Source organism: Bacteroidota bacterium (assembly GCA_036522515.1).
Taxonomy (GTDB): domain Bacteria; phylum Bacteroidota; class Ignavibacteria; order UBA10030; family SZUA-254; genus VBOC01.
On sequence record DATDFQ010000048.1, the window covers coordinates 1 to 44,099 of the forward strand.

The 44,099-nt window shown below is 57.4% G+C and carries 24 protein-coding genes and 2 rRNA genes; 21 read left to right on the forward strand and 5 right to left on the reverse strand.

The genetic code is table 11. The annotated features are described in order from the left end of the window. The 3 genes from VI215_08770 to VI215_08780 all read left to right on the forward strand — a co-directional run. A 23S ribosomal RNA gene (locus VI215_08770) occupies positions 1-2,549 on the forward strand; the annotation flags it as partial. Positions 2,550-2,674: 125 nt separating this feature from the next. Continuing rightward, a 5S ribosomal RNA gene (gene rrf / locus VI215_08775) occupies positions 2,675-2,791 on the forward strand. Between the two features lie 84 nt (positions 2,792-2,875). Then, the gene (locus tag VI215_08780) at positions 2,876-3,808 is read left to right on the forward strand and encodes a DNA-formamidopyrimidine glycosylase family protein (protein HEY6192400.1); all 933 of its coding nucleotides are present in this window, start codon (positions 2,876-2,878) and stop codon (positions 3,806-3,808) included. A gap of 42 nt (positions 3,809-3,850) precedes the next feature. Here the strand turns inward: VI215_08780 and VI215_08785 are convergent, their stop codons facing one another. The 3 genes from VI215_08785 to VI215_08795 form a co-directional block, all read right to left on the reverse strand. After that, a complete protein-coding gene (locus VI215_08785; GenBank protein ID HEY6192401.1) occupies positions 3,851-4,663 on the reverse strand; it encodes a hypothetical protein in 813 nt (270 codons plus the stop codon). 159 nt (positions 4,664-4,822) lie between these two features. Further along, complete coding sequence (locus tag VI215_08790; GenBank protein HEY6192402.1) at positions 4,823-7,462, reverse strand: protein kinase; 2,640 nt, start codon at positions 7,460-7,462, stop codon at positions 4,823-4,825. A 99-nt stretch (positions 7,463-7,561) separates the two neighbouring features. After that, positions 7,562-10,627, reverse strand: a complete 3,066-nt coding sequence (locus VI215_08795) for a FlgD immunoglobulin-like domain containing protein (protein ID HEY6192403.1) — start codon at positions 10,625-10,627, stop codon at positions 7,562-7,564. Between the two features lie 384 nt (positions 10,628-11,011). Between VI215_08795 and VI215_08800 the strand changes: the two genes are divergently transcribed. The 15 genes from VI215_08800 to VI215_08870 all read left to right on the forward strand — a co-directional run bounded on the left by VI215_08800 (position 11,012) and on the right by VI215_08870 (position 40,073). Further along, complete coding sequence (locus tag VI215_08800) at positions 11,012-14,278, forward strand: glycosyl hydrolase (GenBank protein ID HEY6192404.1); 3,267 nt, start codon at positions 11,012-11,014, stop codon at positions 14,276-14,278. Positions 14,279-14,284: 6 nt separating this feature from the next. Next, complete coding sequence (locus tag VI215_08805) at positions 14,285-15,070, forward strand: nitrilase-related carbon-nitrogen hydrolase (GenBank protein ID HEY6192405.1); 786 nt, start codon at positions 14,285-14,287, stop codon at positions 15,068-15,070. A 235-nt stretch (positions 15,071-15,305) separates the two neighbouring features. Next, positions 15,306-15,737 carry a hypothetical protein gene (locus VI215_08810; GenBank protein ID HEY6192406.1) on the forward strand — a complete coding sequence of 144 codons (432 nt, stop codon included), beginning with the start codon at positions 15,306-15,308 and terminating at the stop codon, positions 15,735-15,737. A 198-nt stretch (positions 15,738-15,935) separates the two neighbouring features. Further along, positions 15,936-17,048, forward strand: a complete 1,113-nt coding sequence (locus VI215_08815; GenBank protein HEY6192407.1) for a glycosyltransferase — start codon at positions 15,936-15,938, stop codon at positions 17,046-17,048. 288 nt (positions 17,049-17,336) lie between these two features. Beyond that, positions 17,337-18,623 (forward strand): GAF domain-containing SpoIIE family protein phosphatase, encoded by a 1,287-nt coding sequence (locus VI215_08820; protein ID HEY6192408.1) that lies wholly within the window; start codon positions 17,337-17,339, stop codon positions 18,621-18,623. A 64-nt stretch (positions 18,624-18,687) separates the two neighbouring features. Further along, positions 18,688-19,035 (forward strand): hypothetical protein, encoded by a 348-nt coding sequence (locus VI215_08825; protein ID HEY6192409.1) that lies wholly within the window; start codon positions 18,688-18,690, stop codon positions 19,033-19,035. Positions 19,036-19,061: 26 nt separating this feature from the next. Continuing rightward, a complete protein-coding gene (locus VI215_08830) occupies positions 19,062-19,814 on the forward strand; it encodes an antibiotic biosynthesis monooxygenase (GenBank protein HEY6192410.1) in 753 nt (250 codons plus the stop codon). Between the two features lie 8 nt (positions 19,815-19,822). Continuing rightward, positions 19,823-22,465, forward strand: coding sequence for a protein kinase (locus VI215_08835; protein ID HEY6192411.1), 2,643 nt, complete (start codon positions 19,823-19,825; stop codon positions 22,463-22,465). A gap of 132 nt (positions 22,466-22,597) precedes the next feature. After that, a complete protein-coding gene (locus VI215_08840) occupies positions 22,598-25,300 on the forward strand; it encodes a protein kinase (GenBank protein HEY6192412.1) in 2,703 nt (900 codons plus the stop codon). A 131-nt stretch (positions 25,301-25,431) separates the two neighbouring features. Beyond that, a complete protein-coding gene (locus VI215_08845; protein HEY6192413.1) occupies positions 25,432-28,128 on the forward strand; it encodes a protein kinase in 2,697 nt (898 codons plus the stop codon). A 5-nt stretch (positions 28,129-28,133) separates the two neighbouring features. Then, the gene (locus tag VI215_08850) at positions 28,134-30,815 is read left to right on the forward strand and encodes a protein kinase (GenBank protein HEY6192414.1); all 2,682 of its coding nucleotides are present in this window, start codon (positions 28,134-28,136) and stop codon (positions 30,813-30,815) included. A 113-nt stretch (positions 30,816-30,928) separates the two neighbouring features. Further along, the gene (locus VI215_08855; GenBank protein HEY6192415.1) at positions 30,929-33,286 is read left to right on the forward strand and encodes a protein kinase; all 2,358 of its coding nucleotides are present in this window, start codon (positions 30,929-30,931) and stop codon (positions 33,284-33,286) included. A gap of 428 nt (positions 33,287-33,714) precedes the next feature. Beyond that, on the forward strand, positions 33,715-36,390 hold the full coding sequence (locus tag VI215_08860; protein HEY6192416.1) for an ATP-binding protein: 2,676 nt from the start codon (positions 33,715-33,717) through the stop codon (positions 36,388-36,390). A 228-nt stretch (positions 36,391-36,618) separates the two neighbouring features. Continuing rightward, the gene (locus VI215_08865; protein HEY6192417.1) at positions 36,619-38,418 is read left to right on the forward strand and encodes a PDZ domain-containing protein; all 1,800 of its coding nucleotides are present in this window, start codon (positions 36,619-36,621) and stop codon (positions 38,416-38,418) included. A gap of 29 nt (positions 38,419-38,447) precedes the next feature. Next, complete coding sequence (locus VI215_08870) at positions 38,448-40,073, forward strand: CotH kinase family protein (GenBank protein ID HEY6192418.1); 1,626 nt, start codon at positions 38,448-38,450, stop codon at positions 40,071-40,073. An 85-nt stretch (positions 40,074-40,158) separates the two neighbouring features. Here the strand turns inward: VI215_08870 and VI215_08875 are convergent, their stop codons facing one another. Further along, a complete protein-coding gene (locus VI215_08875) occupies positions 40,159-40,518 on the reverse strand; it encodes a hypothetical protein (protein ID HEY6192419.1) in 360 nt (119 codons plus the stop codon). 200 nt (positions 40,519-40,718) lie between these two features. Beyond that, the gene (locus VI215_08880; protein HEY6192420.1) at positions 40,719-41,453 is read right to left on the reverse strand and encodes a hypothetical protein; all 735 of its coding nucleotides are present in this window, start codon (positions 41,451-41,453) and stop codon (positions 40,719-40,721) included. Positions 41,454-41,844: 391 nt separating this feature from the next. Here VI215_08880 and VI215_08885 point away from each other — a divergent pair, with 391 nt between their 5' ends. From VI215_08885 to VI215_08895, 3 genes are all read left to right on the forward strand, one after another. Beyond that, positions 41,845-42,867 carry an LLM class flavin-dependent oxidoreductase gene (locus VI215_08885; protein HEY6192421.1) on the forward strand — a complete coding sequence of 341 codons (1,023 nt, stop codon included), beginning with the start codon at positions 41,845-41,847 and terminating at the stop codon, positions 42,865-42,867. A 107-nt stretch (positions 42,868-42,974) separates the two neighbouring features. Further along, on the forward strand, positions 42,975-43,637 hold the full coding sequence (locus tag VI215_08890; GenBank protein HEY6192422.1) for a hypothetical protein: 663 nt from the start codon (positions 42,975-42,977) through the stop codon (positions 43,635-43,637). 9 nt (positions 43,638-43,646) lie between these two features. Continuing rightward, positions 43,647-43,973 carry a translation initiation factor gene (locus VI215_08895; GenBank protein ID HEY6192423.1) on the forward strand — a complete coding sequence of 109 codons (327 nt, stop codon included), beginning with the start codon at positions 43,647-43,649 and terminating at the stop codon, positions 43,971-43,973. Positions 43,974-44,099 lie beyond the last annotated feature (126 nt).

A 44,099-nucleotide genomic window follows, 5' to 3' on the forward strand; every position in this document is an offset into this window, starting at 1 on the left:
GTGAAAGTCAGACGACCTCCCGAAGGAAACCTGAGTAAGTCGAGTCACGTGAAACCTCGACTGAATCCACGGAGACCATTCCGTAAGGCTAAATACTCTCTGATGACCGATAGCAAACTCAGTAGGGCGACTGAAAGATGAGAAGAACCCCGTCGAGGGGAGGTATGTGAACCTGAAACCATGTGCTTACAAGCTGTCGGAGCGCGTATTTTGCGTGACGGCGTGCCTTTTGCATAATGATCCGGCGAGTTACCGTCTGCGGCTTGGTTAAGGCTCTTCGGGCCGAAGCCATAGGGAAACCGAGTCTGAACAGGGCGACAATTGGTCGTTGGCGGTAGACGCGAAACCACGTGATCTACCCATGAGCAGGTTGAAGCGCGGGTTATACTGCGTGGAGGACCGAACCCACTTGGGTTGAAAACCGAGGGGATGACTTGTGGGGAGGGCTGAAAGTGCAATCAAACGTGGAGATAGCTCGTTCTCTCCGAAATAGCTTTAGGGCTAGCCTTGAGCCACTACGCATCCGGGGTAGAGAGACTGAATTGGTTGGAGGACCCTCACCGGTTACTCTGCCGAACCAAACTCCGAATACGGATGCGACTATCTCAGGAGTCAGTCGGTGAGGGATAAGCTTCACCGTCGAGAGGGAAACAACCCAGACTACCTGCTAAGGTCCCGAAGTAGTACTTAGTCACTAAGGAAGTTGATTTGCTGTGACAACCAGGATGTTGGCTTAGAAGCAGCCACCATTTAAAAAGTGCGTAACAGCTTACTGGTCGAGCAGATCTGCGCCGATAATGAACGGGAGTAAGTACAGCACCGAAGCAATAGATACATGAAGCCTGCGGGCAACATGTGTGGTAGGAGAGCGCACCAGGTCAGATACAAGCCGTACCGTAAGGAGCGGTGGTGGGGCCTGGTGGTGATTATGCCGGAATGAGTAACGATAAGACAGGTGAGAATCCTGTCCGCCGAAAGCCTAAGGTTTCCTGGGGAAGGTAAATCCGCCCAGGGTTAGCCGGTGCCTTAGTCGAGGCCGAAAGGCGTAGACGATGGACAGCAGGTCAATATTCCTGCGCCACGGCAATGAACCGAAGGAGGGACGGCATCAAGAAGGTGATCAGCCGACTAGAAGTGGCTGTCGGCCAATCCGAGGTGGGGGACCGGAAAATCCGCCCCCATCAGCCAAGGGTTGGACGCGAGGGCGTTTACGATCCCGTAGTCACCAGACGGATGTCCAAGAAAATCTTCTAAGGGTTAAAGTTGTCGTGTCCGTACTAAAACTGACACAGGTAGGCGAGACGAGTAGTCTCAGGCGCTCGGGAGAACGGTGGTTAAGGAACTCTGCAAATTCACCCCGTAAGTTCGCGATAAGGGGTGCCTCGCAAGAGGCCACAGAAAATCGGCTCTAGCAACTGTTTATCAAAAACACAGGACTCTGCTAACACGCAAGTGGATGTATAGAGTCTGACGCCTGCCCGGTGCCAGTAGGTTAAGGAAGAGGGTTAGGCCGCAAGGCCGAAGCTCGCAACCGAAGCCCTGGTAAACGGCGGCCGTAACTATGACGGTCCTAAGGTAGCGAAGTTCCTTGTCGGGTAAGTTCCGACCTGCATGAATGGCGTAACGACCGGATCACTGTCTCCACGAGCGACTCGGTGAAACTGTAGTTGTTGTGAAGATGCAACATACCCGCAACTAGACGGAAAGACCCCGTGAACCTTTACTGTAGCTTAGTATTGGGCTTAGGCCCAGCATGCGTAGTGTAGCTGGGAGACTTGAAAGCGGTTGTTCCGGCAACCGTGGAGTCGTCAATGAAACACCAGCCTTGTTGTGCTTGAGTTCTAACCCCGACCCGTGAATCCGGGCGGTGGACAGTGCTAAGTGGGCAGTTTGACTGGGGCGGTCTCCTCCTAAAAAGTAACGGAGGAGTTCAAAGGTACCCTCAGCCTGGTTGGCAATCAGGCATAGAGCGCAAAGGTAGAAGGGTGCTTGACTGCGAGACCCATAAGTCGAGCAGGTGCGAAAGCAGGACTTAGTGATCCGATGGTAGAGTGTGGAATTGCCATCGCTCAAAGGATAAAAGCTACTCCGGGGATAACAGGCTGATCTCGCCCAAGAGTTCATATCGACGGCGAGGTTTGGCACCTCGATGTCGGCTCATCGCATCCTGGGGCTGGAGAAGGTCCCAAGGGTTTGGCTGTTCGCCAATTAAAGCGGTACGTGAGCTGGGTTCAGAACGTCGTGAGACAGTTCGGTCCCTATCCTATGCGGGCGCAGGACATTTGAGGGGAGTCGCTCCTAGTACGAGAGGACCAGAGTGAACGGACCGACGGTGTACCAGCTGTCACGCCAGTGGCAAACGCTGGGTAGCCACGTCCGGTTGGGATAAGCGCTGAAAGCATCTAAGTGCGAAACCCACCCCGAGATAAGATGTCCCTCAGCGCAAGCTGACTTAAGACCCCTGGGAGATTACCAGGTTGATAGGCCACAGATGTAAATGCTGTAAGGCATGAGTCGAGTGGTACTAATCGGTCGTGAGGCTTAACCATTAATTTTTATTGATTCACCGGATGTCACTCGCCTTTGAAAGGGCGAACGCATGCCGTGCAAACGGTATGTGCAGTGCATCGCTGGATCGAACATTGATTTGATTGGATTTTTTCTTCTAGGTTTTTCTGGCGACTATACCGCGGGTGAAACACCTCTTCCCATTCCGAACAGAGCAGTTAAGCCCCGCAGGGCCGATGGTACTATATGGGTGACTGTATGGGAGAGTAGGTCGTTGCCAGGAGTTTTTGATGAAAGCCCGATTCTCTTTACGAGAGCCGGGCTTTCGTCGTATATGGAACCACCGGATTAATTATATTCACACGTAATGCCTGAACTCCCGGATATCACGGTCTACATCGAAGCTCTCGAAGCCCGGATTCTCGACAAGCCCCTGGAGAAAATCCGAATCACAAGTCCATTCCTTCTCCGGAGCTTCGATCCGCCGATCTCGGAGGCAGAGGGGAAGCAGGTGACGGGCCTTCGCCGGATCGGGAAGCAGATTGTGTGGGAGCTCGAGAACGAACTCTTCCTTGTCTTCCACCTCATGATCGCCGGCCGGTTTCACTGGAAGGCCCGCGGGGCGAAGGCCGGGGGGAAAATCAACCTCGCCGCGTTCGATTTTCCAAACGGGACTCTTCTCATGACGGAGGCGAGCACCAAAAAGCGCGCCTCACTCACGCTTGTGAAAGGCAAGTCCGCACTGGCGCGGTTCGACCGCGGGGGAGTGGAGGTGCTGTCCGCTTCGGAGAGGGAATTCAGCGCCGCGCTCCGCAAAGAGAACCATACGCTTAAGCGGACGCTCACTGATCCGAGACTCTTCAGCGGAATCGGAAACGCTTACTCCGACGAGATACTCCATCGGGCACGATTATCCCCTCTTCGCTTAACCCAAAGCATGGGCGATGAGGAAATCTCCCGACTATTCAGTGCCGTGAAGGAAACGATGGAGGAATGGATCGGGAGGCTGAGGGCGGGCACGTCATTCCCGGAGAAAGTCACCGCATTTCGCCCGGAGATGGCTGTGCACGGAAAGTTCGGAAAACCCTGTCCCGTTTGCGGAACGAGCGTCCAGCGAATCGTCTACACAGAAAACGAGTGCGACTACTGCCCGAGGTGCCAGACAGGAGGAAAGTTGCTCGCGGACAGATCGCTCTCCCGTCTTCTGAAGGCCGATTGGCCGAAAACCATCGAGGAATTGGAATCGGATGTCCGGCTTAACCCGGGGAAAAGTGGGATGCCGGCCGGGCCGAACGGGTAAGCCTCATCGTTCCGGTCTCTCTTGCCGGATCCGGGCCCCGAGCTAGTTCGAAGATGTTTGCAGCGCCAGCCGGACTTTTGCCCAGAATTTGAAGGGGTCGGGCTGGCCGCTCGATCCCGATCGCTCAACCCCGCCGCCTCGTCCTCCTCTTCCTCCACGGCCTCCTCCACGGCCGCCGAAACCCCCCCCGCGTCCTTCTCCACCCTCAGACGCCTGATCCGGTGACCGTTCCTGTGCGCGGATCGATTCGATGCCGACTCCAAGAAGGGATCCGGGTTTTGTTCCGATCGTGTACGGGTGGGATCCGTTCTCAGTCAGAGGCATGCGCATTTCGTAGACGAGCAGATCGTTCATCATGCGGAGGCGCGCCTCGATTCCACCGGATTCGGCCATCGTCATGCGCCGATGCTCCCCTTCGCCGGGTCCGAATATCTCCACCTCGTTCGCGCCGGCGGGAGTATGATCGTTCTGAAGATCGGTGGACCGGTCGTTTTCGTCCCGGGTTCCTTCTTCGCGCCCCTCTTCATCCCCGCTGCGGCCCGGCGGCCGGCCGGGTCTGACCGGATAGCGCATCCCGAATTTCTTCCCGTCATTTCCTTCACGGTCGAACCAGAGGGTAAGACCCTGCCTCATCGCCTGCCTCTGAAGATCCCGATTCGCGGAAATAAGGCAGAGGTACAGATAGCGGTCGTCGTTCAGGAATCCCACCGACGTCTGTTTGTCTTCGAGAAGATAGGTGAGGGTATCCCGCCACTCCGCGTTGTTGCCGTCGACCACCACATCAAACGTTCGCCAATGGCTTGTGAACTCCGCTGATCCGCAGCCTGCGATCAGGCAGAGGCACAACAGTGTCACTTGTGCGAAGTTGGGTTGCGCTCTGGGTTCGCTTTTTATCACTGATCGTTCAGATGTTCTTCCGGGAGGTGGAATTGTTGCCTGGATTCAGTGTCCGTTGCCGGCGGATCATCATCCGTTGGACTGTGCGGTACCGGGGAAGGTTTAAACTGCTTCGGATTAATGCAGGTTTTCGATCATGACCAGTTTCGCGCTGTACCGGAAATCGATATAGACGATCTCTTTTCCGTCGTCGCTGATGCTCAGATTTGAAGCTACGCTCGCTCCGGGAAAGGTGGCGGGAATCCGCTCCTGTTTTCCGTCGGGGAGCGTCACTTTCCAGATCTCGCCGACATCCTTTATTTGGAGCATGAATGTTCCGTCAGGCCCAAGGGCAATTTGATCGGCGAAGGTAAAAAGCTTTTTGGGTTTTGATGATGCGCTCTTGAGGCCCGGAGTCGGTGTGATCCAGATTCCCTGACGGGCCTTGTGAACGTCTGCATAAAGGATGTACGTTCCCTTCAGGATGGGGATGGCAAATGTCGAATCTTCGAAAATTTGCTTCGGCGCCGATCCGTCCACAGACATCCGCATCGACCTCGAATCAGTCCCGAGCACAAATTCTCTTGCGTTCAGCCACACAAATCTACCCCCGCGGCCGACAAACCTCGGGGAGCCCAGGTTCTCCGATTCGATCAGATAGAGCCCGACAGAGTCCCTGGACGCGCTCTCCGCCCTTGACAGGAAAAGGATCCACTTTCCATCCGGAGAGAATTGGGGATTGCTGGTAACGCCCTCGCCCCGGGTTATCTCCCGCCGGTTCTCTCCCGTGCGGGACATGAGATTAACGGACCGGGTTTGCTTCAGCGGATCGGCGTCATTGATATCAAACAGTATCTGGCTCCTGTCCGGTGAAAAAGTCGCCGAACCGATTTGGCGGTCATCAAATGTCACCTGGCGCGCGTTGCTGCCGTCGATGTTCGAGGTCCAGATATGCCCGATTTGCTGCTGCTGAAGGTAGAGCAGTTTTTTTCCGTCGGTGGAAACTTTCATTCCGATATCGGGGCCGCCCCCCTTGGTCAATTGCACGGCGTTTCCGCCCGAGGCCGGAACCAGCCACAGGTTCGTATTTCCGGATTTGTTGGAGGAAAACACAATCTCATTCTGGCGCGTCCAGCACACCTCATCGATGTTCTGCTTGTCGGAAGTCAATCGCTCTTCCTTGCCGCTCGCGAGGTTGCGGGTAAACACTTCCTGGTATCCTTCCGGGTACGACCGGAGCCATGCGATCGACCCGCCGTCGGGCGACCACGAGAACGAGTACCGTCCCAGCGTGGAAACAGTATCCACAAATTCGAGTTTGTTATCGCCTCCGTCCGCCCGGACGCTCCAGATTTCCTGTTTTCCTGAAGCCGTCCCGGAGGCGCTGACGGGGATCTTCAGGTATCCGATGCGCACTCCATCGGGCCGCCAGCGGGGGGTGACTCCGCCTTCGGCCAATTTCCTGCTCACTCCCCCGAGCGACGAGACAACAAATGAGGCAAGCTTGAGGGCCTTCGAATCGACCCGATCGTACGTGATCTGACTTCCATCAGGAGAGACATCGGCCTGTTGGGTGAACAGGCTCGAATCGGTCGTAACGCGCCGGGCTTCGCCGCCTGCCGTGTTCATAAAGTATACATCCCATTTTCCGTTTGGGTCGACGGCGGGGAAGGCGGCCCAATTGCCGTCGGGCGAAAGTCCGGGATAGTTGACTTGAGTAAAGGGTATTTGCAGGACGCGCAGCGTCATATTTGGATTCACGGCCGCAGGTGGAGGCGGTTCGGCGCGTTTGAAAATGAACAGATACGCCCCGATGGCAAGGACGATCGCCGCGGCACCTAATCCCGCCCAGAGCATTTTCCGCGATGAGTCCTCCGGCCGGGTGTCGGGAGTTTCAAGGGCCGCGGCGACAGGGGCGGAGGCCGTCGATACCTGAGCAGGCCGGACCGGCATTACCCGCGATACTTTCGTCGACTCTTTCTTGAGCCGCCGCAAATCGATGACCATGTCGTGGACGGTTTGATACCGCTCCTCGGGGTCCTTTTCCAACGCCCGGTTGACGACATGGAGAAGCTCTGACGGAGCCTCGGGCAAGTAGCGCGTGAGGGGCTCGGGTTCCTCGTTCACAATGGAGTAGACCAGCGCCGCCTCGTGCTCCCCCCGGAACGGCGTCTGTCCGGTGAGCATCTCATAGAGCACAACGCCAAACGAAAAGATGTCCGATCGCGCGTCCACCGACCCGCCCGAGATCTGTTCCGGAGCCATATAGGCAAGCGTGCCGACGGTGCTCGAAGCCCGTGTGAGCTTCATCGAGCCCTTCAGTTTTGCCAACCCGAAATCCATGACCTTGATCTGGTTCTTGGAGTTGACCATCACGTTGTCCGCCTTGATGTCGCGGTGGACGATCCCCTTGCTGTGTGCTTCGGTCAGGGCTTCTCCGATCTGAATGGCGTACGAGACGGCATCTCCGACCCGTTGAATCGGAAGCTTATTCCTCATCGTCTCGCCGTCGACGAATTCCATATCGATGAATTGCTGCCCATCATGCTCCTCGATGGCGTGGATCGTGCAGATATTCGGATGGTTCAGCGTGGCGGCTGCCTGCGCCTCCTGCTGAAAGCGCGCTCGCAGGTCTTCGGTGGAAGTCAGATGCTGGGGAAGGAACTTGAGGGCGACAATCCGCTTCAGCTTGAGATCCTCGGCCTTATAGACGACGCCCATGCCGCCTTCACCGAGCTTCTCGAGGATCTTATAATGAGAGATAGTCTGTCCGATCATACCCTTGCTGGTTCCTGAATCAGTATGACACTCTTCTGACTATCGGTGAACGAAGGCGATTGGTCAGTGTGAATGAAGGTAGGAAGAATATGGGGAGAATTACCGGATCAGCACCATTTTTCGCACCTCGACAAAATCCTTGCGGGGCCCCGAAGTGCCTCTCGCCTCAAGCCGGTAAAAATAGACGCCGCTTGGAATATCGGCGCCGGCATTGTTGCGCGAGTCCCAGCGGACGCTCTTGTACCCGGCGGGTTGAGTCTCACTCACGAGCGTGCGGATTTCCTGTCCGAGGAGGTCATAAACCCTGACGACCACCCCCGCATCCACCGGGAGAGTGTACTTGATCTCGGTGGAGGGATTGAAAGGATTCGGAAAATTCTGCGCGAGAGAAAATTCCTTCGGTATGTTCGCACCCTGCTCCGGCGATGGGGGCGGGGCTTCGTTCGTCGGCACGATCCGGATTCGCGCGCTCCGGGGAGATGCGGCCGAGGAGGCAAGGTAGAGCATGCCCGGCGCGCTGGTTTTCAGCCAGTACGCCTGTCCGGGCCGGATGGAGTCCGCCACAAAATAGGCGCCGCCCCCATAGCCGAAGAACGGAGAGGTCGTCAATCCCGGAGGATTGCTGGTGACGGCGGATACGGCCACCGGGGTCCCGATCGAACCGACCATATTCCATCCTGCTCCGAGGGCAATTGAATCCTCCGTAAGCAGCGTGCCGGGGATGTTGGCGAGGTGCCCTGCTCCGAACTTTATCCAATAACCGCTCCCGGGTATGAGTGTGTCCTTCCGGAGGTATCCACCGGCGTAGGTGAACGCGCGGGAAGTTGCCGAAGGAAACAAAACGTTCGCCCTGCCGTCGGAGACATTCATCGGGAGGGAAATCATGTTCCATGAGCTCGAGAGCGTATATTGGAACGTGCCCGGAGGCGCAACGGTCAGAGAGTCTTTCCAGTACTGGAGGAGCGTATGTAAGGCTTCCGGCTCGTTCTGAGGAATGATTTGTTTTGGGACCGCGGCTTCGCCGTTTGATCCATGGCAAGACGCGCATGTCCGGATCTCGCCGGGCTGGAAGGTGACCCAGAAGCGTTCGCGCACAACGCTCACCGCATTGGAGTCCACGAGTTGCCAGGCGAGCGCCCGGTGCGCGGGCACGAGTGCCGCCAACGATCCGTCGGAGCCGATCTGAACGCTTCCGGGAGGCCCGGTGGGATTCGGCGGATTATGAACCGATGTATCGTTCAACGGCGTCGCCAGGACGCGCCGCCCCGGTCTGGGGATGGTGTCCCCGTTGACGAGCCCGTATCCCCTCCGGTAATCCGCTTCCATGATCTGGAGATGAGAAACATCGTACACCTTGCCGGTGGGATTGGGCGACTGCGTCGGGGAATTGTGCACCTTCAGGAAGAAGGGCTGCTGATGGTCGTCGGTATTCCGGTTGGTGATATTCCTGCTGACGAGGATCGCAAGGTTGTGCTGGATCAAATAGCTCTTGAGCACTTCGGGGTCGACGCCTTCTTCCGACATCACCTGAAGCTCGGGAGGAGCGATCGCCGAAAACCTTGTCGTCGGCTTCGTCCTGGACGTGACCTCGACCGGGTCCAGTTCCCACAGATTTCCCGAGAAGGAGACAAGTCCGCTGTCGCTCCAATAGCTCACCGACTTGGAGATCCCGGGCGTGACGGGAAGGTTTGCCATCAGGATGCTTCCGGTGCGAACCTGCATCGTCTTGATGCGGAATGCATAGCGCGAAACCGGATTCGAATAGGTGCCCAGGTTCTTGTCCGCATGATTTTCGGTCGTATGGACCGAGAGGAGGGTTCCGTCGGAGAGCGGAAGCGGGTTGCGATAATGCCCGGTGTAGGTTGCGTTCGGCGTGCCGCCCTCCGGCAGGTAGAACGCGGTGGAACGGTCCGTGATAAACGTAACATACATATCCTGCGCGTCCAAACTTGGCGCCCCGGCGAGCGTAATAATCTGCCCCGAGCCGTGCTGGCCGTTCTCCAGGCAGTCAATCCCGTAGTACGTGCCGGGGGAGGTCGGGTCCTCGATGAGCTGCACCATATTGTTGATGCTGTTCTGGTTTGTCCGGCTGGGACTCGGGCTGAAATTGACAAGGTTCGGGTCGTCGTTAAAGCTCTTTCCGAACGCAACGTTCAAATCGTGCCGTCCGACATGGTTCATCGTTTCGCCGCTCGTGCCGTCTTCGTAGATCTGCCACGGTATGAAATGATTGAATTCGAAACCGATGATGTTCGTTCCCATCAGAAGGTCGGTCCGCCTCGCTTGCGGTTCCGGGTAGAATTCAGTCCTGTCATTTTGCAGGACGGAGGCGCCCGCCGATTCGTCGGAAAAATTGAACGAGCCGAACCTGTTTCCGTCCATCACATCGACGTCGGCATTGCCGTCGCGCTGGAGATGGTCCCACCGGGAGAAAATCACCCTCCCGTAACTGTCGATGAACGGCCTAAAGTCGCCGGAGGGGGAATGGTCAACAAGGAAGAGGCCGCCGCTCGACGGATCCAGGTTCCATAAGCCGGTATTCGAGAGCTCGCCGCGGTACTCGTCGAACTGAGGATAGAGATACGAGGCTCCGTTCCGCGGGCGGTCCGAAGAGAAGATGATGCGGTCGTCGGTCCCGTAGATCGGATTCGTATTGTTATAGGTTGCCGGTTGGAAGGGCACTTTTGTAATCACCGGTGTCTGGAGTTCACCGAGACCGGTGACCTCGTAGATCTGCCAGTAGAAGACCGTGGGATCAGACTGCGACGTCGGAGCGCCCACAACCATGCTGAAGAGCGCTTTCGTGCCGCTCCAGTGGACGGACGGCTCGCGGACCGCGATCCCGGTCGTGTCCTGCGAGCCCGATTTTCCATATCCGGCGAGGAAGGTGAGATTCTTGAGCGTACCGTCCGGATAGAGGATACAGAGATCGCCGCCACGGCCGCATGATTTCGTGGTTGCAAGGTGATTTGCGAAGACCGTTGTGATCGTCCCAGTGTCCGAGGGGATCGGCACCTGTGTGACAAAAAGAATCGGGTTCGGAAGCACTTTCGTGGAATTTCCGGAGCTGTGTGCCAAATCGGGAACCAAAATGAAAGCGACAAGAGCCAGTGCCGTATAGATCGACGACCGTTGTTGAAACATGGTTTTCAGGTTTGTGATCAAGAAAGAACTCCCAGAAAGAAAGAACCCCCAGAAAGAAAGAACCTCCACAAAGAAGGAACCCCCTAAGATAACCCTTTTCGATCGATCTGTCAATGGTGCTAGGTCACAATTTATCCGTTCGTGCCTCCGGATACCGCCCCCCCATAAGGGTCCCCAACTTTCCTCCTGAATCCCCTAATTTTAAGGGGCTGAATCGGGCTTTTCAACCTTGCATTTGGGGTTTCTTTTCCATATCCTCTCTACGTATTCCTCGTTCCCCCGGACCATCACGCTCTGGACCATCGGTGCCCGGGATGCTTCTTTTGCTCGGCGGCTCCGGTTCCGGAAACCAGACCCTCGAACCGTCTCCGCGACTCAACTTCATCATTTCCCGAGGACTCCACCATGTTCCAAACGGCTACAGGTAATTGCTCCGCTGTCAGTTCCTGCGCGATTCCACTCTTCCGTCATGCAAGAAAACTGTACGGATTCTTCCTGTTTGCTCTGTTCGTCGGGGCGATCGTGCCGGGGCAGATGCTGCTCGCCCAGCACGCATTCAAATACGATACGACGCTCTATAATAAGATGCAGTGGCGGGAGATCGGTCCGTTTCGCGCGGGGAGGTCCATCGCCGTGGCGGGACACAAAGATCAGCCGCTTACCTATTATTTCGGGGCGACAGGCGGCGGCGTGTGGAAGAGCGAAGACGGCGGCATCACCTGGATCAATATCTCCGACGGGTTCTTCAAGGTCGGCATCGTTGGCGCGCTGGCCGTGGCCGAATCCGACCCGAACGTCATTTATGCCGGCACAGGCGAGTCGTGCATCCGCGGCAATGCGATGCCCGGAGAAGGTGTCTACAAGTCGGAGGATGCCGGGAAGACGTGGAAGTTCATGGGTCTGAAGGACGCGCAGACGATCAGCAAGATCCGTGTCCATCCGAAGGACGAAAACGTCGTATATGCCGCCGCGCTCGGCCATGTCTTCGGCCCGAACTCCGAGCGGGGAGTCTTCCGGTCGAAGGACGGCGGGAAGAACTGGCAGAAAATTTTATTCAAGAACGACAGCACCGGCGCGGTGGATCTCGCGATCGATCCGAACAATCCGAGAATTCTCTACGCCGCGATGTGGCAGGCCTACCGGAATCCCTGGAGCATGTCGAGCGGCGGACGCGGCAGCGGGCTCTGGAAATCGGCGGACGGGGGAGACACATGGACCGACCTCTCCGCCAACAAGGGAATGCCGAAGGGCCTCAAGGGAAAGATCGGCATCGCCGTATCGGCCGCAAAAGCCGACCGGATCTGGGCGAGCGTGGAAGCGGACGACGGGGGATTATTCCTCAGCGACGACGCCGGCAAAACATGGACGTCGGTCAACGACGACCGGCGCCTCCGCCAGCGCGCGTGGTATTATTCCCACATCTTCGCCGATCCAAAAAGCCCCGAAACAATCTACATCCTCAACGTTCAGTTCCATAAATCCACCGACGGCGGGAGATCGCTTTCGAACATCTCCGTCCCGCACGGCGATAACCACGACCTCTGGATCGACCCGAACGATCCGAAGCGGATGATCACCGGAGACGACGGGGGAGCCTCCGTCAGCTTCAACGGAGGCCGGACATGGACGGAAGAAGACATTCCGACGGCTCAATTCTACCATGTGACGGTCGATAACGATTTTCCGTACGGTGTCTACGGTGCCCAGCAGGATAACAGCACGATCAAGATTTCCAGCCGCACCACCGGGTTCGGCATCGGAAGGCCGGACTGGTTCAGCGTGGGGGGCGGGGAAAGCGGGTACGTCACCCCGAACCCCGACGATCCGGAGATCATCTACGCCGGAAGTTATGACGGGTATCTCTCCAAGTACACCCACAAGACCGACCAGGAGCAGGACATCTCCCCCTGGCCCGACAATCCGATGGGCGGCGGGGCGAACAGCGCGAAGTACCGCTTTCAATGGACCTATCCGATCCTCGTCTCGAAATTCGATTCCAAGGTCCTCTATGTCACCGCGAACAAGGTCTTCAAGAGCACGAACGAAGGAATGAGCTGGCAGATTATCAGCCCGGACCTTACGCGGAACGACACAGCAAAACTCGGGTCGTCGGGCGGGCCCATCACGAAAGACAACACGAGCGTCGAATACTACGGCACAATCTTCACCCTTGCCGAATCGCCCGTCAAGAGGGGCGTCCTCTGGGCGGGATCGGACGACGGAATGATTCACGTCTCCCGGGACGACGGTGCGACCTGGACGAACGCGACTCCTTCCGAGCTCCCCGCGTGGTCGATGATCAGCATCATCGACGCATCGCCCCGCGATTCCGCCACCGCCTACGTCGCGGCGAACAGGTATAAGCTCGACGATTTCCGACCTTACCTCTTCAAGACGACGAACTTCGGCCGGTCGTGGACGAAGATCGTCAAGGGCATCCCCGAAAACCAGTTTACCCACGTCGTCCGGGAAGATCCGAACCGGAGAGGGTTGCTCTATGCCGGAACGGAACGGGGAGTCTATGTCTCGTTCGACCAGGGCGACAACTGGCAGCCGCTTCAGACTAACCTTCCGGTCACGCCCGTCCATGACCTTGCGATCCAGGCGCGCGAAAAAGATCTCGTCGCTGCGACGCACGGAAGGTCGTTCTGGATCCTCGACGACCTGACGCCTCTCTACCAGATGAACGACGAAATCGCCCGGTCCGACGTGCATCTCTACCAGCCGCGTGAGACGTACCGCATGGGAGGGTTCACCTTCGACCGTCCGGGCCTCGCGATAGGGAAGAACCCGCCGAACGGGGTCGTGGTGCCCTATTACTTCAGGCACAAACCCGGCGAGAAAGACTCCATCAGACTGGAATTCCTGGACGGAAAAGGGGCGGTGATCAGATCGTTCACTCATCGCGAAGAGGGAAAGCCGGGAGGAGACTCGGAGGGCCAGGGCGGATCCGGAGCCGATGAAGGCCCGAGCATTCCCGCCGATTCGGGGATGAACCGCTTCGTATGGGATATGCGTTATCCCGACGCGGTCAAGGTTCCCGGGGGAATCCTCTGGAGCGGATCGCTTCAGGGTCCTGTCGTGGTTCCCGGGACGTACAGGGTGCGTCTCAAGAGCGGCGGCAAAAGCTGGACACAATCGTTTGAAATCAAGAAAGATCCCCGCCTCACCTCCACGGCGGAAGAATTCCAGGAACAGTTCGATTTCCTGCTGAAGATCCGCGATAAGATTTCCGAGGCGCATAACGCGGTGAATACGATCAGGGATATCCGGAAACAGACCGAGGACCTGGTAAAGAGACTGGAGAAACACGCCTCCAAGAAGCAGGTGGCGGATTCCGCAAAACACCTCAACGACCGCCTCAAGGAAGTAGAGGAGGCGCTGATACAGGTGAAGATCAAGAGCGGCCAGGACGCATTGAATTATCCGATCAAGTTGAACGACAAACTCGCCGGTCTTTCCGGCGTGGTGGGGAGCGCCGATACCAGGCCGACAAAGCAATCGTACGACGTGTACAACGATCTCTCCGCGAAGGTGGACGAGCAGCTCGCGAAATACAGGAAGGTGGTGGAGAGCGGAGTCCCCACGTTCGACAGGATTGTCAAGAACCTGGATATTCCCGTCATCATCGTGAAACCGGCAGAACCTGCGGCCGGCTCGTCACAAAAGTAGGCGCCGGTGCGCGTAGCCGTCATCCAGACGAATCCGGTGTTCGGGGAGGTCTCCGCCAACGTCGCGGGGGCCCTTGAATTGATGAAGGGCGTCAATGCCGATCTCTATGTCCTCCCCGAGCTGTTCAACACAGGATACAACTTCACCGACCGCGCGGAAGTCGATCGCCTGGGCGAGAAGGCTTCCGGGCCGAGCTTCCAGGCCATCGCCTCATTCGCCGCAAAGAACAAATGCTTCGTGGCGTACGGGTTTGCCGAGAAGGACAATCTGACCTATAATTCATCGGCCCTGGTCGGTCCGGCGGGGCTGATCGGGCTCTACCGGAAGGTTCATCTCTATTATAGAGAGACCCTCTTCTTCGCGCCCGGAGATCTGGGTTTCCCGGTGTTCGACCTGCCCTTCGGAAAGGTCGGAATGATGATCTGTTTCGACTGGATGTATCCCGAAAGCGCGAGGACGCTCGCGCTGAACGGGGCGCAGCTTGTCGTCCATCCGTCGAACCTGGTGATGCCTTATTGTCCCGATGCGATGGTGACCAGGTGTCTCGAAAACCGCATCTACGCCGCCACGGCCGACCGGGTCGGACGGGAGAACCGGGGAGGCGTGGACCTGCGCTATATCGGGATGAGCGAGATCGTTTCTCCGCGCGGAGAGATACTGGCGCGCCTGGGAGGCGATCAGGCGGGCACGGCGGTCGCGGAGATCGACCTCTCCGTAGCCGCGAACAAGAAGATTAATGAATTTAATGATCTCATCGGCGGGAGGAAGCCGGAGCAGTATAATCTCAAGTAGGTTGAGTGACCCTTTCTATCCAGTTGTCATCCTGAGCGCAGCGAAGGATCTCGGACCGATCTTGAGGCAAACAGCCAGATCCTTCGGTCGCTTCGCTTCCTCAGGATGACAGAGTGGAGAGAGCCCGGCCGCAAACCTGAAAAAACCTCCGTTTGACTTTCAGCCGTTTCTTTTGTACGATAAGCCGTCATTGCTGGACTAATTGGCTGATTTGACCACTTCCAAAGGAGGGAGTATGAACAAAAAACTTTGGGTCGGTTTCATCGCGGTGTACGTCGGGATGACTATCACGAACCTGCTCATCCACGTGGTGCTGCTTGCCCCGGTGTATCACTCGGAAGAGATGATGAAACTTATGCGACCCGAGGCGGATGCCAAGACGTGGATCTTTTTTGTCACATCCGCTATTATTTCGTTCGTCTTCACTCTCATTTTCTCGAAAGGTTACACCGGGAAAGGCATGGGCGAGGGGATCCGGTACGGGCTCTGGATGGGACTCCTCATGGCCACGCCGATGGCATACGACTCGTACGCGTCATATCCCATCCCATACTCGCTGGCCCTCCAATGGTTCCTCTATGGGATGATCCAATACGTCATACTCGGGGCCGTCGTGGCGATGGTCTACGGGAAGTCCGGCAGCGCACAAGGAGCTGCCTCGGCCTGATTGTTGGTACGAAGTTCACAGGCGTTCTCTCTGCATGCGGCGGGAGAACGCCTTTTTGTTTCACGCAGCCTAAAGGCTGCGGCTACCTCGCAATGACGACATAGGCAACGGTAGGCGCGACCTTCAGGTCGCGTACCGTTCAACGCAGCCTGAAGGCTGCGGCTACCGATCCCCGAACTGGAACCAATGCGCTCACCTTTGAGAGTACTGCTGACAAATTCGACCGACATCTACGGCGGTGGGGAGTTCTATGTCCTCGAGCTGGCGAAATCCCTCCGGGAGCGGCATCACGACGTCCTGGTGGTTTGCAAACCGGGTAATCTTCTTTCGAAAAAGTGCCGGGACGCCGGAGTTCCCGTGCACACCATCGACTTTCCCGCGCAGGGACGGCTCCTCAGTCATATCCTTAAACTCAGGGAGGTGATCCGCCGGCATCGCAGCCAGATCGTCCATACCAACAGCAATTACGACCGGACGGCGGGGGCCTTCGCCGCCCGGACGACGGGGGCGGTACACATTACGAACGTCCACAGCTTTCATTCGCTCAGGTATAACCCGACACATGCCCTGCGAAACGCGCTGGCGACCGATCATTACATCGTCGACGGAGTCTGTGTAAAAAACCTGCTCGTTCAGAAGGACGGGATTGCTCCGAACGACATTTCGGTCGTTTACCTCGGAGTCGATCCCGGGACGATGCGCCGGGATGAGGCGCTCCGCGCGGCCATCCGTAAAGAGTTTGGAATCCGGGAAACCGAAATCGTGATCGGAAACGTCGCACGTCTTGTTCCTTTCAAGGGGCACGAGTACCTCCTCCGCGCCTTCGCCGAGGTTCAGAGGGAAAATCAGGAGACGCGTCTCCTTCTTGTGGGCGACGGCGAACTGAGCGGCCGGCTGGCCGATCTTGCCGGGAACCTCGGTCTCACCGGGAGGGTCGTCTTTGCCGGTTTCCGCGACGACCTGCACGCGGTCTATTCGGCAATGGATGTGTACGCGCATTCTTCCGTCGAGGGGGGAGGCGAGACCTTTCCGTTCGCCGTGCTGCAGGCGCTTTCCCAGGAACTGCCTGTCGTTGCCACCCGCGTGGGAGATGTGGCGGAGATGGTGCGTGAAGGCGTCTCCGGATTTCTTGTCCCGGACATGGACCCCGCGCTTCTTGCTCAAAAACTCTCGCTCCTTTGCCGGGATCCCGCCCTCCGGCTCTCGATGGCCCGTCAGGGGCGGGAGCTTCTCCTCAGCCGGTTTACCACCACCTTAATGGTCGACGCCGTTGAAAATCTTTACAGTTCCATCCTGAAGGACGGGGCGTAGCGGGTTTTTGATCGAGGAGCTGTGCCATGCCGGGAAAAGACCGCAGCCTAAAGGCTGCGGCTACCAAGTCCCAGGCGCCGGTACGCCGCGACTTTTCCCTCGTTCCCATTCTCTGCGTGGGAACGAGGATATCGCGAACACGGACAGAATTGCGCCAGTATCGACCCGCGAAAGTGTTGTATTTGGCCCCCGCATTCTCTAAATTATCAGACTGATAGCTCCGCATTGTCTCGACGGGACGGACCCCGCATTTTCACCACTCGAATAGAAAGGATAGAACAGGCAAGCATGGAAGAGCTTCTGCAGCTTCGGGAAGAGAACGGGCGGCTGCGAAAGGCAGTTGACGAGCTTTCAATCCTCAATGACCTCGCGCGTGTTATCGGCTCGACGATGAGCCTGGATGAGGTGATCGAAAATGTGGTCAAGCGGTCGGTCCGGGCGGTCAAGGGAGAGCAGGGAATGATCACCCTGGTGGACGAAGTCGCGCCGATGGAGATGAAGACCCTGATCCGCGCCCTCGACTCGACCGGAGACCATAAGCAATTCCATCTCAATCAAAACGTGCTGGGATGGATGATGATCAATAAGAAGCCGCTCATCTCCAACGACATGGCGACGGATTCCCGGTTCTCGGGCATCAAGGTGGACGGGAACCTCCGTTCGCTCCTGTGCGTCCCGCTGCTCGTCAAGAACCGTCTGGTCGGGATACTTGCGGTCTTTAACAAGAAAGAAAACACGGAATTCTCCGAAGACGATAAACGCCTCCTCTCGATCCTTGCCGCGCAATCCGGGCAGATTCTGGAAAATGCGCGCCTCTACTCGGAGGAACAGAAGAAAATGGCGATGGAGAAGGAGCTCATCGCGGCGCGGGAAGTCCAGACGAATTTATTGCCGAAGCACGTTCCCCAGACTCCGAACTTTCAATTTGCCGCCCATACGATTCCGGCCCAGGAGATCGGCGGCGATTTTTATGACTTTATCAAGCTGGGCGAAAACCGGTACGAGGTGGTTGTCGCCGATGTCGCCGGGAAGGGACTCTCCGCGGCGCTTCTTGCGACGCTGGGCAAGGGAGTCCTCTACGCGCACGCGTTGCAGAACCCCTCTCCCAAGGCGCATCTCAAGCAGAGCAACATGATCCTCCGGGGAAGCATCCCGCGCAAGTCCTTCATCACGATGCTTCTCGCGGTGGTCGATTCGGATTCGAGCTCCGTGACGGTTTCGAATGCAGGCCAATGCTACCCGATCTTCTACCGGAAGAGCAATAACTCCACGGAGGTTCTCACCGTCAAGGGGATGCCGCTGAACTTCACCGACGACATTCTCTGCGAGGAATGCGTCATCAAGATGGAACCCGACGACTGCATGGTCATCTACAGCGACGGGGTGAGCGAGGCGCAGAACAGCATGCGCGAGTTTTTTGGGGACGACCGGGTCAAGGCCCTCGTCGCACAGCATGCCCAGGGACCCGCGGAGATCATGCTGCAAAAAATTGTCGACGACGTCAAGCTCTATTCCAAGGGTATTCCGCAGAGCGACGATATTACCGTGCTTGTTGTGAAAGCGACCGGATCGTGAATGCCGCCGCACGCAACCGGGACCGGCGGGATGGGGCGGATGAATCTGTGAAGGAGGGCGTGATATGACGGGGTACATACGAACGCTTTCGACGCTGGTCGACCATGCAGACCGGCTCCAGCAGGTGGAAAAGACAAGTCTCTCCGTGGGCGATTGCATGGTGATCAAGACGTGCAACTCGGTCTACTGTATGCGCGCCCTCGAGGACGGGTTCTGGTCGGCCTCCGGAGGGTGGTTCGACCGGAAGGGGGTCTCCCCCATGAAAGTTCGCATCAACGGGTGCACCTGGGGCGGGAGCGCCATCAAAATGGATATCGCGGCCGCCTGCGGTCTCTGTCTCGAATTCGGCAACAGGCTGGTGACCAGCCCGATCCGGAGGATCTTCATTTTTTCACACGGGAGCGAGAACTAAGGAACAAGGAGGGTGATGCCATGTACATGCGCCTCGTCCATATGAAAGTGAAGCCCGAACGCCTCGGCGAACACCACAAGATGTACGACGAGGAGGTGATCCCCGCGCTTCAGACCGTGCCGGGCTGCCTGTTTGCCAATCTCATCGAGAACGAGCATCACCCCGGCGAATGTATCTCGATGACGCTCTGGAGCACCAGGGACCAGGCGGACAAGTACGGGCGGAGCGATAAATTCAAGGAACTTCTGGAGAAGGCCGGGCCGTTTCTGGCCGACTCTTCCGAATGGAAGATTCACCTGTCGGAGGATCTCACCCTGCTCTACGACGAGGTGAAGGAGGAACCGGTGATCGACGCATACGAAGTGACCGCGGGGGAGAGGTCCGAGGGGGCTTCCCAAAAGCGCACCGCCGCACTGTTTGTCCGGATCGTTTCCCCCCACCTTCGCGAGGAGAAACTCGAGGAATTCAAGAACATTTATACGAACGACATTCTGCCGGTCCTCCGTCAGGTGAAGGGGTGCCGGTACGCCTACCTCACGGAAAATGCCCGGGAGAAAAACAGAATTATTTCGCTCACGATCTGGGACAGCAAGCAGGATGCGGAGGCATACGAGCAGAGCGGTCTCTTCGAAACATTGAAGGCGAAAATCGAGCACACGTTCGCCGAGGTTTACCAGTGGAAGATGCAGCTTGAAAAGGATTCCGGAGGACAGGTCGTCACCAGCGAAGAGATGACAGTGGGCGGATATCGGGTGGTCGCAGGAAAGAGCTTCTTCTGATCCTGCCGATGATCGGAAAAACAGTCTCCCACTATAGAATACTCGAAAAACTGGGCGAAGGAGGCATGGGGGTCGTCTACAAGGCCCAGGACCTCGAGCTCGACCGGATTGTGGCGCTAAAATTCCTCCCTGAACGGCTCACCTCGAACGACGCGGAGCGCGCCCGCTTCCTCCAGGAAGCGAAGGCCGCATCCGCGTTAAATCATCCCAACGTCTGCACCATCTATGGCATCGATGAATTCGAAGGCCAGAAGTTCATCGAGATGGAATATGTCGACGGGGTGACGCTCCGCAAGCGCATAGCGGAATCCCCGCTGAAAACGGCCGACGCCGTCGCCTTCGCGGTGCAGGTGGGCGATGCGCTGCATGAAGCCCACACCCAGGGGATCGTGCACCGCGACGTCAAGTGCGAGAATATCATGGTCAACTCCAAAAACCAGATCAAAGTCATGGATTTTGGGTTGGCGAAGCTGAAGGGGTCTCTCAAGCTTACCCGGACCTCCTCGACCGTCGGAACGCTCGCCTACATGGCCCCCGAGCAAATCCAGGGGGGCGAAGTCGACGCGAGGTCGGATATCTTCTCGTTCGGCATCGTTCTCTACGAGATGCTCACCGGGCACACTCCTTTCAGGGGAGAGCACGATGCCGCGATGATGTACTCGATACTGAACGAAGAACCGGCGCCGGTCGCCCGGTACCAGCCGGACGTGTCGCCGGAAATCGACCATATCATCAGGCGGGCCCTCGAAAAAAATCCGGCGGACCGTTACCAGCACGTCGACGACATGGTCAGCGAGCTCCGCCGGAGCCAGAAGCAATCGTCCCGCGTCGCCAGGCCCGAATTGTCCGGAACGGAGAATGCAGCACCCCTTTCGGGGCAGGATTCCCGCCCGAAGCGCAAGTTCTTTGTCCTCGGGATCGCCGGGGCGATTCTCTTCGCAGCTGCTGTCTTGATCGTTCTGCGGATCACTCATTCTTCGAACACCGCGCCCGGTTCGGCGCGCAAAATGCTGGTGGTCCTGCCGTTCGAAAACCTGGGCACCCCGGAGCAGGAATATTTCGCGGACGGCATCACGGAAGAGATTACGAGCAAGCTCTCCGGCCTTTCCGGACTCGGGGTCATCGCGAGGTCGAGCGCGAAGCAGTACAAGAAGACAGACAAAACCGTCAAACAGATCGGCGACGAGCTCGGCGTCTCCTATGTGCTGCAGGGAACGATCCGGTGGGAAACCTCGGGAAGTTCGAGCCGGGTGCGCGTCACTCCCCAGCTGATAAACGTTTCCGACGGAACCCAGATCTGGTCGCAGCCGAGCGAGGCGGTGCTCGCCAGCGCATTCAACCTCCAGACGGAAATCGCGGGCGAGGTCGCCAATGCACTGGACCTCACCCTCCTTCAGAACGAGAAGAATACCCTGGAAGCAAAATTGACCGAGAACTCCGAGGCGTTCGATTCCTACCTCCGCGGGAACGAGTATTTGAGCAGGGGTATCAGTCAGAGAGGGTATCAGATCGCCGAGCAGATGTTTGAAAAAGCCGTCGAGCTGGACCCGAAATTTGCCCAGGCATACGCGAAACTTGGCGCGCTGCATTCGCATATCTACTGGGAGTACTACGATCATTCGTATGAGCGGGTGCGTAAATCGAAAGAGGCTGCGGAGAAAGCGCTGCAGCTCGATCCGAACCTCCCGAACGGGCATGGAGCGATGGGGTGGTACTACTACCACTGCCTGCGGGATTACGACCGTGCCTTGAAGGAATTCAACCTCGCTCTGAACATCCAACCCGAGAATGCGGATTTGTTGTTGGGTCTTGGCTCGATCAGCCGCCGGCAGGGGAAATTCGAAGAGGCGCTTTCTTACTTTCAACACGTCGTGAGGATCGACCCCCGTTCGCCGGGGCTTACGCTCGACCTCGCCGCCACCTGCGTCCCCATGCGGCGGTACGCGGAAGCGGAAAGATATCTGGACCGGTCGATCGGTATCGCCCCCGACCTGGTGCAACCATATTCCGATAAGGCGCAGCTTTACCTGTTATGGAACGGAAGCATCCCCCGCGCGCGGGAAGCGCTCGAGAAGGGGGCAAAGCGAATGATGGGCGGAGAGGATCAGCTCTTCAGCTATACGTCGATCCTGGTCGACATCCTGGACGGGAAGTACAAGGAGGCGAGCGGGCAGATCAACTCCGCAGGGCTCAAGGTGTTCGAATACCAGTTCTGGTTCGTCCCGAAAGAGCTGCTTCTGGCGCAGGTGGCCGGGTACCTCGGAAAATCCGGTGAAGCTCGATCCCAGTATGAGAAGGCCCGGATCATGCTCGAGCGCGAAGTCCGCCAGCATCCCGAAGACGGCAGGATGCGTAGCTCGCTCGGAATCGCCTATGCAGGCCTGGGGCGCAAGGAGGAGGCAATCCGTGAAGGCCGCCGCGCCGTCGACCTTCTTCCGATTACGAAGGAGGCCATGATCGTGCCGATTCGGATGCAGGACCTTGCCCAAATCTATCTGATGGTGGGCGACAGGAAGGCGGCGCTCGACGAATTGGAGAAGCTTCTTTCCATTCCTTCGTACCTGTCCGTTCCGTATGTGCGGATTGACCCGCTCTGGAAACCCCTCGCAAAAGACCCGCGGTTTCAGAAACTGGTCGGGGAGAGCTCATGATCGGACAGACCCAATATGTCATCCTGAGCGAAGCGAAGGATCTCAATGTTTGTGGAGACCGAAATGTGAGATTCTTCGTCGCTTCGCTCCTCAGAATGACAACGAGAATCTATAACTGAAGAATCGAGTAAGATGATCGGTCAGAACATATCGCAATACAAGATCCTCGAGAAGCTGGGCGAAGGCGGGATGGGCGTTGTGTATAAGGCCGAAGACACGAAGCTCGACCGCTTTGTGGCGTTGAAATTCCTTCCGCCACACATGAACGCCTCCGAGCAGGACAAGGCCCGCTTCGTCCAGGAGGCGAAAGCCGCGGCGGCGTTAAACCATCCGAACGTCTGTTCGATCATCGACATCCAGGAGCACGACGGACAGATGTTCATCGTGATGGAATTTGTCGATGGCCATACCCTCAGGGAGAAAAAAGAGTCGATCAGCTTCAAGCAGGCGATCGACATCGGAATCCAGATCGCCGACGGCCTCGCGGCGGCGCACGAGAAGGGGATCGTCCACCGCGACATCAAGCCCGACAACATCATGATCCGCAAGGACGGGATCGCGCAGATCATGGATTTCGGGCTCGCCAAACTGAGATCGAGCGGAAGCAAGATCACCCGGTTGACGAAGCAGGGAAGTACGGTCGGAACGGCCGGCTACATGTCGCCGGAACAGGTGCAGGGACACGATACCGATCATCGCTCCGATATTTTTTCATTTGGCGTGCTCCTCTATGAGCTCTTCAGCGGCCAGCCCCCGTTCAAAGGTGTGCACGAGACGGCTCTCCTCTATGAGATCGTCAACGTCGACCCGCCGCCGATGTCGTCTGTCAGGCCGGAAATCGATCCGGCTCTCGATTCGATCGTCGGGGAATGTCTCGCGAAGGAACCCTCCGAGCGGAGCCAGTCGGTCGCCGAGGTGGCGAAGGATTTGCGCCATTACAAACGCGAATCGAGCAAGCAGCGGATGAGCCGGACTTTTCCCGCACAGTCGGCGGTTCGTCAGACGGCCGCCGCAAGTCAGAGGGATCAGGAGCCTGCGCCCGGACTTGCAGTGCCCCGGCCGCAAAGGGCAATCATACCCTGGGGAATCGCGGGGCTTCTCCTTGTGGCAACGCTGTTTCTTCTGGTCCGGCTATTCCTCGCACCGGCGGAGTCTCACCCGGTGGTCGTGGCATCCATCCTTGCGCCTGACAGCGTCTACATCCATTCGTATGGTCAGGGGGCGGGCCCGCCGCAAGTCTCTCCCGACGGGCGGCAGGTTCTTTTGCTTGGCGTGACTCCGGACGGCATTTCCCGGGTCTATATCCGCTCTTTCGCCGAGAATGTCACCAGGGGCCTCGATGGAACAGAGAACGCGCAATATCCGTTCTGGTCGCCCGACGGAAAGTCTGTGGGGTTTTTTGCCTCGGGAAAAATCAAGAAAATCGACGCGGGTGGCGGATCGCCCGTCACGGTGTGCGACGCCCTGAATCCGCGAGGTGCGACGTGGAGCTCTTCCGGAACAATCCTTTTCTCTCCGGATTACCAGACGGTGATCTTTCGCGTTTCCGAAAATGGAGGCGCGCCGGTGCCGGTCACAAAAATCGACACGGCGCGGAACGAGTCTTCTCAGCGCTGGCCGTTTGCGCTGCCGGACGGCAAACACTTCCTCTATTTCTCCCGGATCTCGTCCGGATCCGGCGAGGCGGAAGGCCATGCAGTGTATGTCGCAAGCATCGACGGGGGTGAGAACCGGATGGTTCTCCATACGACTTCGAACGCCACGTATGCGGGGGGAAACCTGCTGTACGTCCGCGGTTCGACCTTGATGGCCCAGCGGTTCGATCTCTCTTCCCTGGAACTGAAAGGAGATCCGGCGCCGGTCGCGGAGGATGTTATGTTTGATCCGGGATTCAACCTCTCGGTGTTTTCCGCCTCGGAAACCGGGATCCTGGTCTATCAACAAGGCAGGGTGCGGTCGGGAGCGAAGCTGTTACTGACCGACCGGACCGGAAAAACGCTCTCCACTCTTGGCGAAAGTATCGAGCATTTCTATGTCCGCTATTCGCCTGACGGCCAGCATATCGTGGGGAGTATTTTCGATCCGAAACTATTGCGGCTGAACTGCTGGGAATACGATCTTCGCACGGGCGGGAGAACGCGGATCACATCGGGTACCAGCGAAGGATATCCATTGTTGTCTCGCGACGGCAGTGTGCTGATCTTTAACTCCCAGCGAACCGGGAATTGGAACCTGTACCAGAAATCCATGAAGGGCCAGGGGGGCGAACTCGCCCTCCATCCCGGCCCCAGTGAGGATTACCCCGCCGATTGGTCGCCGGACGGCTCCTCAATCTTGATTTCGAGAATTGAACCCTCGAAGACCAAGTCGGATTTGTGGTTGATGCAACTGAGCGGCGCCCGCGAACAGTACCCCATTGCGAATACCGACTTCGACGAGATAGATGGGAAATTCTCCCCCGACGGAAAATGGATCGCCTACGTCTCTAATGAAAGCGGCGAGTACGAAGTCTACGTGAAACCCACAGGAAAATCCGAAACCCAAAGCTGGAAGATTTCATCGGGAGGCGGGGGGGTTCCCCGCTGGGCGGGCATCAGCAATGAGATCTGCTATGTGAACAAAGAGAACAAAATGACGCTCGCCACCCTCCGGTACAAGGACAAGACCGTCGAGGTTGTGAACACGCACCCCCTCTTTACCGCGCCCGTTTTTCTGGAGAGCTACTCGATCTCTCCGGACGGCAAAACGATGGTGATCAATCGATTTCTCGAGGCGACAAAATCCGTCCCGTTGACGATGATGCTTCATTGGGACGAGGCGTTGAAGAAGAAATGATGATCGGACTGATCGAGGATGTCATCCTGAGCGAAGCGAAGGATCTTGCTTTCAAATGGATTCGGAGATTCTTCGTCGCTTCGCTCCTCAGAATGACAGAAACGGTATATTTTTCAGGAGCGGGTGCATAGATGATCGGAACGACTCTATCGCAGTATAAGATCCTCGAGAAGCTCGGCGAAGGCGGGATGGGAGTGGTGTACAAAGCCGAAGACACCAAGCTCGACCGCTTCGTGGCGCTCAAGTTCCTTCCGCCTCACCTCAAGGCGTCGGCGCAGGATAAGGCCCGGTTCATCCAGGAGGCGAAAGCCGCTGCGGCATTGAACCATCCGAACGTCTGCTCCATCATCGACATCCAGGACCGCGAGGGGCAGATGTTCATCGTGATGGAGTTCGTCGACGGCCAGACGCTCCGGGAGAAGAAGGATTCGATCAGCTTCAAGCAGGCGATCGACATCGGAATCCAGATCGCCGACGGACTATCTGCCGCCCACGAAAAAGGCATCGTCCACCGGGACATCAAGCCCGACAACATCATGATCCGGAAAGACGGAATCGCGCAGATCATGGATTTCGGGCTCGCCAAATTGCGGGGAAATGTCTCCCGCCTGACGAAGGAGGGGAGCACCGTCGGCACGGCCGGCTATATGTCCCCCGAGCAGGTACAGGGTCAGGAAGCCGATCACCGCGCGGACATTTTTTCCCTCGGAGTCTTGCTCTACGAGCTCTTCACCGGCCAGCTTCCCTTCAAGGGGGTCCACGAGACGGCACTGATGTACGAGATCGTCAACGTGGATCCGCCGCCCATGTCGGCGGTGAAGCCGGAAATCGATCCGGCGCTCGATGCGATTGTTCTCGAGTGCCTCGACAAGGATCCCAACGAGCGGACGCAGTCGGTCAAACAGCTCTCCATCGATCTGAAGCGCTTCAAGCGGGAGTCGAGCCGCTCGAGAGTGAGCCGGATTACGTCTGCGCGTCCCGCCTACCAGCCGCCATCGGCCGGTCCTCGAGGCGCTCAGCAGACCACAGCGGAAACTCCGGCACTCCGGACGTCGGGGATGCCGGCGTTCCTTCCCTGGATTGTCTCGGCGATCCTGGCGCTCGGGTTGGGGGGCATAGCCTTCGTTCACTTCCGTGAAACACCCCCCGAAATTCCCTCCATCACATCTTCGATCCTTCCGCCGAATCGGACGGTATTCGTCAACGACAACGACGGCGGGCACGTCGCTCTCTCTCCCGACGGGACGATGCTCGCGTTCGCGGGATCGGATACATCCGGCCGGAAAACGCTCTGGCTGCGCCCTCTGAACTCAGGCTCCGCGCAACAGCTCACTGAAACCGATGGGGCAGAATACCCGTTCTGGTCGCCCGACAGCCGGTTCATTGGATTCTTTGCGGGAGGCAAACTCAAGAAGATCGCGGCTTCCGGCGGGCCGCCATTCACTCTCTGCGAAGCGCCCAACGGGCGCGGCGGCGCGTGGAATCAGGAGGGGGTCATCCTCTTTGCGCCGCGGTTCGACAACACAGGAATCTACAGAGTATCCGTCAACGGGGGAGAGGCGGCGGCGCTGACGTCGCTCGACTCCAGCCGCAACGAGACCAATCATCGCTGGCCCCTCTTCTTGCCGGACGGGAAACACTTCATCTACACGACACAGGCGAAGTCGCGTAGCTCGGAATACTCCGGGGCACTGTATGTCGCTTCGCTCGACGGATCGACGAACCGGCTCCTCGCAAAAATCTCGTCCAATATGGAATTCGACGGCAAGCGCCTTCTCTATGTCCGGCAGGGATCGCTGGTGGCACAGCCGTTCGACCTGAACAAGAATGAGTTTACAGGGGATGCAATCCCTCTGGCGGAAAAAGTCGAATATTCGATCGACAAAAGCCGCGGGCTCTTTTCGATCTCCCGGAATGGCCTGCTTGCATATCAGGCGGGGGGCGAGTACCGGCGGCTCCCCGTCTGGTATGACCGGACGGGTAAGAAACTTTCCACCGTCAGTGACCGGTCTGTATCGTACTGGGGCCGGCTCTCCCTCGATGGGAACAGAATGGCCATGGACTCCCCCGATCCCCAGGCGAAGACGAACGATATCTGGATCCTCGACCTGAACAGGGGGTTAAGTACGAGGTTCACCTTCGATCGTGCCGATGACATTCTCCCGATCTGGTCTCCCGACGGGAGCCGTATTATCTTTAGTTCGGACAGAGGGGGAAGTAACAGCCTCTACATCAAGAATTCGAGCGGGACCGAGAGCGAGCAGGAATTCCTCAAGACGGATGAAATCCTCTACCCCAGCAGCTGGAGCGGAGACGGCCGTTTCGTCCTGTACCAATCGGTCGGCTTGAAGACGAACTGGGATCTCTGGACCGTGCCGGTGGAAGGGGACCGGAAGCCGGTTGTGTTCCTGAAAACGGAGTTCAGCGAACAGAACGGACGGTTTTCTCCCGATAGCCGGTGGGTTGCATATGAATCCGACGAGTCGGGAAAGACTGAGATTTATGTGCGGCCGTTCCCTGCGGGCGGAGGGAAGTGGCAGGTATCGACAAACGGAGGGCGAGTTCCCATGTGGCGGCAGGATGGCAAGGAATTGTTTTTCTGGACAACTGACGGCGCCGTCATGAGTGCGGAGGTGAACGGCTCCGGCACGACGTTCACGGTGGGCAAAACGGATGCTCTCTTCAGCGTCCCGCCGAGTGTCGGCTTGATCACGACCGACGTCACCGCGGACGGGCAGCGTTTTCTGTCGTTTCCGGTCGTGGGCGGACAGGCCACGCCTCCGCTCACGCTCGTGACCAATTGGGAAAAGGAGCTTATTAAAAAGTGAACGAAATGATCGGTCGGACAATATCGCACTATAAGATACTCGAAAAACTCGGCGAAGGGGGGATGGGCGTGGTCTATAAGGCCGAAGACCTGAAACTCGAGCGCCCGGTCGCGCTGAAGTTTCTACCGGGCAATCTCCTTTCCTCGGCCCAGGACAAGGCGCGGTTCGTGCAGGAAGCGAAATCGGCCTCCGCCCTGAATCATCCCAATGTCGCGACTGTCTATGAGATTGATGAAGCCGACGGCCAGATGTTCATTGCGATGGAGTTCGTCGACGGGACGACACTGAGGGAGAAGATGGCGGGCATTTCGCTGAAGCAGGCGGTCGATATTGGCGTTCAGATTGCCGACGGGCTTGCGGCCGCTCATGAAAAGGGGATTGTCCACCGGGATATCAAACCTGAAAATATCATGGTCCGGAAGGACGGTCTCTGCCAGATCATGGATTTCGGCCTCGCGAAGTTGCGGGGAACCAGGAGCAAGATCAGCCGTCTCACAAAAGAGGGAAGCACGATCGGGACTGCGGGCTATATGTCGCCCGAGCAGGTGCAGGGGCAGGATGTCGATCACCGGAGCGATATTTTCTCGCTCGGCGTGGTTCTCTACGAACTTTTTACAGGCGAGCTCCCGTTCAAAGGGGTCCATGAGACCGCCCTCCTCTATGAGATTGTGAACGTGGACCCCGCTCCGATGTCGGCGGTCAAACCCGAGATCGAAGCGAGCCTTGACGGGATCGTCCTCGAGTGTCTTGCGAAGGAACCGTCGGAACGGTACCAGTCGGTCGCGGAAGTTGCGAAGGAGCTCCGCCGTTTCAAGCGGGAATCAACGAGGGCGCGTGCGACACGCACGATCGCCACCCGCCAGTTCACGCACCCGGCGGGTCAGCCCGCGGTAAACCAAGCCCCGGAGTCGAGCCCGGCAAGCCGCCCTGGGAACCGGTGGTTGTGGCCGGCAATTTCCGTCCTCCTGGCGGGAGTAGCGGTGTTCATCGCGTTGAATCCCTTGCGACATGAAGCCGTGACTGCCCGTGCGGTGATGCATCTTTCCATCCAGTTTCCTCCCGATGCGCCGCTCGTGGGGGCCAGCACCGGACTCGCACTCTCGCCGGACGGCACATTCCTTGCCTACCTTGGAGGATCGATTAGTGGAGCCCAGATTTATCTGCGCCGGATGGATCAATCGACGGTTCAGGCGATTCGCGGCACCGAAGGCGCCAATGACCCGTGTTTTTCGCCCGATGGCCAATGGATCGCATTCTCGGCCGGCGGAATAATCAAGAAGGTATCGGTGTTCGGCGGAGCTCCCGAGGAGATTTGCGCCACGCAAGGAATTCCCCGCGGCATCTGGTGGGGTGCCGATAATTCCATTCTCTTCGGGCACATCAGCCGGGGTGTGTTTCGCGTTTCCCCGAAGGGGGGAACGCCCGAACCTGTGACCGCTCTCGACTCTGCCGCGGGCGAGGTCAGTCACCGGTTTCCACAACTTCTCCCGGACGGGAAAAGCGTCCTCTTCACGATCAAGAATAATAACATCGTCACATTCGATGAAGCCGTGATCGCCGTTCAGCGGCTCGGCACCGGCGAGCGCAAGATTCTGGTTCACGGGGGAACGTTTGCGCGCTATCTTCCGAGCGGTCATCTGACATACCTTCGGGGGAGTACGCTCTTTGCGGTCCCGTTCGATCTCGACCGTCTGGAGGTGACAGGTCCTCCGCAGCCGGTCGTGGAGGGGGGCTGGCTCAACAGGGGTTCAGGAGACGCGAACCTGGCTTTTTCGAATACGGGGACCCTGGTGGTCGCACCCGCGGGTCCCCTTTCGTATGAGAACATTTCGATCGCGTGGATGGATCGAACCGGAGCGATGCAGCCGCTTCTTGACACGCTTCGCTCATATAATGCGGCGATACTCTCTCCCGACGGTGAGAAACTTGCTCTCGGCATCAATGCCGCAAATGACGATATCTGGATTTATCAGATAAATCGCGGAACTCTTACCCGGCTCACGTTCGCCGGGGGCAACAACGACATTCCCGTCTGGTCGTCGGACGGCAAGTACGTTGTGTACCAGTCCGAGAAGGGGAAGTCCCCGAACATCTTTAGAAAGGCCTGGGACGGAAGCGGAGTCGAAGAGCGTCTGACGCAGAGCCCTGACGCACAACTGCCGTCTTCGTGTACCCCCGACGGGAAGGCCATGATCTTCGGGCAGAACAGCGATCTCTGGATGCTTCCTCTCGACAACGACCGGAAACCGGTTCCTCTCCTCCAATCAGCCGCACATGAGTTCGGCGGCATCGTCTCGCCCGACGGCCGCTGGATGGCGTACTCGTCGGACGAATCGGGTAAATTTGAAATAAATGTTGTTCCGTTCCCGGCGAGGGACGGGAAATGGCAGATCTCGACTGGAGGGGGAACGAACCCCATCTGGTCGCGAAACGGCAGGGAATTGTTCTACGTAAACGGAACATCGCTGATGGCGGTCAAGGTCTCGTCCCAATCGACATTTGACTACTCCGTACCGCAAAAAATCTGTGAGATTCCCGCCACGGCCCAGGTTAACGACATCTCTCCCGATGGACTGCGCTTTGTCGTTCTCTCGACAAAGTCTCTTCAGTTCACGATGCCGCAGGTAGACGTGGTGGTCGATTGGTTTCAGGAATTGAAGGGCAAGTTCGCGTCAACCAAGAACTGAGCTGTCATCCTGAGCGCAGCGAAGGATCTCGTCTTGCAAGGATGGAGATCCTTCGGTCGCTCCGCTCCCTCAGGATGACAACGAGAGAGTCTACCTTTATGAACGCATAAGAAATGATCGGTCAGACCATATCCCATTATAAGATCCTCGAGAAGCTCGGCGAAGGGGGGATGGGTGTTGTGTATAAAGCCGAAGACCTGAAACTCAGGCGGACCGTCGCCGTCAAATTTCTCCCGAAACGCCTCTCGATCCACGACGAAGAGCGCGCGCGGTTCACGCTCGAAGCCCAGGCCGCTTCCGCCCTGAACCACCCCAACATTTCCACGATCTACGAAATCGACGAGGCGAACGGCGAAACGTTCATTGTCATGGAATACATCCCCGGAGTCACCCTGCGGGAGTGGATACGGCGAAAATCGGAGGAGACGGGCGGCTACCGGAAAACCGGCCTCAAAGAGTCGGTCGATATCGCGATCCAGATCGCCGAGGGATTGGAGAAGGCCCACGAAAAAGGGATCGTTCACCGTGATATCAAGTCGGAAAACGTGATGGTGACGGACGACGACCGCCGCGCGAAGATTATGGATTTCGGTCTCGCGAAGCTCGGAGGAGTCAGCAAGCTGACCAAGACAGGTTCCACCGTCGGCACGATCGCCTACATGTCCCCCGAGCAGGTGGAGGGGACCGAAACCGATCATCGTACGGACATCTTTTCCTTCGGTGTGCTCTGCTATGAGATGTTCACAGGCCAGCTTCCCTTCAGGGCCGGGCACGAGACGGCAGTCATGTACGAGATCATCAACGTGGAGCCGGCGCCATTGGTCGACCCCGGAAAGGGGATTGACGCGGAGCTCGACCGGATCGTGATGAAGTGTCTGGAGAAAAACCGGGAGGACCGGTACCAGTCGATGCGGGAAGTCTCAGTCGACCTCCGCCGCTACAACCGGGATTCCGTGGGGAAGAGGATCGAGCGGTCCTCAAGCGCGCTCGATGCCAGTCCCTCACACCCGTCCCCGCCGCAAAGAAAGGGATTCCCCGTTTGGGCGATTGCGGCCGTTCTCGCTGTGCTGCTGGGAGGCGGAGCGTGGTACTATCTCACACATCGGTCCTCGTCTCTCGATTCGCTCGCCGTGCTTCCCTTCGTGAACGTGACCACCGACCCCGAAAAGGAATATCTCACCGAAGGGATCACGGAGAATATCATCAACAAGCTCTCGCAGCTCTCCGGGCTGAGGGTAATCCCGCGAAGCATGGTCGCCCGGTATAAGGGAAAGGATTTCGACCCCCGGGAAGCCGGGAAGGAGCTCAATGTCAGCGCCGTCCTCACCGGCAAGGTCGTCCAGCGGGGCGACGAACTCACCATCCAGACAGAATTGATCGACGTTCAGAACGTCTCACAGCTCTGGGGCGAACAGTATAACAGGAAGTTGTCGGACGTGATAACCGTCGAGGAAGACATCATCCGCAAACTATCCGAGAAACTGCAGACGAAGGCGACCAGCGACGAAAAAAAGCAGCTGTCAACGGGACGTCCTGCTGATCCGGAGGCGTATCAGCTCTATCTGAAGGGACGCTTCTACTGGAACAAACGGACAGATGAAGCGAACAGCAAGGCGATCGATTTTTTCCACGAGGCCATCAAGAGAGATCCGGGCTACGCGCTGGCGTATGCCGGGCTTGCCGATTGTTACCTCGTGCTCGGCGGGCCGATCGACATGCCGAAAGTGAGGGACGCGGCGATGAAGGCCCTCGAGTTGGACGACAATCTTGCGGAGGTGCACAACTCTCTCGCGGCCGAGTACGCCTATTTCGAATTCGACTTCGTCAACGCCGAGAAGGAATACCGCCGGGCGATTTCGCTCAATCCGAACTATCCCACGGCGCATCACTGGCTTGGCGAATTCCTCATTTTCCTGGGGCGGTTCGACGAAGGGCTAGCCGAATACAACCGGGCCGTCGAACTCGATCCCGCTTCGCTCGCGATCGCCTCCGATCTCGGAATCGGTTATTTCTTCGCCCGGCAGTACGACAAATCGATTGAACAACTGAAGAAGACGATCGAGATGGACCCTCATTTCGTCCGGACGCATTACTATCTCGCGCAACCCTACCTGCAGAAGGGGATGCCGGATGCCGCGTTCGATGAACTCGTCAAGGGAATGGTCGCCGACGGCGACAGCGCAAAACTCATCGAGGATGCAAGACAAACATACACCCGGTCCGGCTTCAAGGGGCTGGCGCGGATGCAGCTTGACCGCGGCGTCCAGTTTTCGAATTTCGAGGGCCTCTTTTCCGTAGCGCGAAACCGCGCGGTGGCGGGGGACAGGGAGCTGGCTCTGAGCGAGCTGGAACGGGCATATGAGTTGCACGACAATGTCGTCGTCACGATCAAAACCGATCCGGTCTGGGATGCTTTCCGGAACGAAACGAGATTTATCGCGTTGATGAAGAAACTGGGTTTTGAGAAATGATGCCCGGGATGTAACAGGAATCGGAGAAGATCCGGACGTCGCTTGAACCTGGGAGGGTTCCCGTCCGGCGTTATCCCGCGGCAGATTCTCCTCGAATCTCCCGCTTGACTGATATCACACGCCTGCTTCCTTTTTCCAATATATTCGATACATTCGTCGGGACGAAAGCGATTTCGGCGGGGATTGGGGATATTTGCGTGCAATTCCAGCCAAATTGTCCGGCGGTATGGTGGTTCGTCCACCGGAAGCAGCCCCGGGAAACCGGGAGTGTGACCGGGGGCACGGAGAGGGATTGGCGCCACGACGGTCTTTGTGCGGGGTCGGATGGTGTAAAAACGGAAACGTGAACTGTCAGTGATGATGGACTCGAAAAGGCTTATGATGGAATCGAAATCCAAGACTGCGGCGCACCAGGGGTGTCGGGAAACATGGTGAAGAACCTGGCCAATCTTTCGATGCGGGCGAAGCTTGCGCTCATCGTCATCCCCCTCATGGCGGCAATCTGTGCAGTGATGTACCTCTCGTTTCTTCCGAAGATCACCTCGGCGGAGCGTCAGGCGGCCGGCGAGCGCGTGCGAACAATGACAGACCTCACCGCCCGCGAGGTTACCTTCGCCCTGCGGGGGGATGATCCGCGCGAGATCGCTCGTGTCGTGGACAGTATCGGACGTCAACATGATCTCGGCTACCTCGTCGTGAATTCCGATCCCAGCACGACCCTGGGGGCGTTCAGGATGGATGATGCACGATCGTGCGACTTTCAGGTTGTCGGACCTCAAAACGAGCTCGATGTTGCAATCTATAAGATCTCGCTGCCAATCGCGCGAAAAAAACATGCTCCCTTGCTCTGCTATGCCGGTATCGCGCTGCAGGACATCCACGCGGCGAGTGACCGCGCCCGCTCTTCGCTCGAGGAGACGGCTCTCATCCTCTTTTTCGGAGGGACCCTTCTGGCGCTCGGAGCGATCCTTCTCGTGACTTACCCTCTCGTCAAGGTTGTGAGAATCGCCGAAGAGGGAGCAAAGGGAAATTTGCCGGGACGCATCACGGAGAGGTCGAAAGACGAAACAGGGCGTGTGACAGCTGCCCTGAATACGCTCTTTCTCAATATGGAAACCACCGCCAAGCGAATCGATAATCTGGCAGTAATGCTTAATAATCGCGATCATGAGCTCGCGGAGGAAGTGGACCGGCGGAAGCTGAGCGAGAAGCAAATCCAGCTATCAAACCAGATCATCACCAAGGCGAGCGCCCTCATCCTTGTCACCAATGCCGGGGGCGGGATTGACTATGCAAGCCCCTCGTTCTTCACGGTTCTGGGCTACAAGCCGGAGGATCTCCTTCAGGACGGCTGGTGGAAGCTGACGTTGGCCGACGGCATGGAACGAATGAAAGAACGCACGCTCACTGCAAAGTGCGCTTGCGGCGAGCAGCCGATAAAGCAGGTTCCCTACGAACGGCAGATCGCCGATGCGACAGGAAATCTCCGGTGGATCCTCTGGCAGGACACCGTGGGCCTTAATCGGAGCCTCATCAAGGTCGGACAGGACATTACGGAACGGAAGCTGGCTGAGGAACAAATCCGCGAGCAGGCGGCGCTGCTCGATATCACCGGGGATGCGATTATCGTACGTAACCTCGAAGATTCCATCCTGTTCTGGAACCGGGGGGCCGAGAAGCTGTATGGAGTGAAGCAGGGCGAGGCTGTCGGAAGGCCCGCACGCGAGCTCTTCCGGCAGGAGAGCTCGTCCGGGATCGGGGTTGCATATACGAGCGTCGTCGAAAACGGCTCCTGGGTGGGCGAGCTGAGGCAGGAGACCAGGGATGGAAAACAGCTCCTGGTCGAAAGCCGCTGGACGTTGATGAACGATAACGAGGGCAAGCCCAAATCGATTCTCGTCGTCAATACCGACGTGACGGAGCAGCGGCAGCTCGAATCTCAATTCCGAAGGGCGCAACGGCTGGAAAATATCGGGACGCTCGCCGGGGGAATCGCGCACGATCTGAATAACGTGCTCACGCCGATCCTGATGTCGATTCAGGCGTTGCAAAAACGGCACAGCGACGAAAAGACGACCCAGCTTCTCTCCATGATCGACCTCGCCGCGCGGCGGGGTGCGGACATCGTCAAACAGGTGTTGACGTTTGCGCGCGGGACCGAAGGGGAACGGACCCTCCTCCAGCCCAAGCATATTCTCCGGGAAGTCGAGCGGATCATTCGCGAGACGTTCCCGAAGTCGATCGAGCTTCATTTTAACCTCCCGGCCAACTTGTGGACGATTATCGGCGACGCGACGCAGCTCCATCAGATTGTGCTGAATTTGCTCGTGAACGCGCGCGACGCCATGCCGCAGGGCGGGAAGCTCGTCCTCGCGGCCGAGAATATGGTCGTCGACGAAGGACATGCGAAACAGTATTTCAACGCAAAGCCCGGAAATTACGTCACGGTGTCCGTCACCGACACGGGCACCGGTATACCGCCGGAAGTCCTGGACAGAATCTTCGACCCCTTTTTCACGACGAAGGAAGTGGGAAAGGGAACGGGCCTTGGCCTTTCCACCGTGATGACCATTGTCAAGAGCTACGGCGGGCTGATTACCGTCAACAGCACTCTCGGCAAAGGGACGGAATTCAAGGTGTTCATTCCTGCGACCACCGTGGACACACATCACCAGAAGGAAGACTCCCAGCGCAAACTTCCCTCGGGACACGGAGAATCGATTCTGGTTGTCGATGATGAGGTCTCGATACGGGAAATCACGAAGGAAACACTGGAAGCCTACGGGTACAAGATCCAGACTGCGAAAGACGGCGTCGAGGCTCTCACGTACATCGAGAAGAACCGGAATAAGTTCCGCCTGGTCCTGACCGACATGATGATGCCGAACATGGACGGGGGCTCGCTGATTCGCACGCTCCAGCGGCTCGCGCCGGAGATCAAGATCATCGCCGTCAGCGGACTCACCGATCCGGAGACCCTTGATAAGATCAAATCATCCCGGGTCGAGGCGTTTCTCCCCAAACCGATTCAGGCGGAAAACCTGTTGAAGATCCTCGATACGATCCTGAATTCAGACGAAGAGGAAACGCAGAAACTCCGCTGAGCGTTAAGCCGTCATAACGCACTCTCACCACCTCGTCATCCTGAGCGAAGCGAAGGATCTCCAACTTTTCTTGACACTCCCTCAAATTCTCCCTACCTTACCCGCACGCGTTCGCACCACCTAAGTAGATCTCCCGGAAATCAGCACCTCGCACAATCAGAACGTTTCTTGAGGTGAAATCTGCGACTCCTGGTTCACAGTATCGTTTTCCATCTTCTACTCTCTCTCATGGCCCTCGCGCAGCAGCCTTCCGTCCACTATACGCTCGGCATGCCGAAACCGGCGAGCCATCTGTTGGAAGTCGGTTTGACACTCGACGGATTGCCGTCTCATGATTCCACGCTGGAATTCATCCTTCCTGTCTGGAGGCCGGGACGATATCTCGTACTCGATTTTGCCGGCGGAGTGCAAAACTTTTCCTCCATGGATGGCGATGGAAAGCCCCTTGGTTGGGAGAAGGTGGAAAAATCGCTCTGGCGCGTCCGGACCGGGGGTGCCGCCCGGGTGTCGATCCGGTACACCGTCTACGCGAACGAGTTTAATCTCCGGACCCGCGGCCTGAACGAAGACCACGCATTCATCGACGGTGCGGCCGTGTTCATGTACGTGGAAAAATACCGGCGTGTTCCGGTCCGTCTCGCGGTCAATCCGTTCGGAAACTGGCATGTCACCACAGGGCTCGACGGCGAGGGGTCGAAAGGATCGTCCGCTCCTGATGAGAAGAGGTTCATCGCGCCTGATTACGATTATTTCGTGGATTGCCCGATCGAGGTCGGGACGCAAAAGGATTTTCCCTTCACGGTCGAGGGACGCAGGCATGTCCTCAGCATCGCGGGGCAGGGAAACTGGAATCCCGATACCCTCGTTCGTGACATCACCCGGATCATCAAGACCGAAAAAGACTTCTGGGGAGACTACCCCTACCAGCATTATCTCTTTCTCGTTCACTGCGCGCCCAACGCCGGCGGCGGCACGGAACACATCAATTCTACGATCCTCGGGACGAGGCCCTTCATCTTCAAAAATCTCGACACGTACCGGGGGTTTCTCAGCCTCGTCGCCCACGAGTACTTCCACACCTGGAACGTCAAACAGCTTCGTCCGAAAGGGATCCATCCGTACGACTATACGAAGGAAAATTATTCTCCCGAACTATGGATCGCGGAAGGCACCACCTCGTACTACGACAATCTCCTGCTCGTCCGGGCTGCCTTCATGGCCCCGGACAAGTATCTTGCGAATACCGCCGGCGCAGTTCAGAACGACCGCCAGCGTCCGGGAAACACGGTCCAGTCGCTCGCGGAATCGGGGTTTGACGCATGGGTGAAGTATTGGAGGGGAACCGAACAGTCGTTCAACCTTGAATCCGATTACTATTCCAAGGGGGCGAATGTCAGCCTCCTGCTCGATTTGGAAATCCGGCACCGGTCCGGGAACGCGCACTCCCTCGACGACGTGATGCGAACGATGTACAAAAGATTTCCGCTCTCGGGAACCGGCTACACGCTTTCGGATTTCCAGAAAGTCGCGGAGGAAATGTCGGGAGGACCCCTGCAGCCCTTCTTCGACCGGTGCGTCTATGGGACGACACCCCTGCCCTGGGAGGAGTGTCTCGCCTACGCCGGGCTCGACCTTGTGAGATTAGATACGACTCTCAAACCCTGGATCGGTCTTGGTACGACTGACGCCGGCGAGAAGACCAGAATCACCCAGGTGATCGCCGGGTCTCCGGCCGCCGCAGCGGGCCTCGACATCGGCGATGAGCTGCTTGCGATGAACGGGTTCCGGGTCCGCACTGCCGATCTCACCGAGCGTATCAATCAGCTTGCGGAGGGGGAAGAAGTGACATTGACGGTCTTTCGGACCGATCGGCTTCGCGAATACAAGGTGAAGGTCGCCCGCTCGCCGGTCCCGGCTTACAAGATTGTAAAAAAGACCAGCCCCACAGACCTCCAAAAAAGTATCTACCAGGCCTGGCTCAGCTCCAGGATCGATTCAACAGCTGCGGCATCGGGGACGGGAAAGTAATCCCGCCCCTTTTCTCGCCCGAACACCCGATGAATCGTCTGAAAACTCTCCTCCTTTTCCTGTTCCTGACGGGTACCGCCTCCCCGGCACAAATTCCCGAATTCAAAATCACGATGAAGCCGGCGGACCGCGAAACTCTCTTCACACGGGATTCCTTCAGCAACGAGGCGCTACCCGCTACTTTTGAGGCAGGGGGTATTCTCTGGAACGACGTCCAGGTTCGTTTTAAGGGCCGCTCGAACCGGTTCTTCCCTAAAAAATCCTATCGGGTCAAATCGAACGGAAAGCGCATGTTCAGCGGAGTCCATTCGATAAACCTCCACGCAATGTACACGGACAAATCCTTCCTGCGGGAAAAGCTCTCCTGGGACTTTTTTAAAGACATCGGGGCGCTCGCGCCCGGTGCATCGTACGCCCGCCTGACACTCAACGAAAAGCCCCAGGGGCTCTACCTCCGGGTCGACAGGGTCGACAAGGATTTTCTCAAGGTGCACGACAGACCCACCGGTTCGCTCTATAATGCGGGGGGATACTATTCGCTTGCAGATATGACGCTTCAACCGGAGAACCTGTTAAAAATGTATTATCCCAAGGAAATCGGAGATGAGGACGATTTCCGCGACCTCGAAGCGCTCCTTCACGGGATCAACGACACTCCCGATTCTTCGTTCGCCCGGGTCATGGGCAGCCTGTTCGATTTGAACAGTGTCTTCGACTGGCTTGCCGGAAACATGATCCTCGCGATGGGGGATTCCTACAACAAGAACTATTATCTGTACCGTGATCCATCCCGGAGCTCGCAGCAGTGGACGATCATTCCCTGGGACTACGACGAAACATTCGGGCTTAGCGGGGATCTGGCAGTTCCGTACCCGGCGTCACTCCTGAATGATGGTTTCGAATATGCCTTTCCACCCCTCTCGGGGCCTTCCAACGTCTTGAAAGACAGGCTGTGGAAAGACCCCCATCTTCACGCAGAGCTGGCCGGGCGGGTAGACTCACTCCTCCGCGCCGTGTTCACGGAAGAGCACATGTATCCAAGGATCGACAGTCTCGCACTTCTCTTACGCGATGCGGTCAAAGCGGATACGGCGAAATGGGGAAGCTACCAGGATTTTCTCGACAACGTGGAGACGATAAAACATTTCGTCACAGCCAGAAGGAATTTTCTCTTGAAAACGTTGCACGGGGTACCGTCCGTGGTGGAGTATGCCGCAACGGTGAGCACAACGAAGACCGGGGTGCCGTACCACTTCGTCGGAACCGACGGAGTCCTCCTCGCCACGATGAAGTTTTCAGCCCTGCGCGGACTCGACAGCGTTCGCATCGAAGCGTTTCCCGATTCGCTCCCGCCGGGCATAACCAGACGTGATTCCGGGCGCACCATCAGGCGATGGCTTCGCATCACTCCGATGCCGGCGCATGCGACATTCACTGCGACGCTTCAGTGGACATATAATGACGCCACATCGACCGACCGCGAAGTCGGAAAAAGCGTTAAGGACGAGCGTGCACTCCGTTGCTTCATCCGCGCCGCCGACAGATGGATCCCGCTCCCCTCACACGTGAATCCGTTCGCAAACGTTGCGACGGTCGATTCGATTACGGAAAAAGAGTGCGGGGAGAATTCCTACCTGGTGTTATTCGTTCCTTAATCATTTGTCATCCTGAGAGAGCGAAGCGAACGAAGGATCTCCACCGCCCGTCATCCCGGCATGTTTTAGGCCGGGATCTTTCTTCTTAGTCGGAATTCCGGAAAAACACCGAGATACCGACCAGAAATTGCTGCTCGGTAAAATCACGAACCGGGTCGTTGAGCACCCGCCGCAACCTGTACTCTGTCCGGAATGCCGCGTGCGGGCCATTGAGAAAGCGAATTCCTGCGCTCACTCCCACCGGATACCTGACCTGTTCGAAACTTCCCAGCCACTCCTGGCGGATCCCGCCTCCAACTGCGATAAAAGGATAGAGAGGGCTCTCCCAGAACGCCTTTTGCCAGGATGCAGACACCTGCACGTTGAGCAAGTCGAGCGAGCTGACGTGAGAATATCCAACCTCAAGCTCGGCTCCGCCCAGCCCACCCGGGGCTTCAAAGAACATTCCGCTCCGGATCGCAAGATCATATCGAGAATTCCCCTCGATGGTCACCATGGATCCCGACAAATTGAGCTCTATGGCACCGGGATGAAGTCGCGGCGTAACCATGGTGGAATCTGACTGTGCGCGAGCCGGGTCCGGATGCGCGACAAGAAACGCCGTGCAAAGCATGCAACCAATCAACGGAGAAAATCTTCTGTTCTTCATCTCTCGATTCTCCAGCTTCTGGATAATTCAAGTTCGGCGGGTTTCCCTGAGGGTGTGTAATCGGAGTTTTGGGGCCCGCCCGACCCGTCGGCACTCCAGTTCCACCAATACATTCCCGCTACCCAATCGAGGTCGGATGTGGCCCTGAGAGCTGCCCAGTAGAGATTGGCCTGTTCCGTCAGGTCAATCGCCCGGTCGCCGCCGAATGCAAAGGGATTCATCCCGGCTCCGCTCAGGCTCGGATAACCGATTTCGGTCAGGATAATTCTTCGGCCTGTCTGTTCATACAGTAAATGGAGCCGCTCGAGCCAGGGTTGCCATCCTGAGAGGATATCGAACCTGCCCGGGTCAGGCCTGGTTGCGACCGGAAAATAGAAATCGATTCCAACGAAGTCCAGGCTTCTCCAGAAAGGGACTTTTGCGGCTTCATCCCACGATGCCGCGTAGGTGATTTCACCATGATATCCCGCCCTTATGAATTGAATGACCTCTTCCCACCGATCGTTGTACCGGATTGTTCCGGCAAGTTCAGTCCCGATGACGAATTGAGCAGCGTGGACAGATTCGGCCAGCGAGACGAGCGGGGAGAGAAACTGCTTGTAAGATTCGAACCATGCGGCAGGATCGGAAGGTGCGATGAGACCTCGCCAGGTACCGTCATAGAGATCGACATGTGGTTTTAAGACAACTTTCAACCCCAGCGAGGCGGCGCTCGCAAGGGCGTGGCGCACAGATTCAAGAGTTGGTGTGCGGGTAGAGTCAATTTGGACACGGTCTGAGGTTTGGCTCGATTGATACGCCGTGACAATCACAGTCACATGCGTTGCGCCGATTGAAGCAATCGCTCTTAAAGCGCTGTCGGACGTTGCACGCGTGTAGCCGTTGGGGCTCCAATCGACCAGAGTGATGCCGCGTATCGATGCCGGGTGGGAACCTCCCGCTTCATCCGGCAGATGCTCGCAAGCGGCAAGAAAGGAAATGAGGCAAAGGCAGAGCCCCCACGATAGCTTGAGGACTGCGTTATCAGAATCTCTCGAAATGTGGTGCATCGGTATGAATTTACAAATTTTGGCATTTCGATGTCAATTTGCTACCTTCCTTTTTCCCGAATCGGAGAGGTGGATGGAAATCGGAGTCGACAGTTTTGCCGCCATGTTTACCAATCAGAGCAGCACATCCGCCGATGATGCGCAGGCACTAGCCAGGTTGCTCGAAAGAATGGAACATGCAGAGCAGGCCGGCCTTGACGTGTTCGGAATCGGGGAGCACCACCGAAAAGGCTTCCTTGATTCTGCGCCGGCTCTTATTTTGGCCGCGGCGGCGGCACGAACGAAGCGCATCCGCCTGACGAGCGCAGTCGCCGTGCTGAGTGCCGCAGACCCGGTAAGGGTTTTTCAAGAATTTGCAACTCTGGATCTGATATCTGGCGGGAGGGCCGAAATGGTGGTCGGGCGGGGATCGTTCATAGAGGCATTTCCACTCTTCGGTTATGACCTGCAGGATTACGATGACCTCTTTGCCGAAAAGCTCGGCCTCCTCCTGAGTATTCGCGCCAATGAGTTTGTTACGTGGTCCGGTAAATTCCGTCCGGCACTCAATAACCTGGGGGTCTATCCAAGACCCGTGCAGGATCCTCTGCCCATCTGGTTAGGCGTGGGAGGGACGCCAGAATCTTTCGCTCGCGCCGGCAGCCTGGGCCTTCCGCTGATGGTTGCGGTGATAGGAGGCGAGACTCATCGCTTTCGTCCTTTGGTGGATCTCTACCGGGAGGCAGGAAGAAGAGCGGGTTTCCGGCCGGAACAGTTGAAAGTGGGCCTGCACTCGCAGGGTTACCTGGCAAAAACCACACAACAAGCAGCAGATGATTTCTACCCGGGCTATGCCGAAACAATGACAAAGGTTGGCAAAGAACGCGGGTGGCCGGCCATGACAAGAGGCTGGTTCGATGCGCAACTGGGACCGCAAGGCGCGCTGCTGATCGGGAGCGTCGAGGAAGTGGCGAAAAAGATCCTTCACCATGCGGACGCGCTCGGGGGCATCTCGAGGCTCACCTTCCAGATGGATGGTGCCGCACTGCCGCACGAAAAACTGATGCAATCGATCGAGTTAATCGGTACACAATTGAAGCCGTTACTTCAGGGATAGACGTGAAGGCATCCTTGTGCAGTGGCAATTCCGACTGAAAGACAAGCGTGAGTTGGGTAGTGACTCAATCAGGGTGTTGCTGGAGGTGGGACGAAAGGAGGAATAGCATGAAATATACTTCACAGAGAATTGATTCGAGGAGCAGGTTTATTCCATTTGTCGGCCTGTTCTTTTTCTTCGTTGTCCTCTGCGATTCGACCCTTGTTGGGCAGGAAGAGACGCGGCGCGAGGTCTCAGCGGGCGTGGGGATATCTATACCGATGGGACCCGAGAGTTTCACCTATGAGTGGAACACGGGCTTCAACCTCGGCGGAATGGTGACGAGTTCTATTTCTCCGATTATCAGCCTGGGAATCGCGGTCGATTACAGCAGGTATGGATTTGACATCAACAAGCTCCTGGTGGCCCCTCCGGAACGGCCACAGGTGGTGGTGAGCGGTGGCGCGGCAAACATCATCTCCATCAATCCGGTTTTTCAGGCCAGGTTCAGCCGCAATAGGGAAAAGCTAGCAGCGTTTGCTCTTGTCGGGCTGGGGTATCACCATGAATCGACAGGCGATCTGACCTTATATGATATTCCTTCAGGTCAATTCGAAATCTTTTATGGTACAAGTCATTCCGCCGTTTCGCTGAGCGCCGGGCTCGGCATCGATATTCCGGTGAACGAGAGCACGGGGATTATTCTACAGTCCCAATTTTTTAACGCCTTCACCGAAAATCAAGCGACACAGTATGCGCAGTTTCGGGCGGCCATGAGGTTCACGCTCTAAATGGTAAGAGTGAAACTGAAATCCTTTTCCGATCTTAGTCAACTTCTACCACCGTCGGGAAAAAGCGAGCACGCAGCGGCCGGTGATACGCATGATGGCAAGGGCAAGACCGCCCGCATTTCCCTCGACACGAAAGGACGAAAAGGGAAAGCCGTCACCGTCATATCGGGATTGCAGCACAATCCCGAAACGCTGAAAGAGATTGCCCGGATCTTGAAGGAGCATTGCGCCACGGGGGGAACTGTGAAAGAGGGTGCTATCGAGCTGCAAGGTGACCAGCGCGTACGGGCGACGGAAAAGCTGAAGAAGATGAACTATGCGGTGACCAAATCCTGAAAAATCCAAATACGTCCGGGTGAAAAACGCATGAATGTAACGGTTGTCCTTCTGGCAGGAGGTACGATTGGCCTTCTCACCGGAGCAAGTATATTTTTCGAACCGAGAGAACCCTACAAGCTGGAA

Coding starts and splice junctions, on each gene's coding strand:
- VI215_08810 (HEY6192406.1), top strand. CDS start 15,306: ATGAACAAAAAACTTTGGGTCGGTTTCATCGCGGTGTACGTCGGGATG.
- VI215_08800 (HEY6192404.1), top strand. CDS start 11,012: ATGTTCCAAACGGCTACAGGTAATTGCTCCGCTGTCAGTTCCTGCGCG.
- VI215_08820 (HEY6192408.1), top strand. CDS start 17,337: ATGGAAGAGCTTCTGCAGCTTCGGGAAGAGAACGGGCGGCTGCGAAAG.
- VI215_08870 (HEY6192418.1), top strand. CDS start 38,448: ATGAATCGTCTGAAAACTCTCCTCCTTTTCCTGTTCCTGACGGGTACC.
- VI215_08855 (HEY6192415.1), top strand. CDS start 30,929: ATGATCGGTCAGACCATATCCCATTATAAGATCCTCGAGAAGCTCGGC.
- VI215_08885 (HEY6192421.1), top strand. CDS start 41,845: ATGGAAATCGGAGTCGACAGTTTTGCCGCCATGTTTACCAATCAGAGC.
- VI215_08790 (HEY6192402.1), bottom strand. CDS start 7,462: ATGATCGGACAGACTATCTCTCATTATAAGATCCTCGAGAAGCTCGGT.
- VI215_08780 (HEY6192400.1), top strand. CDS start 2,876: ATGCCTGAACTCCCGGATATCACGGTCTACATCGAAGCTCTCGAAGCC.
- VI215_08830 (HEY6192410.1), top strand. CDS start 19,062: ATGCGCCTCGTCCATATGAAAGTGAAGCCCGAACGCCTCGGCGAACAC.
- VI215_08840 (HEY6192412.1), top strand. CDS start 22,598: ATGATCGGTCAGAACATATCGCAATACAAGATCCTCGAGAAGCTGGGC.
- VI215_08875 (HEY6192419.1), bottom strand. CDS start 40,518: ATGTTCTTTGAAGCCCCGGGTGGGCTGGGCGGAGCCGAGCTTGAGGTT.
- VI215_08835 (HEY6192411.1), top strand. CDS start 19,823: ATGATCGGAAAAACAGTCTCCCACTATAGAATACTCGAAAAACTGGGC.
- VI215_08865 (HEY6192417.1), top strand. CDS start 36,619: ATGGCCCTCGCGCAGCAGCCTTCCGTCCACTATACGCTCGGCATGCCG.
- VI215_08860 (HEY6192416.1), top strand. CDS start 33,715: ATGGTGAAGAACCTGGCCAATCTTTCGATGCGGGCGAAGCTTGCGCTC.
- VI215_08845 (HEY6192413.1), top strand. CDS start 25,432: ATGATCGGAACGACTCTATCGCAGTATAAGATCCTCGAGAAGCTCGGC.
- VI215_08890 (HEY6192422.1), top strand. CDS start 42,975: ATGAAATATACTTCACAGAGAATTGATTCGAGGAGCAGGTTTATTCCA.
- VI215_08850 (HEY6192414.1), top strand. CDS start 28,134: ATGATCGGTCGGACAATATCGCACTATAAGATACTCGAAAAACTCGGC.
- VI215_08825 (HEY6192409.1), top strand. CDS start 18,688: ATGACGGGGTACATACGAACGCTTTCGACGCTGGTCGACCATGCAGAC.